This is a genomic window from Streptomyces sp. NPDC051664, assembly GCF_044453545.1.
GTDB lineage: Bacteria > Actinomycetota > Actinomycetes > Streptomycetales > Streptomycetaceae > Streptomyces.
Map to the genome: position 1 here is coordinate 115343 of NZ_JBITCU010000008.1, position 55383 is coordinate 170725.

Annotated in this window: 53 protein-coding genes, 1 tRNA gene and 1 riboswitch (1 of these 55 running past the window's edge); of the genes, 31 read left to right on the forward strand and 23 right to left on the reverse strand. The window is 69.2% G+C overall.

Features of this window, described 5'->3' with window-relative positions; translation table 11 throughout:
• The 3 genes in view from ACIA8E_RS17490 to ACIA8E_RS17500 are tightly spaced (at most 15 nt apart) and all read right to left on the reverse strand, a layout consistent with a single transcriptional unit that may run on beyond the window.
• Positions 1 to 865 carry the 5' portion of an ABC transporter ATP-binding protein gene (locus ACIA8E_RS17490; RefSeq protein ID WP_399298860.1) on the reverse strand. 392 nt of this gene lie to the left of the window's left edge, so the window shows 865 of its 1257 coding nt (coding positions 1-865); the start codon lies at positions 863 to 865; the stop codon falls past the left edge of the window.
• Positions 858 to 1505: an ABC transporter permease gene (locus tag ACIA8E_RS17495; RefSeq protein WP_030923046.1), complete on the reverse strand. Its 648-nt coding sequence runs from the start codon at positions 1503 to 1505 to the stop codon at positions 858 to 860. Before ACIA8E_RS17495 ends, ACIA8E_RS17490 begins: the two co-directional genes overlap by 8 nt.
• 15 nt (positions 1506 to 1520) lie before the next feature.
• On the reverse strand, positions 1521 to 1994 hold the full coding sequence (locus ACIA8E_RS17500; RefSeq protein ID WP_399298862.1) for an Lrp/AsnC family transcriptional regulator: 474 nt from the start codon (positions 1992 to 1994) through the stop codon (positions 1521 to 1523).
• Positions 1995 to 2115: 121 nt separating this feature from the next.
• Between ACIA8E_RS17500 and hppD the strand changes: the two genes are divergently transcribed.
• Positions 2116 to 3261: a 4-hydroxyphenylpyruvate dioxygenase gene (gene hppD, locus ACIA8E_RS17505; RefSeq protein ID WP_399298864.1), complete on the forward strand. Its 1146-nt coding sequence runs from the start codon at positions 2116 to 2118 to the stop codon at positions 3259 to 3261.
• A 416-nt stretch (positions 3262 to 3677) separates the two neighbouring features.
• Here the strand turns inward: hppD and ACIA8E_RS17510 are convergent, their stop codons facing one another.
• Complete coding sequence (locus tag ACIA8E_RS17510; RefSeq protein ID WP_399298866.1) at positions 3678 to 5342, reverse strand: tetratricopeptide repeat protein; 1665 nt, start codon at positions 5340 to 5342, stop codon at positions 3678 to 3680.
• 97 nt (positions 5343 to 5439) lie between these two features.
• Here ACIA8E_RS17510 and ACIA8E_RS17515 point away from each other — a divergent pair, with 97 nt between their 5' ends.
• Positions 5440 to 6807, forward strand: a complete 1368-nt coding sequence (locus tag ACIA8E_RS17515) for an FAD-binding oxidoreductase (RefSeq protein ID WP_399298868.1) — start codon at positions 5440 to 5442, stop codon at positions 6805 to 6807.
• A 200-nt stretch (positions 6808 to 7007) separates the two neighbouring features.
• Here ACIA8E_RS17515 and ACIA8E_RS17520 read toward each other — a convergent pair whose 3' ends face one another.
• On the reverse strand, positions 7008 to 7484 hold the full coding sequence (locus tag ACIA8E_RS17520) for an SsgA family sporulation/cell division regulator (protein ID WP_399298869.1): 477 nt from the start codon (positions 7482 to 7484) through the stop codon (positions 7008 to 7010).
• A 212-nt stretch (positions 7485 to 7696) separates the two neighbouring features.
• On the opposite strand from ACIA8E_RS17520, the gene ACIA8E_RS17525 reads away from it, so the two are divergent.
• Both ACIA8E_RS17525 and ACIA8E_RS17530 read left to right on the forward strand, forming a co-directional pair.
• Positions 7697 to 9307, forward strand: coding sequence for an RDD family protein (locus tag ACIA8E_RS17525; protein ID WP_399298871.1), 1611 nt, complete (start codon positions 7697 to 7699; stop codon positions 9305 to 9307).
• A gap of 109 nt (positions 9308 to 9416) precedes the next feature.
• Entirely contained in the window at positions 9417 to 10196 is a 780-nt protein-coding gene (locus ACIA8E_RS17530; RefSeq protein ID WP_399298873.1) for an RDD family protein, read from the forward strand.
• A gap of 12 nt (positions 10197 to 10208) precedes the next feature.
• Here ACIA8E_RS17530 and ACIA8E_RS17535 read toward each other — a convergent pair whose 3' ends face one another.
• Entirely contained in the window at positions 10209 to 10556 is a 348-nt protein-coding gene (locus tag ACIA8E_RS17535; protein ID WP_399298875.1) for a hypothetical protein, read from the reverse strand.
• Positions 10557 to 10926: 370 nt separating this feature from the next.
• Between ACIA8E_RS17535 and ACIA8E_RS17540 the strand changes: the two genes are divergently transcribed.
• Both ACIA8E_RS17540 and ACIA8E_RS17545 read left to right on the forward strand, forming a co-directional pair.
• Positions 10927 to 13326 (forward strand): immune inhibitor A domain-containing protein, encoded by a 2400-nt coding sequence (locus ACIA8E_RS17540; RefSeq protein WP_399298876.1) that lies wholly within the window; start codon positions 10927 to 10929, stop codon positions 13324 to 13326.
• Between the two features lie 124 nt (positions 13327 to 13450).
• Positions 13451 to 13783, forward strand: coding sequence for a hypothetical protein (locus ACIA8E_RS17545; protein ID WP_030971076.1), 333 nt, complete (start codon positions 13451 to 13453; stop codon positions 13781 to 13783).
• Between the two features lie 141 nt (positions 13784 to 13924).
• Here the strand turns inward: ACIA8E_RS17545 and ACIA8E_RS17550 are convergent, their stop codons facing one another.
• The gene (locus tag ACIA8E_RS17550) at positions 13925 to 14509 is read right to left on the reverse strand and encodes an isochorismatase family protein (RefSeq protein ID WP_399298878.1); all 585 of its coding nucleotides are present in this window, start codon (positions 14507 to 14509) and stop codon (positions 13925 to 13927) included.
• A 167-nt stretch (positions 14510 to 14676) separates the two neighbouring features.
• Positions 14677 to 16005 carry a nicotinate phosphoribosyltransferase gene (locus tag ACIA8E_RS17555; protein WP_399298880.1) on the reverse strand — a complete coding sequence of 443 codons (1329 nt, stop codon included), beginning with the start codon at positions 16003 to 16005 and terminating at the stop codon, positions 14677 to 14679.
• A gap of 79 nt (positions 16006 to 16084) precedes the next feature.
• On the opposite strand from ACIA8E_RS17555, the gene clpS reads away from it, so the two are divergent.
• From clpS to ACIA8E_RS17590, 7 genes are all read left to right on the forward strand, one after another.
• A complete protein-coding gene (gene clpS / locus ACIA8E_RS17560; RefSeq protein WP_030971071.1) occupies positions 16085 to 16399 on the forward strand; it encodes an ATP-dependent Clp protease adapter ClpS in 315 nt (104 codons plus the stop codon).
• Positions 16400 to 16462: 63 nt separating this feature from the next.
• Complete coding sequence (locus ACIA8E_RS17565; protein ID WP_267004940.1) at positions 16463 to 17044, forward strand: DUF2017 domain-containing protein; 582 nt, start codon at positions 16463 to 16465, stop codon at positions 17042 to 17044.
• A 380-nt stretch (positions 17045 to 17424) separates the two neighbouring features.
• Positions 17425 to 18864: an amino acid permease gene (locus ACIA8E_RS17570; RefSeq protein WP_399298882.1), complete on the forward strand. Its 1440-nt coding sequence runs from the start codon at positions 17425 to 17427 to the stop codon at positions 18862 to 18864.
• Positions 18865 to 18953: 89 nt separating this feature from the next.
• A complete protein-coding gene (locus tag ACIA8E_RS17575) occupies positions 18954 to 19385 on the forward strand; it encodes a Mov34/MPN/PAD-1 family protein (protein WP_030923086.1) in 432 nt (143 codons plus the stop codon).
• A gap of 144 nt (positions 19386 to 19529) precedes the next feature.
• Entirely contained in the window at positions 19530 to 19655 is a 126-nt protein-coding gene (locus ACIA8E_RS17580; protein ID WP_256223732.1) for a putative leader peptide, read from the forward strand.
• Between the two features lie 101 nt (positions 19656 to 19756).
• On the forward strand, positions 19757 to 20035 hold the full coding sequence (locus ACIA8E_RS17585; protein WP_030971063.1) for a MoaD/ThiS family protein: 279 nt from the start codon (positions 19757 to 19759) through the stop codon (positions 20033 to 20035).
• Positions 20035 to 20985, forward strand: coding sequence for a PLP-dependent cysteine synthase family protein (locus tag ACIA8E_RS17590; RefSeq protein WP_399298884.1), 951 nt, complete (start codon positions 20035 to 20037; stop codon positions 20983 to 20985). Before ACIA8E_RS17585 ends, ACIA8E_RS17590 begins: the two co-directional genes overlap by 1 nt.
• A gap of 352 nt (positions 20986 to 21337) precedes the next feature.
• On the opposite strand, the gene ACIA8E_RS17595 is transcribed toward ACIA8E_RS17590, so the two are convergent.
• Positions 21338 to 21817, reverse strand: a complete 480-nt coding sequence (locus tag ACIA8E_RS17595) for a type II toxin-antitoxin system PemK/MazF family toxin (RefSeq protein ID WP_399298886.1) — start codon at positions 21815 to 21817, stop codon at positions 21338 to 21340.
• A gap of 183 nt (positions 21818 to 22000) precedes the next feature.
• On the opposite strand from ACIA8E_RS17595, the gene ACIA8E_RS17600 reads away from it, so the two are divergent.
• The gene (locus tag ACIA8E_RS17600) at positions 22001 to 22753 is read left to right on the forward strand and encodes an MBL fold metallo-hydrolase (protein WP_399298888.1); all 753 of its coding nucleotides are present in this window, start codon (positions 22001 to 22003) and stop codon (positions 22751 to 22753) included.
• Positions 22754 to 22835: 82 nt separating this feature from the next.
• Here ACIA8E_RS17600 and ACIA8E_RS17605 read toward each other — a convergent pair whose 3' ends face one another.
• Positions 22836 to 24101 (reverse strand): PTS transporter subunit EIIC, encoded by a 1266-nt coding sequence (locus ACIA8E_RS17605; RefSeq protein ID WP_399298890.1) that lies wholly within the window; start codon positions 24099 to 24101, stop codon positions 22836 to 22838.
• Positions 24102 to 24360: 259 nt separating this feature from the next.
• Positions 24361 to 25671 (reverse strand): PTS transporter subunit EIIC, encoded by a 1311-nt coding sequence (locus ACIA8E_RS17610; protein ID WP_399298892.1) that lies wholly within the window; start codon positions 25669 to 25671, stop codon positions 24361 to 24363.
• 192 nt (positions 25672 to 25863) lie between these two features.
• Here ACIA8E_RS17610 and ACIA8E_RS17615 point away from each other — a divergent pair, with 192 nt between their 5' ends.
• From ACIA8E_RS17615 to rdgB, 4 genes are all read left to right on the forward strand, one after another.
• Complete coding sequence (locus tag ACIA8E_RS17615; RefSeq protein WP_078852671.1) at positions 25864 to 26127, forward strand: glucose PTS transporter subunit EIIB; 264 nt, start codon at positions 25864 to 25866, stop codon at positions 26125 to 26127.
• A gap of 89 nt (positions 26128 to 26216) precedes the next feature.
• Positions 26217 to 26954, forward strand: coding sequence for a ribonuclease PH (rph, locus tag ACIA8E_RS17620; protein WP_030923110.1), 738 nt, complete (start codon positions 26217 to 26219; stop codon positions 26952 to 26954).
• A 103-nt stretch (positions 26955 to 27057) separates the two neighbouring features.
• Positions 27058 to 27456 (forward strand): hypothetical protein, encoded by a 399-nt coding sequence (locus tag ACIA8E_RS17625; protein ID WP_326603955.1) that lies wholly within the window; start codon positions 27058 to 27060, stop codon positions 27454 to 27456.
• A gap of 34 nt (positions 27457 to 27490) precedes the next feature.
• The gene (rdgB, locus tag ACIA8E_RS17630; protein ID WP_399298895.1) at positions 27491 to 28093 is read left to right on the forward strand and encodes an RdgB/HAM1 family non-canonical purine NTP pyrophosphatase; all 603 of its coding nucleotides are present in this window, start codon (positions 27491 to 27493) and stop codon (positions 28091 to 28093) included.
• Between the two features lie 66 nt (positions 28094 to 28159).
• Here the strand turns inward: rdgB and ACIA8E_RS17635 are convergent.
• The 4 genes from ACIA8E_RS17635 to bcp form a co-directional block, all read right to left on the reverse strand.
• A tRNA-Leu gene (locus ACIA8E_RS17635) sits at positions 28160 to 28243 on the reverse strand.
• A 52-nt stretch (positions 28244 to 28295) separates the two neighbouring features.
• On the reverse strand, positions 28296 to 29327 hold the full coding sequence (locus ACIA8E_RS17640; RefSeq protein ID WP_399298897.1) for an HNH endonuclease signature motif containing protein: 1032 nt from the start codon (positions 29325 to 29327) through the stop codon (positions 28296 to 28298).
• Between the two features lie 162 nt (positions 29328 to 29489).
• Positions 29490 to 30986 (reverse strand): glycine betaine/L-proline transporter ProP, encoded by a 1497-nt coding sequence (gene proP, locus ACIA8E_RS17645; protein WP_399298899.1) that lies wholly within the window; start codon positions 30984 to 30986, stop codon positions 29490 to 29492.
• A 112-nt stretch (positions 30987 to 31098) separates the two neighbouring features.
• Positions 31099 to 31566 carry a thioredoxin-dependent thiol peroxidase gene (bcp, locus tag ACIA8E_RS17650; RefSeq protein WP_399298901.1) on the reverse strand — a complete coding sequence of 156 codons (468 nt, stop codon included), beginning with the start codon at positions 31564 to 31566 and terminating at the stop codon, positions 31099 to 31101.
• Positions 31567 to 31693: 127 nt separating this feature from the next.
• Between bcp and ACIA8E_RS17655 the strand changes: the two genes are divergently transcribed.
• The 3 genes from ACIA8E_RS17655 to ACIA8E_RS17665 all read left to right on the forward strand — a co-directional run bounded on the left by ACIA8E_RS17655 (position 31694) and on the right by ACIA8E_RS17665 (position 32892).
• A complete protein-coding gene (locus tag ACIA8E_RS17655; RefSeq protein ID WP_093776834.1) occupies positions 31694 to 32014 on the forward strand; it encodes a DUF3618 domain-containing protein in 321 nt (106 codons plus the stop codon).
• Positions 32015 to 32069: 55 nt separating this feature from the next.
• Positions 32070 to 32408, forward strand: a complete 339-nt coding sequence (locus ACIA8E_RS17660) for a co-chaperone GroES (RefSeq protein WP_031087845.1) — start codon at positions 32070 to 32072, stop codon at positions 32406 to 32408.
• 58 nt (positions 32409 to 32466) lie between these two features.
• Positions 32467 to 32533: riboswitch (guanidine-III (ykkC-III) riboswitch) on the forward strand.
• 38 nt (positions 32534 to 32571) lie between these two features.
• Positions 32572 to 32892: a DMT family transporter gene (locus tag ACIA8E_RS17665; protein WP_399298904.1), complete on the forward strand. Its 321-nt coding sequence runs from the start codon at positions 32572 to 32574 to the stop codon at positions 32890 to 32892.
• An 18-nt stretch (positions 32893 to 32910) separates the two neighbouring features.
• Here the strand turns inward: ACIA8E_RS17665 and ACIA8E_RS17670 are convergent, their stop codons facing one another.
• Positions 32911 to 35256: a transglycosylase domain-containing protein gene (locus tag ACIA8E_RS17670; protein WP_399298906.1), complete on the reverse strand. Its 2346-nt coding sequence runs from the start codon at positions 35254 to 35256 to the stop codon at positions 32911 to 32913.
• 192 nt (positions 35257 to 35448) lie between these two features.
• On the opposite strand from ACIA8E_RS17670, the gene ACIA8E_RS17675 reads away from it, so the two are divergent.
• Genes ACIA8E_RS17675 through ACIA8E_RS17685 form a run of 3 tightly spaced genes read left to right on the forward strand, consistent with a single transcriptional unit; the run spans position 35449 to position 38163 of the window.
• The gene (locus tag ACIA8E_RS17675) at positions 35449 to 36249 is read left to right on the forward strand and encodes an ABC-2 family transporter protein (RefSeq protein ID WP_313941559.1); all 801 of its coding nucleotides are present in this window, start codon (positions 35449 to 35451) and stop codon (positions 36247 to 36249) included.
• Positions 36242 to 37132 carry an ABC transporter permease gene (locus ACIA8E_RS17680; protein ID WP_399298908.1) on the forward strand — a complete coding sequence of 297 codons (891 nt, stop codon included), beginning with the start codon at positions 36242 to 36244 and terminating at the stop codon, positions 37130 to 37132. The genes ACIA8E_RS17675 and ACIA8E_RS17680 overlap by 8 nt, the downstream gene beginning before the upstream one ends.
• A gap of 26 nt (positions 37133 to 37158) precedes the next feature.
• The gene (locus tag ACIA8E_RS17685) at positions 37159 to 38163 is read left to right on the forward strand and encodes an ATP-binding cassette domain-containing protein (protein WP_399298910.1); all 1005 of its coding nucleotides are present in this window, start codon (positions 37159 to 37161) and stop codon (positions 38161 to 38163) included.
• 40 nt (positions 38164 to 38203) lie between these two features.
• On the opposite strand, the gene ACIA8E_RS17690 is transcribed toward ACIA8E_RS17685, so the two are convergent.
• Positions 38204 to 39181, reverse strand: a complete 978-nt coding sequence (locus tag ACIA8E_RS17690) for a transposase family protein (protein WP_399298912.1) — start codon at positions 39179 to 39181, stop codon at positions 38204 to 38206.
• A 93-nt stretch (positions 39182 to 39274) separates the two neighbouring features.
• Between ACIA8E_RS17690 and ACIA8E_RS17695 the strand changes: the two genes are divergently transcribed.
• Positions 39275 to 40438, forward strand: coding sequence for a pentapeptide repeat-containing protein (locus tag ACIA8E_RS17695; RefSeq protein ID WP_399298914.1), 1164 nt, complete (start codon positions 39275 to 39277; stop codon positions 40436 to 40438).
• A gap of 217 nt (positions 40439 to 40655) precedes the next feature.
• On the forward strand, positions 40656 to 41342 hold the full coding sequence (locus tag ACIA8E_RS17700) for a DUF1707 domain-containing protein (RefSeq protein WP_399298916.1): 687 nt from the start codon (positions 40656 to 40658) through the stop codon (positions 41340 to 41342).
• 297 nt (positions 41343 to 41639) lie between these two features.
• Here ACIA8E_RS17700 and ACIA8E_RS17705 read toward each other — a convergent pair whose 3' ends face one another.
• Positions 41640 to 42893, reverse strand: a complete 1254-nt coding sequence (locus tag ACIA8E_RS17705; protein WP_399298918.1) for an SGNH/GDSL hydrolase family protein — start codon at positions 42891 to 42893, stop codon at positions 41640 to 41642.
• 153 nt (positions 42894 to 43046) lie between these two features.
• Here ACIA8E_RS17705 and ACIA8E_RS17710 point away from each other — a divergent pair, with 153 nt between their 5' ends.
• Complete coding sequence (locus ACIA8E_RS17710) at positions 43047 to 44438, forward strand: DUF445 domain-containing protein (protein WP_399298920.1); 1392 nt, start codon at positions 43047 to 43049, stop codon at positions 44436 to 44438.
• A gap of 139 nt (positions 44439 to 44577) precedes the next feature.
• On the opposite strand, the gene ACIA8E_RS17715 is transcribed toward ACIA8E_RS17710, so the two are convergent.
• Complete coding sequence (locus ACIA8E_RS17715; protein ID WP_352262552.1) at positions 44578 to 44880, reverse strand: hypothetical protein; 303 nt, start codon at positions 44878 to 44880, stop codon at positions 44578 to 44580.
• 194 nt (positions 44881 to 45074) lie between these two features.
• On the opposite strand from ACIA8E_RS17715, the gene ACIA8E_RS17720 reads away from it, so the two are divergent.
• From ACIA8E_RS17720 to ACIA8E_RS17730, 3 genes are all read left to right on the forward strand, one after another.
• Positions 45075 to 46577, forward strand: coding sequence for an MFS transporter (locus tag ACIA8E_RS17720; RefSeq protein WP_399298922.1), 1503 nt, complete (start codon positions 45075 to 45077; stop codon positions 46575 to 46577).
• Entirely contained in the window at positions 46574 to 47167 is a 594-nt protein-coding gene (locus ACIA8E_RS17725) for a TetR family transcriptional regulator (protein ID WP_399298924.1), read from the forward strand. The genes ACIA8E_RS17720 and ACIA8E_RS17725 overlap by 4 nt, the downstream gene beginning before the upstream one ends.
• Positions 47168 to 47231: 64 nt before the next feature.
• Positions 47232 to 47810, forward strand: a complete 579-nt coding sequence (locus tag ACIA8E_RS17730; RefSeq protein ID WP_399298926.1) for a hypothetical protein — start codon at positions 47232 to 47234, stop codon at positions 47808 to 47810.
• 15 nt (positions 47811 to 47825) lie between these two features.
• Here ACIA8E_RS17730 and ACIA8E_RS17735 read toward each other — a convergent pair whose 3' ends face one another.
• The 3 genes from ACIA8E_RS17735 to ACIA8E_RS17745 form a co-directional block, all read right to left on the reverse strand.
• Positions 47826 to 48557 (reverse strand): SDR family oxidoreductase, encoded by a 732-nt coding sequence (locus tag ACIA8E_RS17735; protein WP_399298928.1) that lies wholly within the window; start codon positions 48555 to 48557, stop codon positions 47826 to 47828.
• Between the two features lie 253 nt (positions 48558 to 48810).
• A complete protein-coding gene (locus tag ACIA8E_RS17740) occupies positions 48811 to 49248 on the reverse strand; it encodes a cupin domain-containing protein (RefSeq protein ID WP_399298930.1) in 438 nt (145 codons plus the stop codon).
• A 356-nt stretch (positions 49249 to 49604) separates the two neighbouring features.
• A complete protein-coding gene (locus ACIA8E_RS17745) occupies positions 49605 to 51326 on the reverse strand; it encodes an NAD-dependent malic enzyme (protein ID WP_399298932.1) in 1722 nt (573 codons plus the stop codon).
• 589 nt (positions 51327 to 51915) lie between these two features.
• Here ACIA8E_RS17745 and ACIA8E_RS17750 point away from each other — a divergent pair.
• Positions 51916 to 54072, forward strand: coding sequence for an FUSC family protein (locus ACIA8E_RS17750; protein ID WP_399298934.1), 2157 nt, complete (start codon positions 51916 to 51918; stop codon positions 54070 to 54072).
• Positions 54073 to 54260: 188 nt separating this feature from the next.
• Here the strand turns inward: ACIA8E_RS17750 and ACIA8E_RS17755 are convergent, their stop codons facing one another.
• Complete coding sequence (locus ACIA8E_RS17755; RefSeq protein ID WP_030971008.1) at positions 54261 to 54608, reverse strand: hypothetical protein; 348 nt, start codon at positions 54606 to 54608, stop codon at positions 54261 to 54263.
• Between the last annotated feature and the right edge of the window lie 775 nt (positions 54609 to 55383).

The following is a 55383-nucleotide window of genomic DNA, read 5'->3' on the forward strand; positions in this document are numbered from 1 at the left end:
GGAGCGGGTCGTCGACCGTCACCGTCGGGAAGTCGGCGATCTCCACTTCCCGTACGCGGGTGAGGTTGAGCCGCTTCAGGGCCGCGCCCGCGCCGACGAACCCGGACACGAAGTCGTCCGTCGGGTTGGTGAGGATCGCCTCCGGGGTGTCGAACTGCGCGATGTGCGAACGCTCCCGCAACACGGCGATCCGGTCGCCCAGCTTGATCGCCTCGTCGAAGTCATGGGTGACGAAGACGATCGTCTTGTGCAGCTCGTGCTGGAGCCGGATCAGCTCGTCCTGGAGATGGTCGCGGGTGATCGGGTCGACGGCGCCGAACGGCTCGTCCATCAGCAGCACCGGCGGATCGGCGGCCAGCGCCCGCGCCACACCCACCCGCTGCTGCTGGCCGCCGGACAGCTGGCGCGGGTAGCGCCCGTGGAACTCCCGCGGGTCCAGCCCGACCAGGTCGAGCATCTCCTCGACGCGGTCCTTCACCTTCGACTTCGACCAGCCGACCATCTTCGGTACGAGGGCGATGTTCTCGGCGACGGTCATGTGCGGGAAGAGCCCGGACGACTGGATCGCGTACCCGACCTTGCGGCGCAGCTTCACCGGATCGATGTCGGTGACGTCCTCGTCGTTGATCCTGATCCGGCCGGACGTCGGCTCGATCAGCCGGTTGATCATCTTCAGGGTGGTGGATTTCCCGCAGCCGGACGGACCGACGAAGATCACCGTCTCACCGGCCTTGATGTCCATGGAGACACTGTCCACGGCCGGCTTCGGGTTGCCGGGATAGCGCTTGGTCAGTTCCTCCAGTTGGATGGTTGCCCCGGAGGTCGTGGCGGGTTTGCCGGCGGCCCCGGTGACGGTCTCAGGCACGGATCCCCCTGGGGATGGTGAGCCTCCCGAGCAGGACGTACGCGGCGTCGAAGAGCAGGGCGAGGATGACGATGCCGAGCGTGCCGGCGAGGACCTGATTGATCGCGTTGGCGCTGCCCAGCGAGGCGATGCCGCGGAAGATCTCGTTGCCGAGGCCGGGGCCGGAGGCGTACGCGGCGATGGCGGCGATACCCATCAGCATCTGTGTCGACACCCGGATGCCGGTGAGGATCGGCGGCCAGGCGAGTGGCAGTTCCACCCTGCAGAGCCGGGCGATCCGCGACATCCCGATGCCCTTGGCCGCGTCGACGAGGGCCGGATCGACGCCGCGCAGTCCGACGATGGAGTTGCGGACGACGGGCAGCAGCCCGTACAGCGTCAGTGTGATCACGGTGGGCGGGACCCCCAGCCCGACGAGCGGGATCAGCAGACCGATGGCGGCGAGGGACGGGATGGTGAGGATCGCCGCCGTCGAGGTGATGGCCAGTGAGCCGCCCCAGCTGCTGCGATAGGTGACGATCCCGATCAGGATGCCGAGCACGGTGGCGATGACCATGCACTGGAACACGGCGCTGACATGCTGGTACGCGTCGGTGAGCAGCTGCTGGTGCCGATTGACCAGGTACTCCCAGAAGCTCACGCGCCACTCCTTGACTCAGTCGCTGTCCTCCGCTGCCTGCTGGACGAGCGGGATGATGCGCAGAGGCACCGGGTTCTCCATGACGATCGCCGTGGAGGCCCGGACAATGCCATCAAAACCGACAACGCGGTCGATCACCCGCTGAAGGTCGGCGTTGGAACGGGCGACGAGCCGGCAGAGCATGTCGCCCTGCCCGGTCGTGGTGTGCAGCTCCAGCACTTCGGGGACGCCGTCCAAATGGGCCCGTACATCGGCACCTTGGCCCTGCTTGATCTCCAGCGTGGCGAAGGCGGTGACGGGGTAGCCGAGCGCTGCCGGATCGACGTCGGGGCCGAATCCGCGGATGACGCCATTCGACTGAAGCCGGTCGAGCCGCGCCTGCACGGTCCCGCGGGCCACCCCGAGCCGACGGGACGCTTCCAGTACGCCTATCCGTGGTTCGCGGGCGAGCAGCACGATGAGCCGCCCGTCCAGATGATCGATCGCCATGTGCGACTCCCTATGGTCACCCTGTACAGATAGTCCGCCTATCCAAGCAAACGCCTATGCATACTGCCCAGCAGATACGCGAACTATTGCGCATCTTGCGATGCGGGGAGAGTCTTCGAGCATGACTGAGACGCTGCACAACGCCCCCGTTACCGCCAGGCAGGCCGATCCCTTCCCGGTCAAGGGAATGGACGCCGTCGTCTTCGCCGTGGGCAATGCCAAGCAGGCCGCGCACTACTACTCGACCGCCTTCGGCATGAAGCTCGTCGCCTACTCCGGACCGGAGAACGGCAGCCGTGAGACCGCCAGTTATGTGCTGACCAACGGTTCGGCACGCTTTGTATTCACCTCCGTCATCAAGGCATCCACCGACCACGGCCGCTTCCTCGCCGACCATGTGGCCGAGCACGGCGACGGCGTGGTCGACCTGGCCATCGAGGTCCCGGACGCGCGGGCGGCCTACGCCTACGCCGTCGAACACGGCGCAGTGGGTCTCGCCGAGCCGCACGAGATCAAGGACGAGTACGGCACGGTCGTGCTGGCCGCGATCGCCACGTACGGCCGGACCCGCCACACCCTCGTCGACCGCAGCGGTTACGACGGCCCGTACCTCCCCGGCTTCGCAGCAGCCGCGCCGATCGTCGAACCGCCCGCCAAGCGCACCTTCCAGGCCGTCGACCACTGCGTCGGCAATGTGGAGCTGGGCCGGATGAACGAGTGGGTCGGCTTCTACAACAAGGTCATGGGCTTCACCAACATGAAGGAGTTCGTGGGCGACGACATCGCCACCGAGTACTCCGCCCTCATGTCGAAGGTCGTCGCCGACGGCACCCTGAAGGTGAAGTTCCCGATCAACGAACCGGCGATCGCGAAGAAGAAGTCGCAGATCGACGAGTACCTGGAGTTCTACGGCGGCGCGGGCGTCCAGCACATCGCCCTCGCCACGAACGACATCGTCGCGTCGGTACGTGCGATGCGCGCGGCCGGCGTCCAGTTCCTGGACACCCCCGACTCGTACTACGACACCCTCGGCGAGTGGGCCGGCGAGACCCGTGTCCCGGTGGAGACGCTCCGAGAGCTGAAGATCCTCGTCGACCGCGACGAGGACGGCTACCTGCTGCAGATCTTCACGAAGCCGGTCCAGGACCGTCCGACGGTCTTCTTCGAGATGATCGAACGCCACGGCTCGATGGGCTTCGGCAAGGGCAACTTCAAGGCGCTGTTCGAGGCGATCGAGCGCGAGCAGGAGAAGCGCGGCAACCTCTGAGCCGGACGCTCGGATCCGAAGGGCGGGGCCCCCGGCGAACGCGGAGGCCCCGCCCTTCGTGCTGCTCCGTGCCGGAAGACGTGCGCCCGATGCGGGGCCCGCAGGCCGATCGGGTCCTTGGCCGGTCCGATCGAGTGAGGTGGCGGGGGGCGCGGGCGGCGAAGGGGATGAGCGGTGGGACGGATCAGGGGCCGCGGCGCGCTGTCGCGGACCCTGCGGCCGGCCGCCGCAGGCTTCGATGGGAGCCCCACAGTATGAACCGTCTCACCGCGTCCGTCTCCGCTGCCGTTGTGGCAACGGGCGCATCCATCGCTCTTCTGGCCCCTGCCGCCGTCGGCGCAGCGGCACCGAACAATGCACCACCGCGGGTGGTCCGGCGAGTCCGTCCCGCGTACGGCGTCGGGCACCGCGCCCTGTCAGTGGCCGCCCGGCGCAGGCGACGCCGCCCCGGCCGGCGCGTGCGTGCTGCGGCCCGGGCCGGCAGCCATGGGATCCGGCCCCGGGGTGGGCTGTACGTCCCGCGGGCCGGTCGCCGACGGCGGGCCCAGGGCGTCCAGGGCCTTCCGGGCCGCCGGGGCCGCCAGCGGTGAGAACTGCGCGTTGGTCCGCAGCGCCTCCTCCAGGTGGCGGCGGGCAGGGCCGTACTCCCTCAGATCCTGCTCGATCACGCCCAGGTGATACGCGTACAGCGCCGTCCCTCCGCCCGTGTCCGCCGCCTTCTGCGCGTACTGCAGCGCACTCGCCGAGTCGCCCGAGCGGTGCAGCGCCCAGCCCAGCGCGTCGGCGACCGCCGCGCCGTGATGCCGGCTCTGCCACTCCGCCCTCAGGAGTTTCACCGCCGCGGCCGCGTTCCCGTGGTCGGCCTCGAAGCGGCCCAGCAGCAGCGCGTCGTCGACTCCGTAGCCGTCGGCTCGGGCCAGGCTCTTGCGAAGCTGCGTGTACTGGCCGAGCGATTCGTCGTCCAGGCCCAGCGACTCGTACAACTCGCCCAGTTCCAGCATGTATTCGGGGCGGGGGAGCCGGGACAGCGCCGCCCGGTAGTCGCGCTGTGCCTCGTCCGTGCGGCCCAGGGCCGCCAGCGCCCGTGCCCGGCCGGCGAGCGACGGATGGTGGGCCGGGTCGGTCCGCAGGGCCGCACTGTACTGCGCCACCGCCTTCTCGGACTCGCCCCGCTCCCAGGCCAGTTCGCCCAGCCGATGCAGGCAGTCCGCCTTCTCAGCGGGTGCGGTGGCCCGGTTCGCCGCGTTCTGCGCGGTGGCGAGCGCGTCCTCGCGACGGCCCTGGTTCCGGTACATCTGCGCCGTCCGCGAGAGCGCCGGGACGCCCGAGCGCAGCGCCGTGAACTTCTCCGCCGCCTTGCCCGCCGCCGTGTACTCACCGAGCCCGTCGTACGCGTCGATCAGTACCGGGTACGCCGTCCAGTCCTTCGGCTGCCGAGCCCGTACCGTCTCGCCCCACTTCTTCGCCGTGACGAAGTCGTGCCGCGCGTTGGCCAGCGCCGCCAGCCCCACCAGGGCCGCCGTGTTCCCGCGGTCACCCGGCTGCGCGTCCAGGGAGCGCCTCAGCGCCTGCTCGGCCCGCCCGTAGTACGCCGCGTCGGCGGAACGCTGCCCCCACTCCACGTAAGCCGTCCCGAGGACCGCCCACGACCGCGCGTCGGACGGATGTGTGCCCACCCAGCTCTGCCGGTCCCCGATCATCGCCTTCAGATCCGAGAGGGAGGCGGGAGAGCCCGAGTTCGTCGCCGCCAGGGCGCGCGAGACCCCTCCCGGCACGGATGGCGGCGCGGCCTTCCTGCCGTCGTCCGGTACGGCCACGACCGCACCCGTCACCAGCACAGCGGCCGCGACCATGCCGAACGCCGCCCTGCGCAGCGTCGTGTGCAACGAGACGGGCGGCGGTTCCGCCGACGACTCCGGGTCGAGGCCGAAGGGCGGTTCGCAATCGGGCGTCGGCGGCGTCTCGGGCGGCACGTCGTAGGGCTCGGAGGGCGACGAGGTGGGCGGCGGGCGATCCAGATGGTCCGGATCGGAGTGGTCCGAGGGAGCGGGCTCCGGAGGCTGCTGCGGCATGACGTCCATGCCGATCACTCTGCGTCAGTACGAAGAGCACACCGCACCTTGCGAACGCTGCCGCAGACGGGTTCACACCACTGGCCCCGGGTGTCACGCTTGGATCATGGACGATCTTCTCGAACGACTGCGCGCGGGCCTTCCTGCCGAGGCCCTGATCACCGACCCGGACATCACCGCCTCGTACGCCCACGACATGGCGAGCTTCTGCGACGCGGGCGCACCGGCCGTGGTGGTGCTGCCGCGCACCGTCGAACAGGTCCAGCACGTCATGCGGACCGCGACCGCACTGCGTGTCCCGGTCGTCCCGCAGGGCGCCCGTACGGGCCTGTCGGGCGCGGCCAACGCCTCCGACGGCTGCATCGTGCTGTCGCTGGTGAAGATGGACCGGATCCTCGAGATCAACCCAGTCGACCGGATCGCCGTCGTGGAGCCCGGTGTCATCAATGCCGTGCTGTCCCGCGCGGTGAACGAACACGGGCTGTACTACCCGCCGGACCCGTCCAGTTGGGAGATGTGCACCATCGGCGGCAACATCGGCACCGCGTCCGGCGGGCTGTGCTGTGTGAAGTACGGGGTCACCGCCGAATACGTGATCGGCCTGGAGATCGTCCTCGCCGACGGGCGGCTTCTGACGACCGGGCGCCGGACGGCCAAGGGGGTCGCCGGATACGACCTCACCCGGCTCTTCGTCGGCTCGGAAGGCAGCCTCGGCATCGTCGTCGGCGCCGTGCTCGCACTGAAGCCGCAGCCGCCGCAGCAACTGGTCCTCGCCGCCGAGTTCCCGTCCGCAGCGGCCGCCTGCGATGCGGTCTGCCGGATCATGGAGCGCGGTCACACTCCCTCACTCCTCGAACTGATGGACCGTACGACGGTGCGCGCCGTCAACGAGATGGCCCACATGGGCCTCCCCGACTCCACCGAGGCGCTCCTGCTCGCCGCCTTCGACACCCCGGACCCCACGGCCGACCTGACCGCCGTCGCCGCACTGTGCACGGCCGCGGGCGCCACCGAGGTGGTCCCCGCGGCCGACGCCGCCGAGTCCGAACTTCTCCTCCAGGCCCGCCGGATGTCGCTGACCGCCCTGGAGACGGTCAAGTCCGCCACGATGATCGACGACGTGTGCGTACCGCGCTCCAAGCTCGGCGCCATGATCGAGGGGACGGCGGCCGTCGCGGAGAAGTACGACCTCACCATCGGCGTCTGCGCCCACGCGGGCGACGGCAACACCCACCCCGTCGTCTGCTTCGACCACACCGACGCCGACGAGTCCCGGCGGGCCCGCGAGTCCTTCGACGAGATCATGGCGCTCGGCCTGGAACTCGGTGGCACCATCACCGGCGAGCACGGCGTCGGCGTCCTGAAGAAGGAATGGCTGGCCCGCGAACTCGGTGAGGTGAGCGTCGAGATGCACCGGGGCATCAAGGCGGCGTTCGATCCGCTGGGGCTGCTCAACCCCGGCAAGGTCTTCTGATCTCCTCGACAAAGGGCTGTCCCGTAATCCCTGGTGGATCAGCGCGCGGCGTCGGATGCGGTGCATCGCAAGGCGGAGGGGCGTCCTCATACTGGGCGTATTCGGGCGTTCCGGCAACGCAGCGAGGTGCCGTAGCTGTCGTCGTGCGCCCGCCAGGGATTACGGGACAGCCCTAAGCCGTCCGGCCTCCCCGCTGCGCATCAGAGCTCGCCGTCCGCCGACTCGTCCGACGGCCACGGGTCGCTCAGCCACAGGTCGTCGACCGGCAGCGGTGCGAGCAGTTCGGCGAGACCGGCGTCGATACCGAGCCGCTCGGTCTCGGTGCCGGGCGGCACCAGGCGCAGCGTCCGCTCCATCCAGGCGGCCACGGCCGCGGACGGCGCCTCGAGCAGCGCGTCGCCGTCGGGCGAGGTCAGCGCCACACAGATGACGTTGCGCCGCTGGATCTTGGTCGGCCAGATCCGTACGTCGCCGTGCCCGCATGCCCGGAACACGCCTTCGACCAGCAGATCGCGGGCGAACGTCCAGTGCACGGGGAAGTCGGAGCCGATGTGAAAGGTGATGTGCACGGCATACGGGTCCTCCGTGCGGTAGGTCAGCCGGGCCGGTACGGGGATGCTGCGCTCCGGCGACAGGACCAGCTTGAGCTCCAGCTCGCGTTCGACAACGGTGTGCATGAGGTGCGTCCTTTCGGTGCCTGTGAACCGGTCCCCTGACGGGCCCGCACATGGAGAGAGCGCCCTCCCCGCCACCTATTACGCGACTTCCAGGAAAAACTTCACGGCGACCGGAAAGTGGCCCAAACACCGGGACTGGCACGGGGGTACGCGGCTGTCTGATAGATGTGGTCCGTCGACTTGAAGCTTCGAAGAGATACGGGACCACGGTGATGAGCGCCCCAACCCCGGCACCCGGTGACGACAGGCCCCGCGAGGGGTATTACCCCGACCCGTCCATTCCCGGATATGTCCGGTACTGGAACGGCGCTTCGTGGGTGCCCGGTACCAGCCGCCCTGCGCCTCTGCAGGGCGAGTCGGCGCCCGGGACGCCTGCTGGAACGGACCCCGAACCGCAGCGGCCGTCGGCAGCGGGTCCGGCACACGCGCAGCCATCCGGCCCGGCCCATACGCCGGTGGACGAAACCGGTCCGGTCTTCCTGGACGAGGAGCCGTACGGTCCCGATCGCCCCGAACCCGCATCCGCCTGGCAGGCCGACGCCTCCCGGCAGGCCGGCTTCGGCGGCGAGCGCGACCGGCGGGTGTCCTGGGGCGGCACCGGGCGGCCCGGCGAGACCGGCGGACCGGGGGAGCAGGGAGCAGCCGCGGCTCAGGATCCGCGTACGCCGGCGGGGCGCGGCCCCGCCGACCGGATGCCCGGCGACCGCGCCCAGGGCGGCAGCGCCCCCGCGGACCGGGTTCCCACGGATCCGCGGGGGCCCGGCTCCCAGGACCCCACGGGCGGCGCGCTGCCGGGCATGCGGGGCGGCAACAGCCACGTCCCCGAGAGCACTGTCGCGATCCGGGTCGACCGACCGGGCCGCGGCGGTGGCGCCGGCGGGACGGGGAGCGGGACCGGTGCCGGGTCGGGCGAGGCGGGACGTCCGCCTGCCGACGGCACGGTCGAGATCCGCGCCATGGGCCAGGGCGGCCGGCCGCCCAGGTCCCATAAGGCCGAACAGGAGCCAGGCGGCGGGACGATGTCGATCCGCGCGGTCGCTCCCGGCACCACCCCGCAGGCCTCTGCGCCCGCCCCGGCACCCGGGCCCACACCCGCACCTGCCCCGGCACCCGCTCCCGCGGAGCTCAACAACCCGCTCACTCCGGGACCCGGCGGCGGTTCTGCCTCCTGGGCGCAGCAGGTCCATCAGCTCGCCGCCCCCCAGCAACAGCAGCAGCAACTTCCGCACCAGCAGCAACAGCGTCAGCCGCAGTTCCGCGGCCCGCAGCCGGACCAGCCCGTCGTGCCCTGGAAGCCCCCGGTCAACGACCACTTCCAGCAGCTCGCCCAGGCCCAGGCGGCGGCCCGCCCCGCCGGGCTCGGCAAGCGGCTCGCCGCCCGGCTCGTCGACACGGTCGTGCTGGGCGCGCTCGCCGGCGCGGTCGCGTTCCCCCTTGTCACGCGGGCGATGGACCACATCGAGGAGAAGATCGACGCGGCGAAGCTGTCCGGGGAGACGGTCACCGTCTGGCTGGTGGACTCCACCACGTCCGTCCTGTTCGGCGGGGCGCTTGCGGCGTTCCTGGTGCTCGGTGTGCTGCTGGAGGCGCTGCCGACCGCGAAGTGGGGCCGCACGCTCGGCAAGAAGCTGTGCGGGCTCGAGGTGCGGGACATCGAGTCCCACAGCGCGCCCGGCTTCGGGGCCGCGCTGCGCCGGTGGCTGGTCTACGGCGTGCTCGGCATCCTGGTGATCGGCGTGGTCAACGTGGTGTGGTGTCTGTTCGACCGCCCGTGGCGGCAGTGCTGGCACGACAAGGCCGCCCGTACCTTCGTGGCGGGCTGACCCCCGCGTACTGACGGCTCGTCGGGTGACGGGCCGTCGCGCGGTATCGGGTTCCCCCGAACGCACCTGAGCCGTTGCGGGGGCCCCCGGGCCGGGATGCACTGCCCCCATGAGCAACGATCAGCCGACGCCCGGCCAGCCACCCGAGGACGACCCGTTCCTCAAGAAGCCGCAGGAGCCCCCGACGCCGCCGTCGGGGTCCGGGGCCGGGTCGCAGGCGGGGCCCGGAGCCGGGGCGGGGTCCGAGTCCGGGCCGGGCTCGGGTCCGGGGTCGGGGTCGGGGCCTGGCTCGGGTGGTCCGGGGTCGGGCTCGCCCTACGACCGTTCTCAGCCGCCTCCGCCGCCTCCCCCGTACGATCCCCATGCCTACGGTGGCGGCCCGTACGGCGGCACCGACCCGCTGGCGGGCATGCCTCCGCTCGCCGAGCCGGGCAAGCGGATTCTGGCCCGGCTGATCGACTTCCTGATCATCTCGATCCCGCTGTATCTGATCTCGCTGCCGTTCGGCGGCGCGGTCGACATGTCGGACAACAACGGCAACAGCGAAAGCGCCGGCGATGTGTTCACCCAGACCTACAACGGGCATCAGCTGCTCTGGTCGCTGATCGCTCTCGTGATCTACGTCGCGTACGACACGTACTTCACGCACAAGGACGGCCGCACGATCGGCAAGCGACTGCTCAAGCTGCGGGTCGCGATGCTCAACGACGGCCGGGTGCCGGACACCAGTGCCTCGTTCCTGCGGGCCGTGGTGCTGTGGCTGCCGGCGCTGCTGTGCTGCCCGTGCCTGTGGTGGCTGATCAACATCGTGCTGATGTTCACGGACAAGCCGTACCGGCAGGGGCTGCAGGACAAGGCTGCCAAGACCGTGGTGGTCTCGACCGCGTAGGCAGGCGCCCGATCAGCGGCGCAGGGAGTGCTCGCCCACGCGCTCGGAGGCGTGGACGGCCGGGATTCTGGCCCGGCGGATGTCGTCGGTGACGACATCTTGCGTAGATGTGGCGGAAGTGGCGGTGGGGACGGCAGGGTTCGTACGAACCCCGGTTGCCGTCCTCGCCGCCTTCCGCGTTTTCGTCCGCAGCGGCAGGGGTACGGTGACGGCCACCAACAGGCCGAGCGCCATCGCTGCCGTTCCGATGACGGCGATACCGACGCCTGAACTCGTACGGGACAGCAGCAGCATGGCGAGCGTCGAGAAGACGACGGTGACCGATCCGTAGGAGAGCTGTGCAGCAGTGGGACGCGGCATGGCGGTATCCGTCCTCGGGACATCGGATGGGCAGTCTCTCAACGCGGTCGCACTGTCAAGCGACTCTACGACGGTGGATGCCCGGGCGGAACCGGTAGTAAGCGTGACCTAACCCACGGTGCCGGTGCACGGGGGGCGCACTGAGTCATCCCGGGTTCCGAGGGGGCACTTCGGCGCGCCGGTTACCTGCTCGATGAACGTCCGGATAACGGAAACGGCCTACTACATAGTGCACTTGGCCTGTGCAAGTCAAGATCTGTCTTTTCTCTCGTAACTCCGGTCGAATGTCGTCACTTGTGACGCGTATCCGCGCGCAGCCCCGCCACACCCCAAGGCTGCAGCTGCGGACGCCGGGGAGGGACAGCATCAAGTGACCACTAAGAGACGGGCGCTTCGCGCCACGGCGGTTGTCGTGGCCATGGCCGCCACCGCCGCTACGGCATCGGCATTCGCCACAGCCCAGGCGGACGAGAAGTCCCCAGGAGCGAGCAGCTCCATCGTCGACCGCCGTGATCCGGGGTCGGCCAAGGGCGGCGCGCACGACCTGGAAGGCCCTTACAGCGAGCAGCAGGACGCACAGCGTCAGGCCGCTCTGGAACAGGTCATCGCGGGCGACAAGAAGGTGTCGACGCGTGACGGCTCCAAGGTCGTCAAGCTCGACGACAAGAAGTACGTCGAGCTCGGCCGCGAGAAGACGGACAAGATCTTCACGGTCCTGGTGGAGTTCGGCGACAAGGTCGACGACACGACCATGATCGACCCGGACGGCGACGGGCCCAAGCCGCCCGTCAAGAAGTACGGCGGCACGCCCGGACCGCTGCACAACACGATAGCCAAGCCGGACCCGGCGAAGGACAACAGCACCGCCTGGCAGGCCGATTACAACCAGGCCCACTTCCAGGACCTCTACTTCGGTGAGGGCGCCGGCAAGAACTCGCTGAAGACGTACTACGAGAAGACGTCCTCCGGGCGTTACTCGGTCGACGGCGAGGTCTCCGACTGGGTCAAGGTCCCGTACAACGAGGCCCGTTACGGCTCCAACTACTGCGGCTCGTCCAACTGCGCCAACTCCTGGGACATGATCAAGGACGGCGTGAACGCCTGGGCGGCCGACCAGAAGGCCAAGGGCCGCACGCCGGAGCAGATCAAGGCGGACCTGGCGAAGTACGACCAGTGGGACCGCTACGACTTCGACAACGACGGCAACTTCAACGAGCCCGACGGCTACATCGACCACTTCCAGATCGTGCACGCTGGTGAGGACGAGTCCGCGGGCGGCGGCGTCGAGGGCGCGAACGCCATCTGGGCGCACCGCTGGTACGCGTACGGCACCAACGCCGGCGCGACCGGCCCGGCCGACAACAAGGCCGGCGGCACCCAGATCGGTGACACCGGCATCTGGGTCGGCGACTACACCGCGCAGCCCGAGAACGGCGGCCTGGGCGTCTTCGCCCACGAGTACGGCCACGACCTCGGTCTGCCGGACCTGTACGACACCACCAACACCGCCGAGAACTCGGTCGGTTTCTGGTCCCTGATGTCGGCCGGTTCCTGGCTCGGCACCGGCAAGAACGCCATCGGCGACCTGCCCGGTGACATGACCGCCTGGGACAAGCTGCAGCTGGGCTGGCTGAACTACGCCTCGGCCAAGGCCGCGACGAGCTCGCTCCACAAGCTGGGTGTCTCGGAGTACAACACCAAGGACAAGCAGGCGCTCGTCGTCACGCTGCCCGACAAGGCCGTCACCACCGCTGTCACGAAGCCCGCCGAGGGCTCCAAGCAGTGGTGGAGCGACATGGGTGACAACCTCAACAACACCCTGTCCCGTTCGGTCGACCTCACCGGCAAGTCCAAGGCGTCCCTCGACCTTTCGGGCTGGTGGGACATCGAGAAGGACTACGACTACCTCTACACCGAGGTGTCGGAGAACGGTGGCACCAGCTGGACCGCGATCGACGGCACGGCCGACGGCAAGGCGATCCCGCGTGACGCCAGCGACAAGCCGGCCCTGACCGACGTCTCCGGCAAGTACCAGAAGCTCTCGTACTCGCTGGACGCCTACGCCGGCAAGAAGATCGACATCCGCTTCCGCTACACCACCGACGGCGGCGCGGGCGGTGTGGGCTTCGCGGCCGACACCATCGCGGTCAACGCCGACGGTGCTGCGCTCTTCTCGGACAACGCCGAGGGTGACGACAACGGCTGGACCGCCAAGGGCTTCTCCCGCGTCGGCGAGTCGTTCACCAAGGAGTACCCGCAGTACTACCTCGCGGAGAACCGCCAGTACGTCTCGTACGACCAGACCCTCAAGGTCGGCCCGTACAACTTCGGCTTCTCCTCGACCCGTCCGGACTGGGTCGAGCACTACCCGTACCAGAACGGTCTGCTGATCTGGCTCTGGGACACCTCCCAGAAGGACAACAACGTCTCCGCCCACCCGGGCAAGGGCCTGATCCTGCCGATCGACGCGCACGCGAAGCCGCTGAAGTGGGCCGACGGCACCGTCCTCCGCAACAAGATCCAGCCCTTCGACGCGCCGTTCAGCTGGTGGCCGACCGACGGCTTCACGCTGCACAAGGCCGACGTGGCGGTCAAGATCAAGCCCCAGCTAGGCGTCCCGGTCTTCGACGACCACAAGGGCACCTACTGGTACGAGGAGAACGCGACCGGAAGCGTGAAGGTCGCTGACACCAACACGCGGATCACGATCGTCAGCGAGCCGCTCAGCGGCTCGACGATCACCGTCAAGGTTGGCGCCTCGCACAAGTAATTCCGCATCACCGCAGGTCAGAGCATGATCGGCCGTCGCCCTCTAGCGGGCGGCGGCCGATCGTGTTTAGGTGCCTCTTATTCAGTCTCTTATTGACACGACGTCTCACGGGGGAGTGCGGAGTATGGCCGGCGGAGGATTCAGCAAGTTGCCGAACGGCAGTGTGGTGGTCGCGATCACCCTGACCGGCCCGGCGGACGGAACGGGTCCGGGCAGCCCGGTCCGCGTCCTGGTCCATGCGGCCAACCGGGCCCGCGCGCTGACCCGCCTGCGCAACCTGGGCCTGCGCGCGGTCTACCTCCGCGGCAACGCGGAACCCCCCACCCCCGACGAGGTCACCGCGGTGCTGCACCACCCGGACGGCCTCCTCTGGCGGGCCAGACCCGAAAACGCCCAGGAGCTCTGGCACCCCATACGAACGCTGCTCTCCCCGTCGGTGCCGGCCCAGCAGAATTAGGGCCGGGCCATGATCCGGCGCCGCGCACTCGAGCGCCACGTCGGCGGAGACAAGCCCGTCCAGGGCGTCCCCCAGGCCGTAGAGGCCATGGGGGCGATCGAGGACAGAGCGGCCGCCGGGCGACCCCGGCAAGCCCCCGCCCTACACGACCGGCTTGCCGGAGAGCTCCACGCCGGCTCCGCGGAGCTCCTCAAGCGCCTGCCCCGTGGTCGCCGCGGCGACCCCCGCCGTCAGGTCCAGCAGGACATGCGTCGTGAACCCCTCCCGTACCGCGTCCAGCGCCGTGGCCCGCACGCAGTGGTCCGTGGCGATACCGACCACGTCGACCTCCGTCACGCCCCGGTCCCGCAGCCACCGCGCCAGCCCCGTCCCGTTCTCGTCGAGGCCCTCGAAGCCGCTGTACGCCGCCGCGTGCTCCCCCTTGTCGAACACCGCGTCGATCGCGCCGGAGGCGACCGCCGGGGCGAAATTGGGGTGGAAGCCGACCCCCTCCGTGCCCGCGACACAGTGCGCCGGCCAGGAGTGCTCGAAGTCCGGATGGTCGGAGAAGTGGTCGCCCGGGTCGACATGGTGGTCCCGGGTCGCCACCACATGGCGGTAACCGGCCTGGGCCTCGCCGATCAGGTCGGTGATGGCGGCGGCGACATCGGCGCCCCCCGCCACGGCGAGGCTGCCGCCCTCGCAGAAGTCGTTCTGAACGTCCACGACGATCAACGCGCGATGCATGGCGGGTGTCCTTCGATGGGGAGGTCCGACGGGGGAGGTCCGACCGGGGAGGGAATGCGAGCGGAACGGTGGGGGAAGGGCCGGAATCGAGCCTAGAGACTGGGGCTGCCTTGCGGGAGGGGGCGTCCGCTGCTGTCGCCGCCCGTCGCCTTCCCACCGTCGCACGTTCAGACGTACTCCGTAGGAATGACCGGCTCTCCCTTGGACAGCTGCATAGCCGACAGCGGCAGCCCCTGCCGCGCCGCGATGTGCCGCTCCCGGGCCGCGTCCAGCGACTCGCGGGCGACCACCTCACCACCCCTGACCAGCTCGGCCAGCAGCTGCCGGTCGGCCAGGCCGTCCGGCACCTGACCCGTGCCGATCACCTCGGCCTCGGCCACCCCGTGCTCGTCCAGCCGCCGCGCGGCCCACTTGCGACCGCCCACCGAGGACTTCGCCCCCAACGACTTCTTCGCAACCGGCTGGAGCGGTTCCGCCGGGTCGGCGGAAACCGCCCGGGCGACCAGCTTGTAGACCATCGAGCAGGTCGGCTGACCGCTGCCGGTCACCAGCTGCGTGCCCACGCCGTACGCGTTCACCGGCGCCGCGGCCAGCGACGCGATCGCGTACTCGTCGAGGTCCGACGTCACCACGATCTTCGTCCCGGTGGCGCCCAGTTCGTCGAGCTGCTGGCGCACCCGGTGCGCCACCAGCAACAGGTCCCCGGAGTCGATCCGTACCGCCCCCAGCTCGGTCCCGGCGACCTCGACCGCCGTACGGACCGCCTCGGCGACGTCGTAGGTGTCGACCAGCAGGGTCGTGCCCCGGCCGAGCGAGTCGACCTGCGCCCGGAACGCGTCGCGCTCGCTGTCGTGCAGCAGGGTGAACGCGTGCGCGCTCGTCCCGACCGTCGGGATGTTGTAGCGGAACCCCGCCGCCAGATCGGACGTCGTGTCGAAGCCGCCGATGTACGCGGCACGCGCCGACGCCACCGCCGACAGTTCATGGGTGCGTCGTGCACCCATCTCGATCAGCCCGCGCCCGCCGGCGGCCACCGACATGCGGGACGCCGCCGCGGCGATCGCCGAGTCGTGGTTGAGGATCGAAAGGATCACCGTCTCCAGCAGCACGCACTCGGCGAAGGACCCCTCGACCCGAAGGATCGGCGAGCCGGGGAAGTACACCTCGCCCTCCGGGTAGCCCCAGATGTCGCCGCTGAAGTGGAAGTCCGCCAGCCAGTCCAGCGTCGGCCCGTCGACGACGTTCCGCTCGCGCAGGAAGGTGAGCATCTCGTCGTCGAAGTGGAAGTTCTCCACCGCGTCGAGCAGCCGTCCGGTGCCCGCGACGACGCCGTAGCGCCGCCCCTCGGGCAGCCGGCGGGTGAACGCCTCGAACACCGAGTGCCGGTCGGCCGTGCCCGCCTTCAGTGCGGCCTGCACCATCGTGAGCTCGTACTGGTCGGTGAAGAGCGCTGTCGACGGCACACCGACCCGTCGCCCAAGGTCCGCAGAGTTCATGGCACGGATGCTACCGCTATTTCGTCAAAGTGACGAGATCTAGGGTCTGTTTGTGCGCTGCCCCCTCCCGAGTGGCAGCATGGGGTGGGTGAGCGTCGCCCCCGTAGAGATCGAGCGTCCAGAATCGGCCGAAGAGAACCTCGTCGTCCCCGAGCCCGATGTGCCTTGGGTGACGCTGGTCCACAACGACCCGGTCAACCTCATGAGCTACGTGACCTATGTCTTCCAGGCCTACTTCGGCTACTCCAAGGACAAGGCCCACAAGCTCATGCTCGACGTGCACCAGAAGGGCCGCGCGGTCGTCTCCAGCGGCAGCCGTGAAGAGATGGAACGCGACGTCCAGGCCATGCACGGATACGGGCTCTGGGCCACCCTCACGCAGGACCGCAACTAGCACGCCCCCTTCCCCGACCCGCCCCGTCCTCTGCCCCGCCCGACCCACCATCGGAGAGAACCCATGGCCGGCCACTTCGAGGCCACCCCCGGCGGCGGCGCGGCCGTCGCGCTCGACGAGGTGGAGATCGCGATCCTGCGCTCCCTCGCCGTCCAGCTGCTGGAGCTGATCGGCCCCGGTGACGAACCGGCCGAGGGCGAGGACCCGCTCGCCGCCCTGTTCGCCGAAGGACCCAGCGAACCGCCGACCGACCCGGCCCTGGCCCGCCTCTTCCCGGAGGCGTACGGCGACGACGACAGCGAACTGCGCGCCGCGTCCGCCGAGTTCCGCCGGTACACCGAGAACGACCTGCGCTCCCGCAAGCGCGACGACGCCCTCACCGTCGTACGCACCCTGGACGCCATCCCGGCCGGGGAGGACGGCGGGATCCTCACGCTCACCGCCGACGAATGCCGCAACTGGCTCGGCGCGCTCAACGACCTCAGGCTGACCATCGGTACCCGCCTGGACGTCTCCGACCAGGACGAAGGCGGCGAGGGATCGCTCTACCGGCTGCCCGACAGCGACCCGCGCAAGCCCATGGTCATGGCCTATCTCTGGCTGGGCGCGCTTCAGGAGACCCTCGTCGAGACCCTGATGCCGTAAGGGGCGTCCGGCCCTTCCCGGGGCCGGACCGAACGGCCATTCCCCCGTAGCCGGATCTGAAGATCACCCGTGCCGTTCCCGCCGGGTGTTCGCTCAACGAACGCTCAAATCCGAATAACGATCCCGTCACCCGAACGGCCTTTTTTGCGGCAGCTTCGAAACGCTTGTCCGCTTTTTCCTGTGGTCTGCGCCACATAATGTCCGGCGGATCACCGGTTGGCCCGTGATAGATCTTCACGACCACCCGGGGACGCCACCCCTGTTCCCGGGGGCGCTACAGCCGGCGGATCGCCGGTCGCACTCCATCCATATCCGGGGGGGATCAGGACCTGATCCGCAGCCTCAACGGCGCGGATCGGCGTGGAGAAAGGCGCATCACCATGACATCGGCGAAGGTCGACAATGGACAAGACGGCCGTCCGGCCGCAGCAACAACGGACGCGGCCGCCTCGGGCGAGGGATACCAGCGCGCCCTCGGCGCCCGCCAGATCCAGATGATCGCGATCGGCGGGGCCATCGGCACGGGCCTCTTCCTCGGTGCGGGCAAGGCCATCGCCAAGGCGGGGCCCAGCCTCATCCTGGCCTATGCCATCGCGGGCCTGGTGATCTTCTTCATCATGCGGGCGCTGGGTGAACTCCTCATGTACCGCCCGGTCTCGGGTTCCTTCTCGGAGTACGCCCGCGAATTCGTCGGGCCCTTCGCAGGCTTTGTCACCGGCTGGACCTACTGGCTCTTCTGGGTCGTCACCGGAATCACCGAAGTCACCGCGGCAGCCCAGTACATGACGTACTGGTTCGACATCGCCCAATGGGTCTCCGCACTGATCTTCACGATCATCCTGTACGCCGTGAACCTGATCTCCGTGAAACTCTTCGGTGAACTCGAATTCTGGTTCTCGATGGTCAAGGTCACGGCCATCGTCGGCATGATCCTCATCTGCGCCGGAATCCTCACCCTCGGCTTCTCCGACGCTGGGGACACCGCGAGCGTCACCCACCTCTGGTCCGACGGCGGCTTCTTCCCGCACGGCATCAGCGGCACCCTCATGACCCTGCAGATCGTGATGTTCGCCTTCCTCGCGGTCGAGCTCGTCGGCGTCACCGCGGGCGAGTCCAAGGACCCGAAGACCGTCCTGCCCAAGGCCATCAACACCGTGCCGTGGCGCATCGCCGTCTTCTACGTCGGCGCGCTGATCATGATCCTGTCGGTCGTCCCGTGGACCGAGTTCGAGCCCGGCATCTCCCCGTTCGTCGCCGCCTTCCAGAAGATGGGCCTCGGCGTCGGCGCCGCGATCGTCAACTTCGTCGTCCTGACCGCGGCCCTCTCCTCCTGCAACTCCGGCATGTACTCCACCGGACGCATGCTGCGCGACCTCGCGCTCAACGGACAGGGCCCGAAGTTCTTCACCAAGCTGACCAGGAGCGGCACCCCGCTCATCGGCACCACCTTCTCCGCCGCGCTCATGCTCGTCGGCGTCTGGATCAACTACCAGTGGCCCGGCGACGCCTTCACCTACGTCGTCTCCTTCGCCACCATCTCCGGCATGTGGGCCTGGATCATGATCCTCGTCTGCCAGATCCGCTACCGCTTCCTGGCCGACCGCGGTGTGCTCCCGCAGTCCACCTTCCGGGCCCCCGGCGCCCCGTACACCAGCATCTTCGCGCTCGCCTTCATCGGCATGGTCATCGTCATGATGGCCGTCGACAAGGACGCCAGGATCTCGTTGTACTGCGCCCCGCTCTGGGCCCTGATCCTCGGCGTCTCGTACCTGGTGCTCAAGGCCCGTAACCCCGAGAACAAGGCCTTCGCCAAGAGCTGATCCAGCGCCTTCGGCACCTTCTGTCCAGCATGCGGGCCCCCGCGTACCACTCCTCGGAGTCGCGGGGGCCCTCTGCTTATCCTGGCGCCATGCTGACCCTCACCCAGGCGCTGTACGACCAGATCGTCGCGCACTCCCGCGCGGACCACCCCGACGAGGCGTGCGGCGTGGTCGCGGGCCCGGCCGGAACAGGCCGCGCCGAGCGCTTCATCCCGATGCTCAACGCCGCCCGCTCGCCCACGTTCTACGAGTTCGACTCCGCGGACCTGCTGAAGCTGTACCGCGAGATGGACGACCGCGACGAGGAGCCGGTGATCGTCTACCACTCGCACACCGCGACCGAGGCCTACCCCTCGCGCACCGACATCACCTACGCGAATGAGCCCGGCGCCCACTACGTGCTCGTCTCCACCGCCGACACGGACGACGCGGGCCCCTTCCAGTTCCGCTCGTACCGCATCGTCGACGGTGTGATCACCGAGGAGGACGTCAAGGTCGTCGAGGCGTACGAGCCCGCCTGACCGGCCGCGGGCCGGGGGCGGGGCGGGGCGCCGCCCCGCCCCCGGCCCCTCCCTCGCCGACAGCGGTCCATCAGGCGAACGCTCACCATCCAGCAGGTGAGATCACATGCCGGAATCCTGACCGGGAATCGATACGATGACCGCATGGTTCCCCATGACGTGAGCGAGAAGACGCCGGGCACGCTGCTCGTCGCGCGCCTGCACGTCGACCTGTGCAGGCTCTCCAGCGCGATCTGTACGAGCCGCCTCCCCGTCGCAGGCAAGGCCTGAGCCGGGTCCCGGCCCGAAGCGCCGACCATCGCACTTTCCCTGCGCGGGGGCAGAGCCGCGCGCCCCACGCCACCACTCCGCTTTCGACAGGAGCCCACGCCATGGCCATCGAGGTCCGCATCCCCACCATCCTCCGCACCTACACCGACGGCGCGAAGGCCGTCGAAGGCAACGGAGAGACCCTCGCCGACCTCTTCACGGATCTCGACAGCCGCCACAACGGCATCCGTGAGCGCATCGTCGACGGTGGCGAACTCCGTCGCTTCGTGAACGTCTACCTCAACGACGAGGACGTCCGCTTCCTCGACGGCATCTCCACCAAGCTCAGCGACGGCGACAGCGTCACCATCCTCCCGGCCGTCGCGGGCGGCATGAACTGATGCGGTACGACAGCCCGCTCGCCGCGGTGGGCAACACCCCGCTCGTCCGCCTGCCCCGGCTGTCACCGTCGGACGACGTCCGCATCTGGGCCAAGCTGGAGGACCGCAACCCCACCGGCTCGATCAAGGACCGCCCCGCGCTCCACATGGTCGAACAGGCAGAGAAGGACGGCCGGTTGACCCCCGGCTGCACCATCCTGGAACCCACCAGCGGCAACACCGGCATCTCACTCGCCATGGCGGCCAAGCTCAAGGGCTACCGCATCGTCTGCGTCATGCCGGAGAACACCTCCCAGGAGCGGCGCGACCTGCTCGCCATGTGGGGCGCCGAGATCATCTCCTCCCCGGCAGCCGGCGGCTCCAACACGGCCGTCCGCGTAGCAAAGGAGCTCGCCGCCGAGCACCCCGACTGGGTGATGCTCTACCAGTACGGCAACCCGGACAACGCCGGCGCCCACTACGCCACCACCGGCCCGGAGATCCTCGCCGACCTGCCCTCCATCACCCACTTCGTGGCAGGCCTCGGCACCACCGGCACCCTGATGGGCGTCGGCCGCTTCCTGCGCGAACACAAGCCGGACATCAAGATCGTCGCCGCCGAGCCGCGCTACGACGACCTGGTCTACGGGCTCCGCAACCTCGACGAGGGCTTCGTCCCCGAGCTCTACGACGCCTCGGTCCTCACCACCCGCTTCTCCGTCGGCTCCGCCGACGCCGTCACCCGCACCCGCGAACTCCTCCAGCAGGAAGGCATCTTCGCGGGCGTCTCCACCGGTGCGGCGCTCCACGCGGCGATCGGCGTCGGCACCAAGGCGGTCAAGGCCGGGGAGCCGGCCGACATCGTCTTCGTCGTCGCGGACGGCGGCTGGAAGTACCTGTCGACGGGCGTCTACACCGCCCCGACCACGGAAGCCGCCATCGAAACGCTGCACGGCCAGCTCTGGGCCTAGGGTCCTTCGTTTGGATCAGGCTGGATCAGGGAGCGGCTGGATCAGGCTGGATCAGGGAGCGGCCGCCGCGGAGCGTCGGCAACTGACGACAACGCGGCAGATGTGCGTGCCAGGCCCCGCGAGCCCGGCATGACCCAAACGAGAGGCCCTAGCCCGGAGCTCAGGCGGCTCCCAGATGCCGGGCGGGCTGGAGACATCCAGCCCGCCCGGCATTTTCAGCCCCTCCGGCGGTCGAGGAGCGGGGTCCGCGGCGGAGCCCCTCACACAGAGCGGAGCCGCACATGGTCATAGCCCGGAGGGGCAGATGGCGGACAGCCCGCCGCATGCGTCCCACCGCCACCGCCCCTGCACCTCACCCGAACCGTCGCACCTGATCCCACACCCCCGGATCCACCACCCCCACCCGCCGCCGGAACCCCCGCACCGCCACATCCCGCAGCTCATCCGTCTCCAGGAAGCTCGCCCGCCCCTGCGGATCGCCCACCGCGCCCGGCGGCAGCGCGATCACCCCCGGCCGCTCCTCGTGATGCTTGCTGGTGATCTTCGCGACGCGCGCGGCGCCATCCCGTACCGACAGCACCAGGCACGGCCGGTCCTTCGACCCGGGCCCGTCCTCGTACGGAACCTCGGCCCACCAGATCTCACCCGGCCGTGGCGTGCCCTCCGGCCCGCCCCGGGGCCCCTCCGTCCTCCCCGGCGGGCGCGTCCGCGCCCTCGGGTGCCCACCCGGGCGCCGGCCACCGCGCCCGAGCCGGCCCCGTCCGTCGGCAATCGCGGCAATGAGTGCCAGCAGTACGACCGCGCCGAGCGCCGGCCACCAGGACATGTTCATGCACCGACGGTACCGGCGCCTCCGCAGGCCCGCGCCTCGCAACCGCTTCCATCGAACCGGTGACAGAGCAGGTGAGTTCGCCCACAACGGCAGGCCTTGGAGGAGCGACCAGGTGTTTGGCGCCTTACGCTCAACAAATCGCACGAACCCTCCCCGTTCCCACGTCTCGGAGGTTCACGCTCCATGAAGCTCACCGTCGTCGGCTGCTCCGGCTCGTTCCCGTCCGCGGGTTCGGCATGCTCGAGCTACCTCGTAGAGGCCGACGGCTTCCGGCTGCTCCTCGACATGGGTAACGGCGCCCTCGGCGAGCTGCAGCGCCACATCGGTCTCTACGACCTGGACGCCATCTTCCTCAGCCATCTCCATGCCGATCACTGCATCGACATGTGCGCGTACTTCGTGGTGCGCTACTACCGGCACGACGGCGGACGACCGGAGCCCATCCCGGTCTACGGCCCCGACGGCACCGAGCAGCGGCTGACGGCCGCGCACGGGGACACCCCGTCCGACCGGGCGATGAGTGAGGTCTTCGACTTCCACACGCTGAAGTCCGGCTCGTTCGACATCGGCCCCTTCTCGGTCCGTACGGAGAAGGTCTGCCACCCCGTCGACACCTTCGGCATCCGCATCGAGCACGACGGCCGCTCGCTGACGTACTCCAGCGACACCGGAATCTGCGAAGCGCTGGACGAACTCGCCGAGGGCACCGATCTGTTCCTCTGCGAAGCGTCGTTCACCCACGGCAAGGAGGACATTCCGGACCTCCACCTCAACGGCCGCGAAGCGGGCGAAATCGCCGCGCGCGGGAAGGTGGGCCGGCTCGTCCTGACCCACATCCCGCCGTGGACGGACGCGGACCGCAATCTGGCGGACGCCCACGCGATCTACGGCGGCCCGGTGGACCTGGCGGTCCCGGGTGCGGTCTACGAGATCTAGGGCCCCGAGTAGGTACGACAGAGCCCCCCGCCCTCCGTCCGGAGGGTGGGGGGCTCTGCCGTACCAATGTGCAGGGCGAGGTCTACTTCGCCTCGGCCTTGAGCAGCTCGGCGAGCTCCTCGTCCGACTCCCGGCCCGGGGTCGGCAGGTTGAACTTGATGATCGCGAAGCGGAAGACCACGTAGTAGACCACCGCGAAGCAGAGACCGACCAGGACCAGCATCCACGGCTTCGTCGCGATACCGAGGTTCAAGAAGAAGTCCACCGCACCGGCCGAGAAGCCGAAGCCGTCCTTCATGCCGAGCCCCCAGGTCAGAGCCATGGAGACACCCGTCAGCACCGCGTGGATCGCGTACAGCACCGGGGCGATGAACATGAACGTGAACTCGATCGGCTCGGTCACACCGGTCACGAACGCGGTGGCCGCGAGGGAGAACATCATGCCGCCGACGACCTTGCGGCGCTCCGGGCGGGCGCAGTGGACGATCGCGAGGCAGGCCGCCGGAAGGGCGAACATCATGATCGGGAAGAAGCCGGTCATGAACTGTCCGGCCTGCGGGTCACCGGCCAGGAATCGGGCGATGTCGCCGTGGGCGCCCTTGTACTCGCCCGCCTGGAACCACGGGAACGAGTTCAGCAGGTGGTGCATGCCGACCGGGATCAGCGCACGGTTGGCGACACCGAAGATGCCCGCGCCGACGGCGCCGGAACCGACCAGCCACTCACCGAAGTTGTGCAGACCGGCGCCGAGGACCGGCCAGATCAGACCGAAGACGATGCCGATGATCAGGCCCGCGAAGGCCGACAGGATCGGGACGAGGCGACGGCCGCTGAAGAAGCCCGCCCAGTCGGGCAGCTTCGTCCGGTAGAACTTCTGGTAGAGCAGGGCCACGACTATGCCGATCACGACACCGCCGAGCACGCCGGCGTTGACCGGCGCGTCGCTCATGACGATCTTGCCGTCCACGACGCTTGCGACCTGGGGCAGGTTGCTGTCGGTGAAGGTGGCGAGCACCTTCTGGAAGACCAGGTAGCCGGTGACCGCGGCGAGGGCCGTCGAACCGTCCGACTTCTTGGCGAAACCGATCGCGATACCCACGGCGAACAGCAGCGCCATGTTGTCGAGAATGGCCCCGCCGCCCGCGGACATGTAGCCGGCGAGCTTCGTGATGAAGGTCGGGAACGAGTCGCGGCCGAGCATGTCGGCGTTGCCGAGCCGGACCAGCAGAGCGGCTGCGGGCAGCACCGCGACGGGCAGCATGAGGCTGCGGCCGATGCGCTGCATAACAGCCATCACACCCGCACCCTTCTTCTTGGTGGCCGCGGGTGCGGCGCTCGCCGTGGTCATCAACTTCCTCCATTGGACAAGGCGCCGCCAGGTACAGGGATTCTTTGGGGGCGACGACTCCAGAAACGTGACGGGCGCCACGTGGTCTAAACCACTCAGTGGTGTAGACCAGTTTTAGCACGGTGTGGGTTGTATAAGGAACCTGCAAATGTCGACTACTTCGCAGTAGCTCATCGATACGTTCAGTGACATGAAGAAGGCCCCCGGACCGTGAGGTCCGAGGGCCTTTGCCGACCGGGGGCGGAGCCCGGGCGGTGACCTACTTGACGAGGTCTTTCTCGATCTCTGCCTCCAGTTCGTCGGGCTCCCGTCCAGGGGTCTGGAGGTTGAACCTGGTGATCGCGAACCGGAACAGCGCGTAGTACACCACTGCGAAGCAGAGACCGATCGGAATGATCAGCCACGGTTTCGTCGCCAGACTCCAGTTGATGACGTAGTCGATCAGACCCGCCGAGAAGCTGAAGCCGTCCTTCACGCCCAGCCCCCAGCTCACCGCCATCGACACACCGGTGAGCACCGCGTGGATCGCATACAGAAGCGGGGCGACGAAGAGGAACGAGTACTCGATCGGCTCGGTGATACCCGTCACGAACGACGTCAGGCCGACCGAGAGCATCATGCCGCCGACCGCCTTCCGGCGATGCGGCTTGGCGCAGTGGTAGATCGCCAGGGCCGCCGCCGGAAGCGCGAACATCATGATCGGGAAGAATCCCGTGGTGAACTGCCCGGCCGTCGGGTCGCCCTGCAGGAACCGGTTGATGTCACCGTGGACCACGGTCCCGTCCGGCTTGGTGAAGTCGCCGAACTGGAACCAGACGAAGGTGTTCAGGAACTGGTGCAGGCCGATGACCAGCAGCGCGCGGTTGGCGACGCCGAAGATCCCGGAGCCCAGCCAGTTCAGATCGGTCAGCCACTCGGAGAAGCTGATCAGGCCGTCACCGATCGGCGCCCACAGCCAGGCGCACAGGGCCGCGAAGAGCAGCCCGACGAACGCCATGATGATCGGCACGAGCCGCCGGCCGTTGAAGAAGCCCAGCCAGTCGACCAGCTTGACCCGGTGGTACCGCTGCCAGAACCACGCGGACAGCAGGCCCATCACGATGCCCCCGAACACCCCGGGGTTCTGGTACTCGGCGGCCGTCACCTGGGCATCGCCGGTGACGCAGGTGCCGAACCACGTGCCGCCGGCGGTGAATGTGGAGCCCGGGGCGCAGTCCACCGGGAAGGCGTGCAGCACCGCGTAATAGACGAGGAAGCCGGTCACCGCGGCGAGCGCCGTCGAGCCGTCCGACTTCTTCGCCATCCCGATGGCGACACCGACGCAGAACAGCAGCGGCAGACCCAGCCCGGAGTCGAGCAGCGCACCACCGGCCGCGGCGAAGACCTTGGCGATGTTGTTCCAGCCGAGCCCCTTGTTCCCGAACACGTCCTCCTGGCCGAGCCGGTTGAGGATGCCCGCGGCCGGGAGCACCGCGATCGGGAGCTGGAGGCTGCGTCCCATCTTCTGGAGGCCCTGGAACAGACCGTTCCACCACTGTTTCCGTGGCACGGCGGCGCTGTCTGAGCTCATCGTCGTCCTCCCGGAACAGGCCACGTTTGGCGGTCGACGCAAACTGGTGTAGACCAGTTGCGTCACGGTGCGGAGCCCGCCCGGAAGACAGGGCGCCGGTGATCGTCATCATTGGTGATGGGTCGACAGCTCGCTCGCGAAGTTGGGCCAACCGTGCGTTACCGTGACGAAACGGACCCATGGTGGGCCGGCATGCGGACGCGAACAATCAGGGAGAACGACATGGCCAGCAAGGCTGAGAAGATCGTCGCCGGGCTCGGCGGTATCGACAACATCGAAGAGGTCGAAGGCTGCATCACCCGCCTCCGCACCGAAGTCATCGACCCGAGCAAGGTCGACGAAGTCGCGCTCAAGGCCGCCGGCGCCCACGGCGTCGTCAAGATGGGCACCGCGATCCAGGTCGTCATCGGCACCGACGCCGACCCCATCGCCGCCGACATCGAAGACATGATGTGACCACCCGCTGAGCCCGCCCGGCTCCACACCCCACAGGCCCCGCTCCCGCCCGGACCGGGGCCTGCGGCGCAGCCGATAGGCTCGACGCCATGTCTCGTATCGACGGCCGCACCTCCGAACAGCTCCGCCCCGTCACCATCGAACGCGGATGGAGCAAGCACGCCGAAGGCTCAGTCCTCATCTCCTTCGGCGACACCAAGGTCTTCTGCACCGCCTCCGTCACCGAAGGCGTCCCGCGCTGGCGCAAGGGCAGCGGCGAAGGCTGGGTCACCGCCGAATACTCCATGCTGCCCCGCTCCACCAACACCCGCGGCGACCGCGAATCCGTACGCGGCAAGATCGGCGGCCGCACCCACGAGATCAGCCGCCTCATCGGCCGCTCCCTGCGCGCCGTGATCGACTACAAGGCCCTCGGCGAGAACACCATCGTCCTCGACTGCGATGTCCTCCAGGCCGACGGCGGCACCCGCACCGCCGCCATCACGGGTGCCTACGTCGCCCTCGCCGACGCCATCACCTGGGCCCAGGGCAAGAAGCTCATCAGGCACGGCCGCAAGCCGCTCACCGGCACCGTCTCCGCCGTCAGCGTCGGCATCGTCGACGGCACCCCGCTCCTCGACCTCTGCTACGAGGAGGACGTCCGCGCCGAGACCGACATGAACGTCGTCTGCACCGGCGACGGCCGCTTCGTCGAAGTCCAGGGCACCGCCGAGGCCGAGCCGTTCGACCGCAAGGAACTGAACGCGCTTCTCGACCTCGCCACCGCGGGCTGCGTCGACCTGACCGCGTACCAGCACGTGGCACTCGCCCGCACCCTCGGCGAGTAAAGAAGCAACCAAATACGCACCACAGAGCGTCGTGACGAGTACGGGCGCACGGGTCGAACCGTGCGCCCGTCCGCGTATCCGCATCCGGGGAGGAACCCGCACCATGGCCAAGGCCACCCGCCACCGCCGCACCACCGTCGCGCTGACCCTGACCGCCCTCACCATCGCTCTCACCGCAGCAACCGGCTGCGGCGCCGTCGACAAGGCGCTCGACTGCGTCCGCACCGCCGACGCCATCGCCACCAGCGTCAACAACCTCCAACAGGCCGTCTCCAACGCCTCGAACGACCCCACCCAGGCAGCCGAAGCACTCGACGAGATCGACAAGGAACTCGGCAACCTCGGCGACACGACCGACAACGCCGACCTCTCCAAGGCCGTCGACGACCTCCAGACCGGCGTCAAGAACGTCCGCACCTCCATAGACAACGGCGACGCCACCCCCGACATCACCCCGGTCACCGACGCCGCCAAGGAGATAGGCAACGTCTGCACCTCGTAGCACCGGGCCCGGCCCGCCCCGCGATAATCGGCACATGACCCGCCTGATCCTCGCCACCCGCAACGCCGGGAAAGTCAACGAACTCCACGCGATCCTCGCCGACGCCGGCCTCACCTACGAACTCGTCGGCGCGGACGCGTACCCCGACATCCCCGACGTCAAGGAAACCGGCGTCACCTTCGCCGAGAACGCCCTCCTCAAGGCCCACGCCCTCGCACAGGCCACCGGCCACCCCGCGATCGCCGACGACTCCGGCCTCTGCGTCGACGTACTCGGCGGCGCCCCCGGCATCTTCTCGGCCCGCTGGTCCGGCACCCACGGCAACGACCGCGCCAACCTGGACCTGCTCCTGGCCCAGCTCTCCGACATCGACGACACCCACCGCGCCGCCCACTTCGCCTGCGCGGCAGCCCTCGCCCTCCCGGACGGCACGGAACACGTGGTCGAGGGCCACCTCCTCGGCACCCTGCGCCACACCCCGTCCGGCACGAACGGTTTCGGCTACGACCCGATCCTCCAGCCGGAGGGCATGACCGCGACCTGCGCGGAACTGACCCCGGCGGAGAAGAACGCGATCAGCCACCGGGGGAAGGCGTTCCGGGCGCTGGTGCCGGTGGTGCGGGAGCTGGTGGGGTGACGGTGGCAGTACGCTGAAGGCCCGGCACGCAATTGCTGCGAGCCGGGCCTTCGATTCCATCGTCAGTGCGGCCGGTGGGATTCGAACCCACACAGGATTTCTCCCAGATGCCCCTAAAACACCCGCCGATACCAGTTTGGCTACGGCCGCGTATCCGGATCCATCCTAGCGGGCCGGGGCCCCTCGTGGCGCAGCGAGGCCGCTACGTGGAGATACGCGGTTTGCTCTTCCAGTTGCGGCACCATGTATCGGTGAGGGCATGGCAGTTAGGGCACAGGTAGCGGAGATTTCCCGCCCGGTTGTCGAGCCAATCGCCGCTGATGTGGTCGATCTGAAGCGTGATCGGCTGACCCTGCCATTCGCCCGGATTGCCGCAGGCAGCGCATCGGTACGGGATACCGACCTCTTGCAGCGCGCGGTGCAGCCTTGTTCGGTTTGCACGCGATGACCCCTGCGGCATGACCACAAGTGTTGTCGATGCGATCGACTTCGGCTCACACGCCCGGGTCGAGCCTGAGGCCCAGGGCCGACGCCTGAAGTGGCTGGTGTCCAGCTCGAGTTGGGCCACCTTGCGCCTTATGTGCCGATGGTTCGTATCGTTCACCGCAAGGCCGAGTGCGCGCATGACATCTGCGTAGCTGGTGGCCTTCGGGATAGCGGCGCGCAAGGCGTCCTCCGGGATGGCCAGGCGAGCGTTGCGGAAGTGCGAAGTGTCAATTCCGTTCCTGCGGAGCATCCCTGCAACGGCAGCGCGCGATTGGCTGTCGTCGCGCACTCCGAGTTCTCGTGCCACTCCGCGAATGCTCTCGGCCGAGGCGGCAGCCGTCCGTAGCTCCTGCAGGGTGTACAAGTGGCCCAGCTGGGGGCGGCCCATGCCGGGGAAGTGGCTGACGTCGATCCCCGCGGCAGCGATGCGACGACTTATGTGGGACAACGTTCCGGATGCCGGAGTCGCCCCCAGTTTGTTGACGACCTCACGCAGCGACGATGATGTTGCGGCAGCGGCTGCTATGGCCTCGTCGGTGTACTTACGCCAGGGACTGCGCTTCTTGAAGTGGCTGGTGTCGAGACCGAACCCGACGACCTTCTTCTGGAGGGCGCGTCGCCGGCCGCCACTCGGCTTGAGGGCGAGGCGACGCATCAGATCCGTCCAGTTGGTTGAGGCCGCCACGGCTTCAGCAAGTACTTCCCGACCACCCGTTTCCAGCAGCTCACGAGTGTATCGAACCGCCATCGATCCCCTCCGTTCCCGACCGCATGTTCGCGGTCTCGTACGGAACAACGAACCGTTTATCGGAGAGTCACGTTCGATATCCGACAAGATTCGGAACGGCCCGCCCCGCTTCAGTCGATGCAGAAGCGATGCGGGCCGATCCCCGGGGGACGGGGTCACGGTTCAGAATTTGGGCTCAGGAGTCTGGGCCGCGCACAGCTCTGCCGCCTCCTCGTCCGTCTCCACCGACGGGGGCGAGCCGTCCAGTGGCCGCTGGGCGGTCTCCTTCATGCAGGCCACTGCGATCACGCCGACCAGGGCCGCCGCCATCGCGTAGTACGCCGGCATCAGGTTCGTACCGCTCCAGCTGATCAGCGCGGTGATCACCAGCGGGGTCGTACCGCCGAAGAGCGAGGCCGAGAGGTTGTAGCCGACGGACAGGGAGCCGTAGCGGACCTGGGTGGGGAAGAGGGCCGGGAGTGCGGCGGACATCGTGCCGAGCATGCAGACCAGGGAGAGGCCCAGCATCAGCATGCCGATCGTGATGGCCGGGATGCCGTCCTGGCGGATCAGCAGGAAGGAGGGGAGCGAGAGGCAGAGGAAGCCCAGCATTCCGGCCATCAGCAGCGGCTTGCGGCCGAAGCGGTCGGAGAGCTTGCCGACCTGACTGATGATCAGCATCAGGAAGACCATGACGGCGAGCAGGATGAGCAGGCCGTGGGTCTCGCTGTAGCCGAGTTCGTCGGAGAGGTACGTCGGCATGTACGACAGCAGCATGTAGTCGGTGATGTTGTACGCGCCGACGAGGCAGATGCAGAGGATCAGCGTCGGCCAGTACTGCCGGAAGATCTTCGCGAGGTCGCCCTTGGCGGTGGTCTCGACGCTGTCGGCGGCTTCGGTGGCCTGAGCGTTGCCGCCCTCCAGTTTCTGGAAGGCGGGCGTCTCGTCGAGGCGCAGTCGGAGGTAGAGGCCGACCAGGCCGAGGGGGCCCGCGACGAGGAACGGGATGCGCCAGCCCCAGGACTCCATGGCGGGGGTGTCGAGGACGGCGGTGAGTGCGGTGACGAGGCCGGCCGCGCCGACGTATCCGGCCAGGGTGCCGAATTCGAGGAAGCTGCCGAAGTAGCCGCGGCGCTTGTCGGGGGCGTACTCGGCGATGAAGGTGGATGCGCCGCCGTACTCTCCGCCGGTGGAGAAGCCCTGGACCAGCCGGAAGAAGATCAGCAGGGCAGGTGCCCAGAGGCCGATCGAGGCGTGGGACGGGATGACGCCGATGGCGAAGGTGCCGACCGCCATCATGATCATGGTGAGGGCGAGGACCTTCTTGCGGCCGATCCGGTCGCCCATGGGGCCGAAGAACATTCCGCCGAGCGGGCGTACCAGGAAGGCGACCGCGAAGGTGGCGAACGAGGAGAGCAGCTGGGTGGTGTTGTTCCCGGACGGGAAGAAGACGTGACCCAGGGTGACGGCCAGGTAGGAGTAGATGCCGAAGTCGAACCACTCCATGGCGTTGCCGAGGGAGGCCGCCTTCACCGCCCGCTTGACTGCCTGGTCGTCGGTGACGGTGATGTCGGACCGGCGCAGCCTGGGGTTCTTCCGCTTTCGGATGGCGCGGAAGAGGGTGGGGTGGCGTTTGACCGCTTCGGGGTCGGCCGCCTGCTGAAGGTCGGAGGCCGCCATGGCCGGGTCCTTTCCTCGGTGGGTGTTCCAGGAAAGGCTTCTGCGCGGTCATGGCGGTCGCAAACCGATGGGGGGTGAAAGTGCGACGCCCGTCACAGGGGCGTGGTGGCGGTCAGATGCCGAGGTCCTTGATGATCTTGGCTACGTGGCCGGTTGCCTTGACGTTGTAGAGGGCGCGTTCGACCTTGCCCTTCTCGTCGACGATGATCGTGGAGCGGATGACACCCGTCACCGTTTTGCCGTAGAGCTTCTTCTCGCCGAATGCGGCGTAGGCCTCGAGGGTTTCCTTGGACGGGTCGCCGACGAGTGTGACCTTGAGGTTTTCCTTCTCGCGGAACTTGGCGAGCTTCTCCGGCTTGTCGGGGGAGACGCCGATGACGTCGTATCCGGCGCCGGTCAGGAGCTCCAGGTTGTCTGTGAAGTCGCATGCCTGCTTGGTGCAGCCGGGGGTGAGGGCGGCCGGGTAGAAGTAGACGATGACTTTGCGGCCCTTGTGGTCGGCGAGCGAGATGTCGTTGCCGTCGGCGTCGGGGAGGGTGAAGGCCGGGGCGGTGTCGCCGGGCTGGAGTCGCTCGCTCATGGTTCTCCTCAAGGGCGTGTGGGGTGTACGGGACCGAGCGTAATAGGGGTGCCGCCGGGTGTGCGGGCGGCCGAGCTGACAGACTGTCGATGAAGGTTTACCGGACGACGACCACGGAGGCGGCGCAGTGTCGGATGCCAGGACCCCTGCGCAGATCGAGGCGGACATCATCAGCAGGCGTGAGCAGCTTGCGGTGGTGCTCGATGAGATCGGGGTGCGGGTGCACCCGAAGACGATCATCGGCGATGCGAAGGCCAAGGCTGTCGAGGCCGCGGACCGGACGGCCGGGCGGGCGTTTGTCGCGGTGAATCGGACGGTGTCCGATGTGAAGGCGCAGTTCGTGTCGGAGGATGGCGCGCCGCGTCTGGAGCGGGTTGTTCCGGTGGCGTTGCTGGCGGCGGGTGTGCTCGGACTGGTCGTGGTGTCGGCGCGGCGGAAGAAGCGCTGAGAAGGCTGACCCCCGGGGGCGTGTGGCGCGGCTGTGGACAGGTAGGTTTCGGGTCGTGAGCGAGAACACCGACGACAAGCTGCCCATTCGCATGCTGCATGACCGCGTGCTGGTCCGGTCCGATTCGCCCGAGGGTGAGCGGCGTTCGGGCGGCGGCATCCTGATTCCGGCGACGGCTGCGGTCGGTCGTCGACTGGCCTGGGCCGTGGTGGTCGCGGTCGGCCAGAACGTGCGGACGGTGGAGCCGGGCGACCGGGTGCTGTACGACCCCGAGGACCGTGCGGAGGTCGAGGTGCGCGGTGTGGCGTATGTGCTGATGCGGGAGCGGGATCTGCACGCGGTGGCCGCGGACCGGTTCGAGGGTTCGGTGGATTCGACCGGGCTGTATCTGTAGCTCTCCCGATGTGCCTGACGTAAGGCCTGGTGACAGCCGTCACCAGGCCTTTTGCCTGTTCTTTGCTATGTTGGTGGGACCCCGACGAGACGCGCCGTACCGGGCTTTCGCAAAGACGACGCATCCGTGATGTCCGTGTGTCTGTGCTGTCGGAGGTGCCGTCGTGGCGTGGGTTCTGCTTGCTGTGGCCGGTCTGCTGGAAGTGGGCTGGTCGATCGGGATGAAGTACACCGACGGGTTCACCCGGCTGTGGCCGAGTGTGTTCACCGGATTCGGGATCGTGGCCAGCATGCTGCTGTTGTCGCAGGCGGCGAAGTCGCTGCCGATCGGTACGGCGTACGGCGTGTGGGTCGGTATCGGTGCGGCGGGTGCGGCGGTGCTGGGCATGGTGGTGCTGCACGAGCCGGTGACCGCCGCCCGGGTCTTCTTCGTGTGTCTGTTGCTGGTGGCCGTGGTGGGGTTGAAGGCGACCTCGGGGCACTGAGGCGTCGGCCGGCCGGATTCACCGGCGGATCGGGGCCGGGAGCGGGTCGGGGACCGGGGTCGAGGCCGGTTCCGGGCGGGCGCCGCCCACGCCGCGCGGGAAGAAGAAGTCGTCGATGTCGCCGTTGTCCCCTCCGTCGGTGAATCCGCCGTCGGGCGGGCCGGTGGGTGGGCCCGGCGGGGTGGCGGGTTCACTGTCGGTGGGGAAGCCGGGCGGGAACGGCGGGCTGTCCGGCGGCGTGGCCGACGGTGTCGCGGACGGGGTGCCTGTGTCGGTCGGTCCGGTGGCTTCGTCGGTCGGCAGGTAGGGTTCGTCGGCGCCGCTTTCGAGGGTGAGGTCGAAGTCCTGGACGCTGGTGCCCTGCAGCGCGGCGCCGGTGTACTGGGCCCAGGTCTGGGCGGGCGCGCCGCCGCCGTTGACCCGGGACAGGCCGAGTGCTCCGTACAGCGGTTTCTGCACCCCGGTGTCGGGGTCCTGGCCCATGACGGCGATGACGGTCGCGAGGTCGGGGGTGTAGCCGGCGAACCAGGCTGCCTTGTCCTCCTCGGCGGTGCCGGTCTTGCCGGCGGCGGGGCGGCCGGCGCCCTGGGCTGCGGTTCCTGAGCCGTTTTCGACGACGCTCTGCAGGATCGAGGTGGTGGTGTCGGCGGCTTCGCGGCTGACTGCCTGCTCGGTGCTCCGGTCGGGGAGGGCGAGGTCCTCGCCGTCCTTGCTGACCTTGTCGACGAGGGTGTACGTGGTGTGCCTGCCGTGGTTGGCGAGGGTCGCGTACGCCCCTGTCATGTCGAGGACGCTGGCGGTGGCGGTACCGAGCGCGATGGACGGCGATGCGGTGAGGTCGGGGGTGTTCTTGGGGATGCCGAGGTCGATGGCGGTCTGTTCGACGATGTCGGGGCCGACGTCCTCGGCCATCTGTGCGTAGACGGCGTTGACGGATTTGTCGGTGGCCATACGGACGGTGATCGGCCCGTAGCTGACGTCGTCCTCGTTGGCGGGGGCGTAGCCGGTGGGTCCGTTCGGCCCCTGGACCATGCGCCTGTTGGTGCCGTCGTAGACGGTGTTGGGGGTGATGCGCCGGCCGTCCTGGGTCCTGGAGCCGTTGGCGACCGCGGAGGTGAAGACGAAGGGTTTGAAGGTGGAGCCGACCTGGTAGTCGCGGCGCGTCGCGTTGTTGACGTACTGCTTGGTGTAGTCGATGCCGCCGTACATGGCGACGACCCGGCCGTTCGTGGGGTCGATGGAGGCGCCGCCGACGCGGACGTTGCGGTCGGCCGTGCGCTCGTCGCTCGTCTGCGACATGACGTTGTCGTCGACGGCTTCGACGAGGGCGTTCTGTTTCTTTTTCTCCAGCGTGGTGGTGATCCGGTAGCCGCCGGTGGCCAGCGTCCCCTCGTCGATGATCTGGTGGGTGGTGAGGTAGTCCTTGACGGCCTGGACGATGTAGCCGCGCTGTCCGGAGAGGCCGGTTGATCTCTTCACCTTGTCGGGCACGGGGAATTGCATGGTGGCGCGGTCGGCTGCGCTGAGCCAGTTCTCCTTGACCATGCCGTCGAGTACGTAGTGCCAGCGGGCGAGGGCCGCGGCCTTGTTCTCGGGGTGGACGACGACGTCGTACGCGCTGGGGGCGTTGAGCAGGGAGGCGAGGTACGCGCCTTCGGCGGTGGTGATGTCGCCGATGTCCTTGCCGTAGTACGCCTGGGCGGCGGCCTGGATGCCGTAGGCGTTGCGGCCGAAGTAGCTGGTGTTGAGGTAGCCCTCGAAGATGTGGTCCTTGCTCACCTCGCGGTTGAGTTTGATCGCGATGAAGAACTCTTTGATCTTGCGGATGACGGTCTGTTCCTGGCCGAGGTAGTAGTTCTTCACGAACTGCTGGGTGATGGTCGAACCGCCTTGTCTGCCCTTGCCGGTGAGGGTGTTCCAGCCGGCCCGGAACATGGCTTTGATGTCGACGGCGCGTTCGGAGTAGAAGTTGCGGTCCTCGGCGGCGAGGACGGCGTGCTGGACGGGGAGGGGGACCTGGGCGAGCTGGACGTTCTGCCGGTTGACGTCGCCGTCGCGGGCGATGACGGTGCCGTCCTTGTAGAGGTAGACGTTGGACTGCGCGGTGGCGGTGGGGTTGGCGGGCGGGATGCCGACGAGCTGGTATCCGGCGATGAAGCCGCCGATGAGGATCAGGGCGATCACCAGGACCGTGGCGAGTGCGGCCCGCCAGGTGGGGACGGCCCGGCGCCAGCCGGTGCGCCCCTTCTTCCCTCCGGGCGCGGCCGCCTGGCCTGCGGGTGCGCCGGTGCCGGCAGAGAGGTCCCTCGGGGTCCAGTTCCCGTTGCCGGGATCCCCGCTCTGCTGCTGTGGCTCGTCGCTCATGTCGGTGAAGACTCCTCGGCCGCGGTCAGTTCCCCCATACTGCACTTTTCTGCGCAATAAGCACCGGATCGACCTCCGGAGGGGGGGGCCGAAAAGCGGTCGCGGCGGCTGCTGCCGCTGGACTAGGGTCGTGCGCTTTGGTGCCCGGCGCCGTTGGGCGTCCGAGTGCGAACGAGTGCGGGGGCGATTGAGGTGCGGCTGTACGCGGTGGTCGCGGCGGGCGGGTTCCGGCGCTATGCCACCTATCGGATCGCGACGGCGGCGGGGGTGTTCACCAACACCGTCTTCGGTTTCATCCTGGCGTACACCTATATGGCCCTGTGGGACGAGCGGCCGCAGCTCGGCGGTTACGACATGTCCCAGGCGCTCACGTATGTGTGGCTGGGCCAGGCGCTGCTGGCGACGTGCGCCATGATGGGCGGCGGTTTCGAGGACGAGCTGATGGAGCGGATCCGTACCGGCGATGTGGCGATCGATCTCTACCGGCCGATCGATCTACAAATGTGGTGGCTGGCAGGGGACTTGGGGCGCGCGGCATATCAGCTGATGGCACGCGGCATCGCACCGATGGTGCTGGGCGCGCTCGCCTTCCCGCTGGCGCTGCCCACGTCGCCGGGGATCTGGCTGGCGTATCTGGTCTCGGTCACGCTCGGTGTGGTGGTCAGTTTCGCGGTGCGCTATCTGGTGGCGCTCTCCGCGTTCTGGCTGATGGACGGGGCGGGCGCGTCGCAGATCGCGTTTCTGGCGGGGTTGTTCTTCTCCGGGATGCTGCTTCCGCTGACCCTGTTCCCGGGGTTGCTGGGCGAGGTGGCGCGGGCACTGCCGTGGTCGGCGCTGCTGCAGGTGCCGGCCGATGTGTTCCTCGGCAAGCGCACGGGGTGGGGGCTGGTGGAGGCGTTCGCGTTCCAGGGCGGCTGGGCGCTGGCGCTGCTGCTGGCGGGGCGGCTGGTGCAGTCGGTGGCGACGCGGAGGGTGGTGGTCCAGGGTGGCTGAGGTTGCACAGACGGCACAGGCGGCGGAGGCCGGCGGGGGCGTCGAGGCGCCCGAGGTGGCGTTCGCCGAGCGGTCGAGGCTGGTCGAGGGGGTCCGTGCGTACGGGCTGATCGCCTCGATGTGGCTGCGCTCGACGATGGCGTACCGGGCCTCGTTCGTCATGACGACGCTCGGGAACTTCGCGGCGACGGGCTTCGACTTCGTCGCGATCATGCTGATGTTCGCGCACGTCGACGAGTTGGGCGGCTACACGCTGCCGGAGATCGCCCTGCTGTACGGGGCTTCGGGCACCGCGTTCGGCCTGGCCGATCTGGTGCTGGGGTCGATGGACCGGCTGGGCCGCCGGGTCCGTGACGGCACGCTGGACACGCTGCTGGTGCGCCCGGTGCCGGTGCTCGCCCAGGTGGCGGCGGACCGGTTCGCGCTGCGCAGGCTGGGGCGGATCACGCAGGGGCTGCTGGTGCTCGGGTACGCCCTGGTGACGCTGGACATCGACTGGACACCGCTGCGGGTGGCGATCGTGCCGCTGATGCTGCTGACCGGGGCAGCGATCTTCGGGGCCGTGTTCGTGTGCGGGGCGGCGTTCCAGTTCTTCGCGCAGGACGCCGCCGAGGTGCAGAGCTCCTTCACGTACGGCGGGAACACGCTGCTCCAGTACCCGCCGACGATCTTCGCGAAGGACCTGGTGCGCGGGGTGACGTTCGTCGTGCCGCTGGCCTTCGTGAACTGGCTGCCCGCGCTGTATGTGCTGGGCCGGGACTACCCGCTGGGACTGCCGGAGTGGGTGGCGTTCCTGCCTCCGGTGGTGGCGGGGGTGTGCTGGGTGCTCGCGGGGACGGCGTGGCGGGCGGGCCTGCGCTCGTACCGGAGTACGGGAAGTTGACCGGCGGGAGAACGAGGGCATCGGACATGGACATGGACACGGATACCGACTTCATCGAGCTCGACAACGTCGAGAAGGTCTTCGACGTGCGCCGCAGGACGGGCTTCCTGCGCAGTGAGCGCCGCGAGGTCCGCGCGGTCGACGGGATCAGCTTCCGCGTGCCGCGCGGCGAGATGGTCGGCTACATCGGCCCGAACGGCGCGGGCAAGTCGACCACCATCAAGATGCTGACCGGCATCCTCACCCCGAGCGGCGGCCGGCTGCGGGTCGCAGGCATCGACCCGTCCAGGGAGCGTACGAGGCTGGCGCACCGGATCGGTGTGGTCTTCGGCCAGCGCACCACGCTCTGGTGGGACCTGCCGCTGCGGGACTCGTACCGGCTGGTGCACCGGATGTACCGGATCCCGGACGCCCGCTACCGGGAGAACCTGGACCGCTGCGTCGAACTCCTCGATCTGGGCGAGCTGTTGGACGTACCGGTGCGGCAGCTGTCGCTCGGGCAGCGGATGCGCGGCGATATCGCGGCGGCGCTGCTGCACGACCCGGAGGTGCTGTACCTCGACGAGCCGACGATCGGCCTCGATGTGGTCTCCAAGGCGAAGGTCCGTGGCTTCCTTCGCGACCTGAACGCCGAGCGGGGTACGACGGTGCTGCTCACCACCCATGATCTGACGGACATCGAGCAGCTCTGCCGACGGGTGATGGTGATCGACCACGGTCGTCTGATGTACGACGGAGCGCTCGCCGGACTGCATGAGATCGGCGCGAGCGAACGCACCCTGGTCGTCGACCTGGAGCGCGAACTCCCCGCGATCCGGCTGGAGTCGGAGCCTTCGGTGCGTACGGTGAAGGTGGAGGGGCCGCGGCAGTGGCTGGCGTTCCCCGCGTCCGGATCGGCGGCCCCGCTGGTGGCGCGGATCGCCGCGGAGTATCCGCTGGTGGACCTGTCGGTGCGGGAGCCGGACATCGAGGCCGTGATCGCGAGGATGTACGCGTCGGCCGGCGGCGCTTACAACCTTGGGAGCGATTGAGTTCGGGGCGTGCTGGCCTGGCGGGTTGGCTGGTGGGTGATCAGCAGGCGGCCTGCCGGCTGAGCACCAGTTCGGTGCTCGCCTTGCGGCGGGTCGCCCGCCGGGCGGAGCGGTCAGAGACCAGGGTGGCGATCGCGAGGTGGGTCTCGGCGTAGGTCTCGCGGCGGCCGGTGAACCGCTGCAGGGGCCGCCACTGCTTGTACTCGGCATTGGTGTGCTCCACGCAGATCCGCGCGGAGGACTGGCGGCGTCTCTGCTCGCGCCAGGCGTGGTGCTCGCCCAGCGGCGCGTCGTCCTTCGGTTTCTTCGGCGGGGCGCTGACCTGGCCGGGGAACTCGTTGGCCAGGCCCCGGTAGCCCTCGTCGACCTCGGCCTTGACCTTGGGGTGCTGGTGGAACTGCTCGGCGATGCCCTCGGTGCGCACGGCAGTCTGGTCGTGCATGCGGCCCGGCCGGACCACGCCGCTGAACAGGGTGCGACCCTGCGGGTCACTGAAGGTGGTGGTCTTGATGGTGTTCTGCTTCTTCTTGCCGGAGACGAACGCCTTGCGGCCGGGGCGGTGGGCGCGGGGGCGTCGGACCTGCACTTCGGTGCCGTCGATGCGCAGGTCAACGCCCTCCGCGCCGGCGTAGGCGAACAGGTCCTCCAGCGTGCGCAGCCGGACCCCCGGCCGGTCCGGGACGGCGAAGCCGCGGGCCGCCAGCAGCGGGCGGACCTCGCGGATCGCTCCGGAGACGGTGGAGCGGTCCACTGCGTACAACTCGGCCAGAGCGGCGTGCGGGATCCCAAGCCGCAGGTGGACCAGCGTGACCAGGAGCCGGTCGACGAAGACCAGGCGCTGCTTGGGCCCGGCGCCAGCCGCCCGCCTCCGGTCTCCGCCACGCCGCTCGTGTAGCGCCGACTCCCGCGCGGCCTGCCACCGGGGCGCGAGTTCTTTGAGTAACTCGCCGAAGTGTGCGCGCGGGACCCCGGACAGGGCAGGATGGGAACAGGCCGCACGGGCCCAGGTAAACCTCACAACTCACTCAACCCATACGGCCGTTCTCATGTCACGGGCCAGTGCCACAGCACTCTTGATCGTTTACTAAGTGGAGCCTAAGCTCCTGTGCCCATGGATATGGGGGAACCGGACCGCGGGCGGCGGGCATGGCGCGACGGGCTGGTCAGGCGTCGTACAGCCGTGGCTCTGCTGGCCGGGGCGGCGGGGCTGGTCGTTCTAGGCACAGTGTTCGTCCTACTGCCGGGTGTGGTGGTCGACCACGATCTCGCCGGGGCGAGCGTCGCCGCACAGGATCGACTGAAGGCGGTGAACGATGTCCGTACGACGCTTCTGCAGGTGGTCGGCGGCCTGGTCGTGCTCTTCGGCGCGTATGCCACCTGGCGGCAACTGCGGGTGAGTCAGGACGGTTTGCGCGCCACCCAGGAGGGCTACGTCACCGACCGATTCAGCCGGGCCGTCGACCAGCTCGGCAGCGACAAGCTGGATGTGCGCATCGGCGGGTTGCACGCGCTGTGGCGGATCGCGGAGCAGTCCGCCCGCGACCGGGAGGCCATCATCTCCATCCAGGCCGCGTATCTGCGTACGCACCTGCCCTGGCCACCCGCCGGGCCGGAATCACCGGCGGCAGACGTGCCCATCAACGACATCGCACCCCTGGAGACTCGCGCCGCCGACGCCCAGGTGGCGCTGACCGCGCTCGGCGTGCTGTGCCAGCACCGGGAGCAGTCCTGGGTCAATCTCAGCATCACCGACTTGCGCCGGGCCGACTGCGACGGACTCTGGTTCCCCGAGGTCAACTTCGACCGCGCTTGCCTGGAGGCCGCCGGCCTGTACCACGCCAATCTGACCCAGGCGTCCCTGGTCTCGGTCAACCTGCGGCACGCCGACCTCACGACTGCGATTCTCCGCCGGGCTCGCTGCATTCTGGCCGACCTACGGGGCGCGAAGCTGGTCGAAACCGACTTGCGTGACGCCGACTTCACTGAGACCGACCTGCGCGAGGCGAACCTGCGCAAGGCCGTCGCCCACGGCGCGGTCTTCCAACGCGCCGATCTCCGCATGGCCGACTTGCGCGGCACCGACTTGAGCACCGCCAACCTTGTCGAAGCACGCCTGACCGGCGCCGTGGCCAGCGAGCACACCCGCTGGCCCGCCGACTTCGACCACACGGCCGCGGGAGTCGTCGACACCGATGACCCCGGCCCCGAGCCCTCGCCCCTACTCCAGCCCCCGGGGATGACGTGGCAGGCGCCGCCGCTGCGGTCCACTCCCTGACCAAGACGCGCCGGTCAAGACAGCGGCGACCGCGATCCGCCTGACGGCACCACTCCTCCTCAGCGGCGTCCTGATCGCGCAGGGGCACCAGACCGCCAGGCAGATCCGGAGCTGGTATCGCTCCCAAGGTCGTTAGTCGGATGTGAGACGACGTCAATTATCGCTGACGACAGTCGGATCGGTGACGTGGGCGGACGCGTTCAATAGGCTGCTCGGCATGACGAGCGAACATCCGGACATGCGTGCTTCCGATGCCGAGCGTGAGCGTGTCGCCGAGGTCCTGCGCGAGGCGGTGGCCGAGGGCCGGCTGCAGATGGAGGAGTTCGAGCAGCGGCTCGACGCGACCTACAAGGCCCGTACGCATGGTGAGTTGGAGCCACTGGTCCGTGACCTTCCGGCGCCGGGCGGGGTGGTGGCACCGGTGGGTCCGGGAAGCTCGCCCGCGCGGACGGGTTCGACCGGTGTCGACTGGGCGGCACGTGTCGGCGGCCCCGCCACCTCGACGGGGGCGTTCGCCTTCTGGGGCGGTTTCAGGCGCAAGGGCACGTGGACGGTGGCCCGGAAGTTCACCGCGTTCGCGATGTGGGGCGGCGGCGAGATCGATCTGCGCGAGGCCCGCTTCGAGGACCGTGAGGTCGTCGTCCGCTGCTTCACGATCATGGGCGGGATGCAGGTGACGGTCCCGCCGGAGCTGGATGTCGAGGTCAGGGGCATCGGCATCATGGGCGGCTTCGGCGACCGGGCGTCGGGCGAGGGCATTCCCTCGCCGGGCTCGCCGCGGGTGCGGATCACCGGCTTCGCGCTGATGGGCGGGGTCGATGTGGAGCGCAAGCGGACGAAGGCGGAGAAGGAACGGGAGCGGGAGCGTGCCCGGCAGCTGAAGAAGGGCCCGGGGGAGGACTAGGGCCTCTCGTTCGGATCATGCTGGGCTCGCGGGGTCCGGCACGCGTATCTGCGGCGTTGTCGTCGGTTTTCCCCGAGCTCTCGGCTTCGCTCAAGCAGGGGAGACCTCATTCGCTCCGCGTGGGCTCCTTCCTCCGCCTCGCAGCTGCACGCGCCACGGTGACATCAGCCGCTCCGCGGCGGGCCGCTCCCTGATCCAGCCTGATCCAAACGAAAGACCCCAGGACCCGTACGGCGACGGGGGACACGTCGGTGCGCCGTGCAGGGCGCACCGGACCCTATTGCTCCGGTCAACCGGTCAGAGTTGGTCGGACGCCGGCCTGTTCTGGTGCAGGGTCCGCAGATCCACCTGCTGCCCCAGCCGCAGATATCCGTTGTCGTTGAGATGCAGATGGTCGCCGCAGTCGAACTCCGGGAGGAGCCTGCTCGGCCGGTACGGGTCGCGTACCACCCGGTCGAAGTCGACGACCTCGTCGAAGATGCCGCCTGCCCGGATCAGCGCGTTGACCTGCCTCCGTACGGCGTCCTCGGCGGGTGCCCAGGCGAGGGAACCCTCGAACGGCATCAGTGTGGCCCCGACGACGTGCAGCCCGCGGGCATGGGCACGCTCCGTCATGGCCCTGAGCGCGTCCGCGATCCGCTGCGGGTCCCGCTCCTTCGGGAACTGCTGCACGTCGTTGATGCCGAGCGCGATGATGACGGTCTTCACATCGGCGACGCCCAGCACATCGCGGTCGAAGCGGGCACTCGCCCGCTGCCCGTACATCTGCCCGTAGCCCTGCCCGTCGCGCAGGATGCGGTTGCCGGCGATGCCCTGGTTGACCACCGCGTACCGGCCGCGAAGCCGGTCGGAGAGGACGTCGGGCCAGCGGCTGTTGGCATCGAGGGTCGAGCCGGTGCCCGCGGTCAGCGAGTCACCGATGGCGACGACCGCCCCGGCGGCAGCCTTGTTGCGGACGTCCACGGCGGTGAGGTAGCGCCACAGGTTGCTGCGCCACGTGCCGTTTCTGTCGGCCACGTACGAGGTCTGGTGGCTGTTCGGGTGGATGGTGACGGGGCCGTCCGCGGTGGGCGTGCGCAGGGTGACGACGAGATCGGCGTCGGGGGCGACAGGGACGACGACCGGGTCGCTGACGATCTGTCCGCCTGCCGGGATCGTGACGGACGGGGTGCCGCGGAAGGAGACGGGCCGGGTGTTCACCGTGGCCTGATCGACGAGCAGCGGGTGCGTGCCGAAGAGGTTGGAGAGGGTGATGCGGGCCGCGTCGCCGCCGATGCTGGTGTGCACGACGTTACGGATGGTGCGCTGGGTCAGGTCGTCATCGTCGTACGTGTCCGCCACACCGGCCGTCGGAGCCCCGGCCCAGGTGCCGATCCAGACACCGGTGGAGTGGGCCGGCGCGGCGGGCGTACGGGCCACCGACTCCGTGCCGACCTGCTTCGCTCCACCGCCGGAGAACAGCAGGGATCCGGCGAGCGCCACGATCGCGGCGAGCGCGGCGGTGCCCGCCACGAGGGCTGTGAGCAGGGCGGGTCCGTGGCGCCTGGGCATGGGCGGAGTGTCTCCTCGTGGTGGTGCGGGCTGATCTCATGATGAAGCAGGGCGCGGGGGAACTCGACATGCGGCCCGGGAGTAGGTCAGGTAAGGACAATGCGTACGGGGCACCGGGGGCGATGCGTACGTGTACGCGGACGGGTGGAGCGGATGGAACGGATCGAGCGGAGCACGTCGGACGAGCCGGGTGGCGGACCGGCCGAGCCCGCACGGGCACTGGGCGCGGAGGGGAGTTCCGGCACGGCAGCCTCCGCTCCCGTGCGCCACGCCCCCCTCGCCTCCTTCGCGTACACGGCCGCCGACGAGGAGAAGCGGCGTGGCGTACGCCGTATGAAGACCACGGCCACCGGCCTCCTTCTGCTTGTCGCGCTCGTGTACGTCCTCGCCACCTGGGCGAAGAACGCGGGTGTGGGCGGCTGGCCGGGCTTCGTTGCCGCGGCCGCCGAGGCGGGGATGGTGGGTGCGCTGGCCGACTGGTTCGCCGTCACGGCGCTGTTCAAACGTCCGCTCGGCCTGCCGATCCCGCACACCGCCATCATCCCTACCAAGAAGGACCAGCTCGGGGCCTCATTGGGTTCCTTCGTCGGGGAGAATTTTCTTTCGGGCGATGTCGTACGCGGCCGGATACACGCTCTCGGTATCGGCGGCCGGCTCGGCGCCTGGCTGGCGGAGCCGGACCACGCCGACCGGGTGACCGCCGAGCTGGCGACCGCGCTGCGCGGTGCGCTGACCGTCCTGCGTGACTCCGACGTACAGGCCGTGGTCGGTGAGGCGATCACTCGGCGGGCGGACGCGGTGGAGGTCGGCCCCGGTCTTGGCAAGATGCTGGAGACGATCGTCGCGGACGGCGGCCACCGCAGGGTCGTGGACCTGCTCTGCGTACGCGCGCACGACTGGCTGATCCTGCACGGCGACTCGGTGATGGACGCGGTGCAGGGTGGGGCACCGGGCTGGACGCCACGGTTCGTCGACAGGCGGGTGGGGGAGCGGGTCTACAAGGAGCTGCTGCGTTTCGTGACCGAGATGCGGGACATGCCGGAGCATCCGGCGCGCTACGCGATCGACACGTTCCTGACGGACTTCGCCGCCGACCTCCAGACCGACTCGGACACCCGGGCGCGGGTGGAGCGGCTGAAGTCGGAGATCCTGGGGCGCCGCGAGGTCCAGGACGTCATCGCGTCGGCCTGGTCGTCCGTCCGCATGATGATCATCACGGCTGCGGAGGACGAGCAGAGCGAGCTGCGGCTGCGGGCGCGCGCCTCGCTGATGTCGCTGGGGGCGCGGCTGGCGACGGACGGCCGGCTCCAGGCGAAGCTGGAGGGCTGGCTGGAGGACGCGGCGGTGTATGTCGTCACGACGTACCGCACGGAGATCACGTCGCTGATCAGTGACACGGTCGCGAGCTGGGACGCGGATCAGACGTCGAAGAAGATCGAGGCGCACATCGGCCGTGACCTGCAGTTCATCCGAATCAACGGCACGGTGGTGGGTGCGCTGGCGGGACTGCTGATCTATACGGTGTCACGGGCGTTCGGCGCGTAACGACACACCTTGCGAGGGTTCCGGGTGCGTACCCGGCCTGTCGTACGGGTACGCACCCGGGTTACGCGGGGGAGTGCTCTTGAATACGGGCCCCGTCGCCCTCGCGTTCAGTGTTCCGCGGGCCTCGCGGGAAAATTTCTCAGGCAGCGCGGCGGGTGACCGCCCATGACGCGGCGGCGACCGTGCCCGCCACGGTGAAGACGGCCGGCCAGGCGCCGAGCTTCTTGGCCAGCGGGTGCGATCCGGCGAACGCGGCGACGTACGCCGTGGTCAGGGCGGTGGCCGCGCGGGGTCCGGCCTGCCGGTTCCACTCGTACGCGGCGACGGATCCCGCGGCGGCGAGCGCGACTCCACCCAGCGGCCGCTTCTTGGTCCAACGCGCGATCGCGTACCCGCCGACCAGTCCGCTCGCCGCCACTGCCGCTGTCGGAACCTTCGCCATAGCCGCCACCTTCGCCTTCTCGCCGGCCGGTTCTTCTCGCTGTCCGGCTCTTGTCCGTTTCCGAGGCTAACGCGGCGGGCGGACCTCGGGTTGCCGGAGGGGGTGCACATGCGTTTACCCTGATGGTGAACATATGTGCACCCCCCTCAGGCTTCCGCCACCGGCACCACTGCCGAGCACCGTACGGAGAATGCATGTCCGCGGACATATCCGCCCTTGACGGGGCAACCGGGCAGACCCGGACCCCGCACCATCCTCGCTTCGCCGTAGGCGTCCTCGCGTTCTGCGGTGTCGTGGTCGCGGTCATGCAGACGATCGTCGTCCCGCTCCTCCCGCACATCCCGGCCCTCACCGGCGCGACCCCCACCGCCGCGAGCTGGCTGGTCACGGTCACTCTCCTCACCGGCGCCGTCTTCACACCCGTCCTGGGCCGGGTCGGCGACATGTACGGCAAACGGCGGGTGCTCGTCGCATCGCTCGCGGTCCTCGTGATGGGCTCGGTGCTGTGCGCCGTCAGCTCCCACATCGGCGTACTCATCACCGGCCGCGCCCTCCAGGGCGCCGCGCTCGCCGTCGTACCGCTGGGCATCAGCATCCTGCGTGACGAACTCCCGCCCGAGCGGGTCCTCTCCGCGGTCGCCCTGATGAGTTCGACGCTCGGCATCGGTGCGGCGGTCGGTCTGCCGGTCGCGGCGCTCGTCGTCGAGAACTTCGACTGGCACACCATGTTCTGGGTGTCGGGTGCGATCGGCCTCATCGACATAGTGCTGGTGCTCTGCTGCGTACCGGAGTCCCCGCTGCGCACCCGCGGCCGCTTCGATGCCGTCGGCGCGCTGGGTCTGTCCGCGGCCCTGGTCTGCCTGCTGCTCGCGGTGACGCAGGGTGCCGACTGGGGCTGGACGTCGACGCGTACGGTCGGCCTGCTCGTCGCGGCCGTGGTGGTGGCGCTGCTTTGGGGCGCGTACGAGCTCCGCGTGCCGACGCCCATGGTCGACCTGCGGGTCTCGGCCCGCCCCGCCGTCCTGCTCACCAACGTCGCTGCCCTGCTGATCGGCTTCGCCTTCTACGCGAACTCGCTGGTCACCGCGCAGATGGTGCAGGAGCCGAAGGCGACGGGCTACGGGCTCGGCGCCTCGCTCGTCGTCAGCGGGCTCTGCCTGCTGCCGGGCGGTGTGGCGATGGTGGCGCTGTCGCCGGTGTCGGCGCGGATCTCGGCGACGTACGGGCCGAAGGTCAGCCTGGCGCTGGCGGCGGGGATCATCGCCGTCGGCTACGTGGTGCGCTATTTCACCAGCCACAGCCTGTGGCTGATCATCGCCGGTGCGACGGTCGTCGCCTCGGGCACGGCCATCGCGTACTCGGCGCTGCCCGCCCTGGTGATGCGCGGGGTCCCGGTCAGCGAGACGGGTGCGGCCAACGGCCTCAACACGTTGATGAGGTCGATCGGGCAGGCCTTCTGCAGCGCGACGGTGGCGGCGGTCCTCGCCAACATCACGTTCCAGGCGGGCGGCCGGACGGCGCCGACGCTCCACGCGTACCAGGTCGTCTTCGTGGTCGCGGCGGCCGCGGCGCTGCTGGCGCTGGCGGTCACGCTGTTCCTGCCCGGCAGCCGTACACCTGAGACAGGTACGGTCGGAGTGGACCGCAAGGACCGTAGAGGCGGTGCGCGGACGATCCCGATCGAGGAGGGCGCATGAGTGGCAGCGAGGCCACCGCTCCGGCCCCTTCGCCGTCTCCGGCCGCCGCCGCCGACCAGGGCACGGGCCGGGACGCGATCCTGCGCGCGGCGCGGCGTGCGTTCACCCAGCGCCCGTACGCCGAGGTGACCATCCGGGGGATCGCCGCAGACGCCGGAGTCAGCCCCTCCCTGGTCGTGAAGCACTTCGGCCGCAAGGAAGAACTCTTCAACACCGTCGCCGACTTCGGCCCGGCCGCCGAGGAACTCTTCGACGCCCCGCTCGACATGCTGGGCCGCCACATGGTGGTGACTCTCGTACGCCGCCGGCGCGAGCTGAAGTCGGACCCGCTCCTGCGCGTCGTGTTCTCCCTGGGCAACCAGGACGAACGCTCGCTGCTGCGCGACCGCTTCCACGAGCAGGTCACCGAGGCGCTGATCGCCCGCCTCCCCGGCAGTGAACGCACCCTGCGCGCCGAGCTGATCGCCGGCCACCTTCTCGGCCTCGGCGCCACACTGAGCCTGCACCGCGAGGGCGCGGGTTCACTGGCCACCCCCGAACACCTCGCCGATCTGTACGCGCCGGCACTCCAGACCCTGATCACGGGCTGAGGCCGCCAGGCGCGGAGGGCCGACCGTGGCGGTATGGTCTGGGCCAATCGACGAGGGGGGCCTCATGTCTGTCCGTACCACCCCTGCCCGTTCCACCCGTGCCCGCATGCGTGCCGCTGCCGGGCTGACCGTGCTGATGGGCGCGTGCCTGATGGGCTGCAGCAGCGTCGAGACGTCTGACGGGCCCGGGGGCGACGTCCCTTACGTGGCGCCGTCGGCGAACGCGGCGGTCGCGTCCAGGGCGGCGGAGGCGCAAGCCGAAGCGGACGCCCAGGCGTCAGCCGATGCGGAGGACGCCGCCCGTATGTCCTCCGACAAGCCCGCGAGCAGGCCCGCGCAGGTCCGTGACGCGTTCGCCACCCTCCAGGCGACCCTGGACGACACCTGCACCCCGGGAACGGCCGACTGCGCCTACGTCCTGGGACGGGTCCACGACGAACTGGCGGGCCTGGAAGCGTCGATGAAGGCGTATCCGAAGGACCCGGGGCACTTCAAGGAGCCCGTGGCCTGGATGACCACCCTGGACAGGGCGCTGAAGGGCGACACCTCCACGGAGAACCTGGAGAAGCACCGCTCCGAGCTGTTCGGCACGCGCGACCGCATCAACACGTGGATGCAGGGCCACCCGGAGGACTACCGCTGACGGAACCGCGTCGTTTCAGGAGAGCCAGTCGGCGTAGTGGGTGGGGGCGATACGGGCGTCGCCCTTGGCGGTGAGGACGTCGCCCCGGACGGCGGCGAACATGCCGGCGGTGTCGTCGGTGACGACAGTCCGGCCGTCGGGGCGGGCGTTCAGGGTCATCCGGCCGAGTTCGTCGAGGGGGAGGACGTCGGGCCCGGCGATGTTCAGGATGCCGTTCAGAGGGGTTCCGGCAGCGACTTCGGCGACAGCGTCGGAGACATCCTGGGCGGCGATCGGCTGGATCGGGGTGGCGGGCAGCCGGACGGTGTCGCCATCAGTGGTCATGGCCAGGACCGAATCCATGAAGTCCATGAACTGGGTGGCGCGGACGATCGAGTAGGGGATCGGCCCGGCCTTGAGGATGGTTTCCTGAAGGACCTTGGCCCGGTAGTAGTCGAGGCCCGGCACCTGATCCACGCCGACGATCGAGAGAATGACGACGTGGCCCACCCCGCCCTTCCGGGCGGCGGCCAGGAGGTTGTCCATCGAGGTCTGGAAGAACGCCGGGGAGGCGTCGTCGAAGGTCGGGGAGTTCGTCAGGTTGACGACGACATCGACGCCGGCCACCGCTTGGTCCAGGCCCTGGCCGGTGATGACGTCGACACCTGTGGACAGCGAGTGCGGCACGGCCTCGTGTCCCGCCGCGTTCAGCTTCTTCACGACCTGCGACCCGATCCGGCCGGTACCGCCCATTACAGCGAACTTCATGGGTCACCTTTCGTCGCGCACCACTGCATGGCTCTCTGGAGCCCCGATGGCGCACTGGGGAGGGAAAGGGATCTGACAGCGAATCCGAATCAGGGCCGGTGCCCGTCTTCGCTTTGATGCTCCGGCAATGGTGCGACGACTTCTTCTTCGCCGTGACGCGATTACTCGGTGCCCGTGGCCATTGCCGTATACCGGTCGGCTCGCCGACGTCCGGAACCGGCCCGGGGTCCGCGTGTGGAATGCACCGCCGCGGTCAGGCAGGCCGCGGAGCCCGCCGGTCCTTACGCTGTGCCAGCTCCTCGTCATCGACCAGGGTAAGCATGGGCCGGCCCGGGGCGCACATCATCGTCACGAGGAAACGGCTCCGGGAATCCGTTCGGTTGTTTCCGTCCTGATAGTGGATTACGTCTCCGCCCGGCTCCCAAAAGGTTTCCCCGGCCCTGATCACACGCTCCGGCTCACCTTCGAGCTCGAAGAGCATCTCCCCCTCCAACATGTAGCCGAAGGCCGGCCCCGAATGCCGGTGCGGAGGAGTGCCCGGATCTCCTGGGGGGAATTCGACGAGAACGGTCATCGCCTCGGCCCCTTCCGGGATGTACGGCGGCTCGGCCGTCTGCAGCACGGTCAGCGCGGTCTTCCATGCTTCGGACCGTGGTTTCCGACCTGTGTTCGCGGGCTCGTTGCTCGACATGGTGAAGCCTCCAGTGGCCTGGGCTGCACGGCCCAGTTTCGCACCGGCCCGAACGTGTCGCCTGTCGCCCGACGCAGCGCTCGGGCACCGTCCTGGGCCGCGTGTGACGCCGCTTCGGCGGGGCCGGGGCTCCACAGGGGCCATGGCATGTCGACCAGGATCATCGCGGTGAAAAGTGGCCCGCCTTGAGCCAGGAGCCTGACGCTGTCGGGAATCTTGGCGGGCCAAGGGCTGCGGCGCGCCGGGCCGGATTCGAGCACGCCACGGACCAGGGGCTGCCATCGGCGCGGGTCAGGACGAGCAGGGCCCGCACCGCGGCAGGTCGATGGCGTGGCGCGCATTCACGCGGACCTCGGTCAGGATCCTCCGGCGTCGCGGATGGCTCTGATCTCCGGGTAGACCGGCTGCCACATGGCGTCCAGCACCAGCTTGCCGAAGCCGTCGTCGACCTCCGTGCGGGCGACGCCGTCGCGGGCAGCGGCGCGGCCGACCGCTCCCGCCACCGCGGCGGAGGTCGCGCGCAGTGCGTCGGGCAGCGGGAGGACGGGCGCGCCCGGCGTACTCCCGTCGACCTGTCCGGCCACCGCGTGGGCGGCGGCGACGAGCATGCCGTCGGTGACACGGGTGGCGCGGGCGAGGATGGCACCCAGGCCCAGCCCAGGAAAGATCAGCGCGTTGTTCGCCTGGCCGATCAGATAGGTCACGCCCCGGTACTCGACCGGTTCGAAGGGGCTGCCGGTGGCCACCAGCACCCGCCCATCGGTCCATTTCAGCAGGTCGGCGGGGGTGGCCTCGGCCAGTGGGGTCGGATTGGACATCGGCAGGATGACCGGCCGCCGGGTGTGGGCGGCCATCTCCCGTACGACCTGTTCGGTGAAAGCACCGCCCTGCCCGGAGGTGCCGATCAGAACCGTCGGCCGGACCCGACGGACCACCTCGGCGAGGGCGACGCCGCCGTGCTGCGCGTCCCGTTCCCAGCCGGCCACCTCGGCCGCCGGACGGGCGTAGCGGACCTGGGCGTCGCGCAGGCCGTCCTGGTCGTCGGTCAGCAGGCCGTACCGGTCCACGGCCCAGAAGCGGCGGTCGGCCTCCTCCTCCGGCAGCCCGTCGGTCACCAGGGCGTCGCGGAACTGGTCGGCGATGCCCGTGCCGGCGCTTCCGGCGCCGAAGATGACGATGCGGTGGTCGGTCATCGCCATGCCGCTGGCCTTCGTCGCGGACAGCACGGCGGCGAGATTGACGGCGCCGGTGCCCTGGACGTCGTCGTTGAAGGTGAACACCCGGTCGCGGTAGTGGTCCAGGATGCGGCGGGCGTTGGCGGTGCCGAAGTCCTCCCAGTGCAGCAGCGCGTCGGGGAAGAGCCTGTTCGCGGTGGTCACGTACGCGTCGATGAACGCGTCGTACGTCTTCTCGTCCACGCGCGGATGGCGGTTGCCCAGGTAGAGGGGGTCCTCCAGCAGTTGCTGCCGGTTGGTGCCGACATCCAGCATGACGGCGAGCGTGCGGTTGGGGTCGACCCCGCCGGCCGCGGTGTAGACGGCGAGTTTGCCCTCGGAGATGTCGATGCCGCCGACGCCCCAGTCGCCGATGCCCAGGATCGCCTCACCGTCGGTCGCCACGATCAGATCGACGTCGCCGGCCCCGAGACCGGAGCCGCGCAGCGCGTCCTCGATCTCCTCGGGGGCGTTCACGGAGAGATAGATTCCGTGCGGGCGGCGGAACTCGTAGCTGTAGCGCTCGATCGCGGTGCCGACGGTCGGGGTGTAGACGATCGGCAGCATCTCGCCGAGGTGGTCGCCGACGAGCCGGTAGAACAGCACCTCGTTGCGGTCGTGCAGACCGGTCAGATAGACGTTCTTGGCGAGGTCGGTGGGCTGCGAACGGTACTGCGCGTAGGCACGCACCGCCTGCTGGTCCTGGGTGAGGGACTGCGACGGCACCAGGCCGACCAGGCCCAGTGTCGCGCGTTCCTCCGGCGTGAAGGCCGTGCCGCGGTTGAGCCGTGGATCGGCGAGTACGGCCCGGCCCGTCGCGGTGGTCTCGAAGCGGTGTTCCCCGGCGATCCACTGGGTGCCCATGAGCGGTCTCCCGTCGTCGGCCCTCGTCGGCGCGGTCGGATTCTGGGATACGCGGGGATGTGGACGACCTCCTTGATCAGCGGATCCAGAAGGGCAGGAGGTCTGCATGTGCGTGGAAGATCCTCCACGGGCATGCATGCCTCCATGGGTTCCGGCCCGCGCATTGCCATGTTCCATCCGCTCACCCCAACGGCGCCACTTGGAGAAGGCCGCATTCCTCCGCGCTGCAGGTTCCCCAGGTTCCGCGGCGGCCCCGTCGCCGCCGGCATCGCTCCCCGCTCCGTACACGGCCGTCGGCCCGCCGAGATCAGGCCCTCCGCGAAGGCCTTCGCATCGCCCGCCGCAGCGCAGGCCCGGACTCGCCGGTGCCGGGTTCTCCTCCGGGGCGACGGCCCACGGCAGACTGCCAGGTGCGGTCATCGTGCTGGTCTTCCTCTTCGGGACGTCGGACGTCCCGAAGAATCAGCCGATGGCCGCCTCATATTCGGGCTCGACACTCGCCACACGGAGCAGGGATGCAACCGCAGCAACACCATCCGACCCGCTGCCCGTCCCGTACCCCGCCGGGAATGCATCGCCCCCGTTGAGGATGACCGACGACCAGCGTCGATGGACGCACGGCACGCTTCGGTCCAGCCGCAGCTATCTGGCCCGATTCCAGTGGCGGAAGCTGTGGCAATTCGGGCCGTTCCGTTGGGGTGACGTCGCTCCCTGGCGCGCAGCCCGGGTGGCCGTCGGTGTGATGGTGCCGCTCGCGGTCGGATCAGCCTGCGGACGCCTCGACTACGGTGCCTTCGCGGCTCTGGGAGCGCTGCCTGCCGGATTCGCTTCGTTCCAGGGCGTCACCCGGAGCCGGGTGGCGGCCGTGGCGGTGGCCAGCGCCGGCATGGCGGTGTCCACCTTCGTCGGCGCAGCCACGGCGGCGGCTGCGCCATGGCTGCTGGTACCGGTCGTTGTCGTCTGGGGGTACGCCGTCGGGCTGGCCGTCTGCCTCGGGCCGAGGCTGAGCGTGGCAGCCCTCCAATGGCCGGTGGGGCTGTTGATCGCGATCGGTATGCCGCTCGGGCCGACGGAAGCTGCACTGCGGGCCGGCCTGGTGCTCGCCGGTGGGCTGTTCCAGGGCGTGCTCGTCGCCGTTTCCTGGGCTTTCCAGCGAGGCGATCCGGAGCGCGCGGCGCTCGCCGAGTCCTACCGGATCCTCGCGGTCTACGCCTCCGGCCCGGCAGCCGGGCACTTCGGGCCGCCGTCGGCGATGGCCTTGCCCGCGTCTGTCGCTCTCACCGACCCCAACCCGCTGCTGCCCATGACCGCGCGACTGCACTTCCTGGACCTGCTCGAGCAGGCGGAACGCATCCGCGTCTCGCTCGCGGCTCTGGCTGAGTGTGCAGCTGTCGACCCTTCGGAAGCCGCCCTTCGCCCTGCCGCGGACGCCGCCCGGGCGCTGGATCTCATCGCGGACACCTTGAGTGCCGGACGAGCCGAACGTGCCGGACGGATCCGCGAGTTGAACGAACTTCTGCCGAACCTGGCCGACGCCCCCGGCACCCGTGGGCAGTTGGCCACCGAGGCGCTCTTCGGACAGCTCCGTGCCGTTACCCGGAGCCTGGCCGGACTTGACGCGGTGCCCGGGCGAACGCCGGTGAACCGTAAGGCGATCAGCCCTGTGGTTCCGGCCGGCCAGGACGGGATCGGATGGGCCGCCCTCACCCTGCGAGCCAATCTCGCCCTGTCCGGGGAGACCGGGCGTCACGCTGTGCGGCTGGCCGTGGTCGCGGGGCTCGCTGAGGTGATGGTCCAGGCCACCGGCCTGTTCGAAGGCCGTTGGGTGGTGCTGACGATCTTCCTGGTGCTCAAGCCCGACTACACCTCCACGGTGTACCGCAGCATCCAACGGGCAGTGGGCACGGCCGTCGGAGCCGGGCTCGGTGCGGCAGCAGCGTCGCTTGCCCACCCGAGCTCGGTCGGGCTGATCGTCGCGGCCGGGATCGCTGTCGCGGCCGCCTACGCCCTGTTCGATGTGAACTACCTGATCTACAGCAGCTTCCTCACCGTCTTCATCGTGATCCTCCTCGACATCTTCGGCCTGCCCGCGGACACCACCGCCGTGGCCCGCCTGACCAACACCGCTGTCGGCGCGGTCCTCGCGCTCATCGCCTACTCCGTGTGGCCGACCTGGGAAGGACTCACCGCCCAGGAGAAGTTCGCCCGGATGGTCGAGGTCCACAACACCTACACCACTGCCCTGTTGCGTAGCCTTGCCCATCCCGCGCAGACCGATCCGGCCCGGCTACGCGGCCTTCAAGCGGCCGCCCGCCGCGCCCGCACCGACGCCGAGGCATCCTCGGACCGTCTGGCCGACGAGCCGCCGCACTCGCCGTTGACTCCCACCGTGGCGCGGACTCTGGTCGCCGTGGTGACCCGGATGGCCCATACCGAACTGTCGCTGCACGCCCTCGTCCCGCCGCAGGCAACGGTCATCGGCCGGGAAGAAGGCGGGGCCCGGGATGCCGATGCCGATCGGCTCGAAGCCCTGGCAACCGCGTTCGATCTCGCGATGATCACTCTGGCCGAGGCGGTCAGGACTTTGCAGCCTCCCGGCCCGATTCCCTCGCTCCGCCAGGTCCAGCGCGCGCTGCACAACCGGCCGACCGCGCTCGATCCCCGTCTGCTGCAGATCACGGACCATCTGGTCGATACCACCCATACGCTGGAGGACCTCCTCCGGCGACATCTTGCTTCACCATGAGGGTCGACCGAGCCGGCATGCACTCGACCTCGGACGACTCCGGCAGCTTCGCCGCCATCGCGGAGTACAGGGACGCCCCGGTCGCCAGGGCCGACTGCCCCGGGGCGTGATCCCGCCCCGGTACGAGCGGGATGTGACGCGTACCGGGGCGGGCGATGGTGACCCGGCGGATCAGGATCGGGCCGGGATCAGCTGAAGACGACGGACCGGAGCTTCAACCGCTCGGAGGCGTGACCGCCGATGGGGCGGAGGGTGAAGGAGTCGCCGTCACAGTCGGGGCCGGTGAAGACGGTGGCGGTCGAGACGGTGTAGTTCCAGGGGGAGTCGGCGGGGTTCGACGAGTTGGGGTCGGCCACCTCGGGCAGCGTGACGCACTCCCCGCTCGGCGGGTTGATCAGCTCGGCAATCTGCGGGGTGCCGTCGAGACCGGTGTAGCTGTAGGCGAAGAACCCGACGGTTGCACTGGCCGAGGTCGGGAGCGTCACGACGAGCGCGAGCGCGCCGAGGGCGGCAGCGACGGTGGTGCGAAGGCGCATGGAGGGCACTCCTGGCGGGATTCGGAGGAATACGTTCCGATTCAACCTGTCCCGGTGACCTGCGGTTATTGCGGAGCGCGCGCCCTCGTCACCCGGAAGTGAACAGCCGAATCGGTTCTGCCGACGCCATGTGGGTCACCTCCCGCTCCGTCGCGCTCGTGGGGGCCGGACGGGTGAGGAGCCGGGCGGCCGCGGCGAGGCCCGGCCGGCCGGGACCGGTCTCCCGAGTGGAAGGAGCAGTACACGTCGACCACCGAGGGGGTGGTGGTTGCTCGGTGACCTTGGCGGGGCGGTTGGATAGAGGCCCTCAATCGAGCGATAAGGAGAGGGTCTTGGACGGGCGTCGGTCGGCAAGGTCACGATGCTGGGCATGATCCCCCGTCTTCACGGACGACGAGCCGCCGTGGGCCGGAAGCGGGGATAGTTCCCAGGAGTTCCCGTGCTGATTCCGTCCGCCCCGCAGGTTTGTGCCCCGCCCGGCAGTCCAGAGATCGCTGCGCCTCCTGTCCGCCTGACCCGGACGCAGGCTGCGGGGCGGCTGGGCCGCTCTGCGGCCATCGGTCTCCCGTCCGGACAAGAATGTCGCATTCATGGCATCTGACGCGCCGGGGATGCCGGAAGTCTTGGATGTCTCAACCCGCCCGCCGAAGCGGCCTCCGATTCGCTGGTGGAAACCGGACGAGCCGCAACTGCCCCCGCGCACGGTCGCGTCGGCGGCCATCACTACGTCGGTCGGATTGGCCTTGTTGGTGGCCGTGGGGGCCCTCATGCACCA

Coding starts and splice junctions, on each gene's coding strand:
- ACIA8E_RS17500 (WP_399298862.1), bottom strand. CDS start 1,994: ATGGCGATCGATCATCTGGACGGGCGGCTCATCGTGCTGCTCGCCCGC.
- hppD (WP_399298864.1), top strand. CDS start 2,116: ATGACTGAGACGCTGCACAACGCCCCCGTTACCGCCAGGCAGGCCGAT.
- ACIA8E_RS17510 (WP_399298866.1), bottom strand. CDS start 5,342: ATGGACGTCATGCCGCAGCAGCCTCCGGAGCCCGCTCCCTCGGACCAC.
- ACIA8E_RS17515 (WP_399298868.1), top strand. CDS start 5,440: ATGGACGATCTTCTCGAACGACTGCGCGCGGGCCTTCCTGCCGAGGCC.
- ACIA8E_RS17520 (WP_399298869.1), bottom strand. CDS start 7,484: ATGCACACCGTTGTCGAACGCGAGCTGGAGCTCAAGCTGGTCCTGTCG.
- ACIA8E_RS17525 (WP_399298871.1), top strand. CDS start 7,697: ATGAGCGCCCCAACCCCGGCACCCGGTGACGACAGGCCCCGCGAGGGG.
- ACIA8E_RS17530 (WP_399298873.1), top strand. CDS start 9,417: ATGAGCAACGATCAGCCGACGCCCGGCCAGCCACCCGAGGACGACCCG.
- ACIA8E_RS17535 (WP_399298875.1), bottom strand. CDS start 10,556: ATGCCGCGTCCCACTGCTGCACAGCTCTCCTACGGATCGGTCACCGTC.
- ACIA8E_RS17545 (WP_030971076.1), top strand. CDS start 13,451: ATGGCCGGCGGAGGATTCAGCAAGTTGCCGAACGGCAGTGTGGTGGTC.
- ACIA8E_RS17550 (WP_399298878.1), bottom strand. CDS start 14,509: ATGCATCGCGCGTTGATCGTCGTGGACGTTCAGAACGACTTCTGCGAG.
- ACIA8E_RS17555 (WP_399298880.1), bottom strand. CDS start 16,005: ATGAACTCTGCGGACCTTGGGCGACGGGTCGGTGTGCCGTCGACAGCG.
- clpS (WP_030971071.1), top strand. CDS start 16,085: ATGGGGTGGGTGAGCGTCGCCCCCGTAGAGATCGAGCGTCCAGAATCG.
- ACIA8E_RS17565 (WP_267004940.1), top strand. CDS start 16,463: ATGGCCGGCCACTTCGAGGCCACCCCCGGCGGCGGCGCGGCCGTCGCG.
- ACIA8E_RS17570 (WP_399298882.1), top strand. CDS start 17,425: ATGACATCGGCGAAGGTCGACAATGGACAAGACGGCCGTCCGGCCGCA.
- ACIA8E_RS17575 (WP_030923086.1), top strand. CDS start 18,954: ATGCTGACCCTCACCCAGGCGCTGTACGACCAGATCGTCGCGCACTCC.
- ACIA8E_RS17580 (WP_256223732.1), top strand. CDS start 19,530: ATGGTTCCCCATGACGTGAGCGAGAAGACGCCGGGCACGCTGCTCGTC.
- ACIA8E_RS17585 (WP_030971063.1), top strand. CDS start 19,757: ATGGCCATCGAGGTCCGCATCCCCACCATCCTCCGCACCTACACCGAC.
- ACIA8E_RS17590 (WP_399298884.1), top strand. CDS start 20,035: ATGCGGTACGACAGCCCGCTCGCCGCGGTGGGCAACACCCCGCTCGTC.
- ACIA8E_RS17595 (WP_399298886.1), bottom strand. CDS start 21,817: ATGAACATGTCCTGGTGGCCGGCGCTCGGCGCGGTCGTACTGCTGGCA.
- ACIA8E_RS17600 (WP_399298888.1), top strand. CDS start 22,001: ATGAAGCTCACCGTCGTCGGCTGCTCCGGCTCGTTCCCGTCCGCGGGT.
- ACIA8E_RS17605 (WP_399298890.1), bottom strand. CDS start 24,101: ATGACCACGGCGAGCGCCGCACCCGCGGCCACCAAGAAGAAGGGTGCG.
- ACIA8E_RS17610 (WP_399298892.1), bottom strand. CDS start 25,671: ATGAGCTCAGACAGCGCCGCCGTGCCACGGAAACAGTGGTGGAACGGT.
- ACIA8E_RS17615 (WP_078852671.1), top strand. CDS start 25,864: ATGCGGACGCGAACAATCAGGGAGAACGACATGGCCAGCAAGGCTGAG.
- rph (WP_030923110.1), top strand. CDS start 26,217: ATGTCTCGTATCGACGGCCGCACCTCCGAACAGCTCCGCCCCGTCACC.
- ACIA8E_RS17625 (WP_326603955.1), top strand. CDS start 27,058: ATGGCCAAGGCCACCCGCCACCGCCGCACCACCGTCGCGCTGACCCTG.
- rdgB (WP_399298895.1), top strand. CDS start 27,491: ATGACCCGCCTGATCCTCGCCACCCGCAACGCCGGGAAAGTCAACGAA.
- ACIA8E_RS17640 (WP_399298897.1), bottom strand. CDS start 29,327: ATGGCGGTTCGATACACTCGTGAGCTGCTGGAAACGGGTGGTCGGGAA.
- proP (WP_399298899.1), bottom strand. CDS start 30,986: ATGGCGGCCTCCGACCTTCAGCAGGCGGCCGACCCCGAAGCGGTCAAA.
- bcp (WP_399298901.1), bottom strand. CDS start 31,566: ATGAGCGAGCGACTCCAGCCCGGCGACACCGCCCCGGCCTTCACCCTC.
- ACIA8E_RS17670 (WP_399298906.1), bottom strand. CDS start 35,256: ATGAGCGACGAGCCACAGCAGCAGAGCGGGGATCCCGGCAACGGGAAC.
- ACIA8E_RS17685 (WP_399298910.1), top strand. CDS start 37,159: ATGGACATGGACACGGATACCGACTTCATCGAGCTCGACAACGTCGAG.
- ACIA8E_RS17695 (WP_399298914.1), top strand. CDS start 39,275: ATGGATATGGGGGAACCGGACCGCGGGCGGCGGGCATGGCGCGACGGG.
- ACIA8E_RS17700 (WP_399298916.1), top strand. CDS start 40,656: ATGACGAGCGAACATCCGGACATGCGTGCTTCCGATGCCGAGCGTGAG.
- ACIA8E_RS17705 (WP_399298918.1), bottom strand. CDS start 42,893: ATGCCCAGGCGCCACGGACCCGCCCTGCTCACAGCCCTCGTGGCGGGC.
- ACIA8E_RS17710 (WP_399298920.1), top strand. CDS start 43,047: ATGGAACGGATCGAGCGGAGCACGTCGGACGAGCCGGGTGGCGGACCG.
- ACIA8E_RS17715 (WP_352262552.1), bottom strand. CDS start 44,880: ATGGCGAAGGTTCCGACAGCGGCAGTGGCGGCGAGCGGACTGGTCGGC.
- ACIA8E_RS17720 (WP_399298922.1), top strand. CDS start 45,075: ATGTCCGCGGACATATCCGCCCTTGACGGGGCAACCGGGCAGACCCGG.
- ACIA8E_RS17725 (WP_399298924.1), top strand. CDS start 46,574: ATGAGTGGCAGCGAGGCCACCGCTCCGGCCCCTTCGCCGTCTCCGGCC.
- ACIA8E_RS17730 (WP_399298926.1), top strand. CDS start 47,232: ATGTCTGTCCGTACCACCCCTGCCCGTTCCACCCGTGCCCGCATGCGT.
- ACIA8E_RS17735 (WP_399298928.1), bottom strand. CDS start 48,557: ATGAAGTTCGCTGTAATGGGCGGTACCGGCCGGATCGGGTCGCAGGTC.
- ACIA8E_RS17740 (WP_399298930.1), bottom strand. CDS start 49,248: ATGTCGAGCAACGAGCCCGCGAACACAGGTCGGAAACCACGGTCCGAA.
- ACIA8E_RS17745 (WP_399298932.1), bottom strand. CDS start 51,326: ATGGGCACCCAGTGGATCGCCGGGGAACACCGCTTCGAGACCACCGCG.
- ACIA8E_RS17750 (WP_399298934.1), top strand. CDS start 51,916: ATGACCGACGACCAGCGTCGATGGACGCACGGCACGCTTCGGTCCAGC.
- ACIA8E_RS17755 (WP_030971008.1), bottom strand. CDS start 54,608: ATGCGCCTTCGCACCACCGTCGCTGCCGCCCTCGGCGCGCTCGCGCTC.